Origin of the sequence: Streptomyces sp. NPDC048664 (assembly GCF_040650555.1) — a bacterium.
Classification (GTDB): domain Bacteria; phylum Actinomycetota; class Actinomycetes; order Streptomycetales; family Streptomycetaceae; genus Streptomyces.
Genome location: NZ_JBEZHK010000013.1, coordinates 57,672 through 112,903 on the forward strand (window position 1 = coordinate 57,672; position 55,232 = coordinate 112,903).

56 protein-coding genes, 1 tRNA gene and 1 pseudogene (2 of these 58 cut by a window edge) are annotated in these 55,232 nt (G+C 71.0%); 21 read left to right on the top strand and 37 right to left on the bottom strand.

Annotated features, from left to right (window positions below; translation table 11 throughout):
• A protein-coding gene (locus AB0C59_RS16515) for a hypothetical protein (protein ID WP_363005004.1) crosses the window boundary here: on the top strand, nt 1–745 show its 3' portion. It extends 233 nt beyond the left edge of the window; only the last 745 of its 978 coding nucleotides appear in the window; the start codon falls outside the window, past its left edge; the stop codon is at nt 743–745.
• A gap of 60 nt (nt 746–805) precedes the next feature.
• Here AB0C59_RS16515 and AB0C59_RS16520 read toward each other — a convergent pair whose 3' ends face one another.
• The 3 genes from AB0C59_RS16520 to AB0C59_RS16530 form a co-directional block, all read right to left on the bottom strand.
• On the bottom strand, nt 806–2,332 hold the full coding sequence (locus tag AB0C59_RS16520; RefSeq protein WP_363005006.1) for a hypothetical protein: 1,527 nt from the start codon (nt 2,330–2,332) through the stop codon (nt 806–808).
• A gap of 393 nt (nt 2,333–2,725) precedes the next feature.
• Nucleotides 2,726–2,878 (bottom strand): hypothetical protein, encoded by a 153-nt coding sequence (locus AB0C59_RS16525; protein ID WP_363005008.1) that lies wholly within the window; start codon nt 2,876–2,878, stop codon nt 2,726–2,728.
• A 184-nt stretch (nt 2,879–3,062) separates the two neighbouring features.
• A complete protein-coding gene (locus AB0C59_RS16530) occupies nt 3,063–3,761 on the bottom strand; it encodes a hypothetical protein (protein WP_363005010.1) in 699 nt (232 codons plus the stop codon).
• Between the two features lie 363 nt (nt 3,762–4,124).
• Between AB0C59_RS16530 and AB0C59_RS16535 the strand changes: the two genes are divergently transcribed.
• The gene (locus AB0C59_RS16535) at nt 4,125–5,117 is read left to right on the top strand and encodes a hypothetical protein (RefSeq protein WP_363005012.1); all 993 of its coding nucleotides are present in this window, start codon (nt 4,125–4,127) and stop codon (nt 5,115–5,117) included.
• Here AB0C59_RS16535 and AB0C59_RS16540 read toward each other — a convergent pair.
• Nucleotides 5,066–6,616, bottom strand: a complete 1,551-nt coding sequence (locus tag AB0C59_RS16540) for a serine/threonine-protein kinase (RefSeq protein ID WP_363005014.1) — start codon at nt 6,614–6,616, stop codon at nt 5,066–5,068. The two genes, AB0C59_RS16535 and AB0C59_RS16540, sit on opposite strands and share 52 nt — an antisense overlap.
• 415 nt (nt 6,617–7,031) lie before the next feature.
• Here AB0C59_RS16540 and AB0C59_RS16545 point away from each other — a divergent pair, with 415 nt between their 5' ends.
• The gene (locus tag AB0C59_RS16545) at nt 7,032–7,310 is read left to right on the top strand and encodes a hypothetical protein (protein WP_363005016.1); all 279 of its coding nucleotides are present in this window, start codon (nt 7,032–7,034) and stop codon (nt 7,308–7,310) included.
• Between the two features lie 125 nt (nt 7,311–7,435).
• Here the strand turns inward: AB0C59_RS16545 and AB0C59_RS16550 are convergent.
• From AB0C59_RS16550 to AB0C59_RS16580, 7 genes are all read right to left on the bottom strand, one after another.
• Nucleotides 7,436–7,509, bottom strand: a tRNA-Met gene (locus AB0C59_RS16550).
• Between the two features lie 56 nt (nt 7,510–7,565).
• Nucleotides 7,566–7,772 (bottom strand): cold-shock protein, encoded by a 207-nt coding sequence (locus AB0C59_RS16555; protein ID WP_030578348.1) that lies wholly within the window; start codon nt 7,770–7,772, stop codon nt 7,566–7,568.
• A 201-nt stretch (nt 7,773–7,973) separates the two neighbouring features.
• The gene (locus tag AB0C59_RS16560) at nt 7,974–8,255 is read right to left on the bottom strand and encodes an HU family DNA-binding protein (RefSeq protein ID WP_363005019.1); all 282 of its coding nucleotides are present in this window, start codon (nt 8,253–8,255) and stop codon (nt 7,974–7,976) included.
• A 134-nt stretch (nt 8,256–8,389) separates the two neighbouring features.
• Nucleotides 8,390–9,064 (bottom strand): hypothetical protein, encoded by a 675-nt coding sequence (locus AB0C59_RS16565; protein WP_363005021.1) that lies wholly within the window; start codon nt 9,062–9,064, stop codon nt 8,390–8,392.
• A 128-nt stretch (nt 9,065–9,192) separates the two neighbouring features.
• Nucleotides 9,193–11,607 carry a Helicase associated domain protein gene (locus tag AB0C59_RS16570; protein WP_363005023.1) on the bottom strand — a complete coding sequence of 805 codons (2,415 nt, stop codon included), beginning with the start codon at nt 11,605–11,607 and terminating at the stop codon, nt 9,193–9,195.
• Between the two features lie 37 nt (nt 11,608–11,644).
• Complete coding sequence (locus AB0C59_RS16575) at nt 11,645–12,223, bottom strand: hypothetical protein (RefSeq protein WP_030578356.1); 579 nt, start codon at nt 12,221–12,223, stop codon at nt 11,645–11,647.
• A gap of 21 nt (nt 12,224–12,244) precedes the next feature.
• Nucleotides 12,245–14,770, bottom strand: coding sequence for an XRE family transcriptional regulator (locus AB0C59_RS16580; RefSeq protein WP_363005025.1), 2,526 nt, complete (start codon nt 14,768–14,770; stop codon nt 12,245–12,247).
• A 280-nt stretch (nt 14,771–15,050) separates the two neighbouring features.
• Between AB0C59_RS16580 and AB0C59_RS16585 the strand changes: the two genes are divergently transcribed.
• From AB0C59_RS16585 to AB0C59_RS16605, 5 genes are all read left to right on the top strand, one after another.
• Nucleotides 15,051–15,683 carry a hypothetical protein gene (locus AB0C59_RS16585; RefSeq protein ID WP_363005027.1) on the top strand — a complete coding sequence of 211 codons (633 nt, stop codon included), beginning with the start codon at nt 15,051–15,053 and terminating at the stop codon, nt 15,681–15,683.
• Between the two features lie 72 nt (nt 15,684–15,755).
• Entirely contained in the window at nt 15,756–16,145 is a 390-nt protein-coding gene (locus tag AB0C59_RS16590) for a DUF6354 family protein (protein WP_363005029.1), read from the top strand.
• 142 nt (nt 16,146–16,287) lie between these two features.
• The gene (locus tag AB0C59_RS16595; RefSeq protein WP_363005031.1) at nt 16,288–16,899 is read left to right on the top strand and encodes a hypothetical protein; all 612 of its coding nucleotides are present in this window, start codon (nt 16,288–16,290) and stop codon (nt 16,897–16,899) included.
• 227 nt (nt 16,900–17,126) lie between these two features.
• Nucleotides 17,127–17,552 carry a GFA family protein gene (locus AB0C59_RS16600; protein WP_363005033.1) on the top strand — a complete coding sequence of 142 codons (426 nt, stop codon included), beginning with the start codon at nt 17,127–17,129 and terminating at the stop codon, nt 17,550–17,552.
• 87 nt (nt 17,553–17,639) lie between these two features.
• Nucleotides 17,640–18,227: a hypothetical protein gene (locus AB0C59_RS16605; protein WP_363005035.1), complete on the top strand. Its 588-nt coding sequence runs from the start codon at nt 17,640–17,642 to the stop codon at nt 18,225–18,227.
• Nucleotides 18,228–18,267: 40 nt separating this feature from the next.
• Here AB0C59_RS16605 and AB0C59_RS16610 read toward each other — a convergent pair whose 3' ends face one another.
• Nucleotides 18,268–18,879, bottom strand: a complete 612-nt coding sequence (locus tag AB0C59_RS16610; RefSeq protein WP_363005037.1) for a hypothetical protein — start codon at nt 18,877–18,879, stop codon at nt 18,268–18,270.
• A 363-nt stretch (nt 18,880–19,242) separates the two neighbouring features.
• On the opposite strand from AB0C59_RS16610, the gene AB0C59_RS16615 reads away from it, so the two are divergent.
• The 12 genes from AB0C59_RS16615 to AB0C59_RS16670 all read left to right on the top strand — a co-directional run bounded on the left by AB0C59_RS16615 (nt 19,243) and on the right by AB0C59_RS16670 (nt 31,385).
• Nucleotides 19,243–19,740, top strand: a complete 498-nt coding sequence (locus tag AB0C59_RS16615) for a hypothetical protein (RefSeq protein WP_363005039.1) — start codon at nt 19,243–19,245, stop codon at nt 19,738–19,740.
• Nucleotides 19,741–19,808: 68 nt separating this feature from the next.
• Nucleotides 19,809–20,069, top strand: coding sequence for a hypothetical protein (locus AB0C59_RS16620; protein WP_363005041.1), 261 nt, complete (start codon nt 19,809–19,811; stop codon nt 20,067–20,069).
• A 79-nt stretch (nt 20,070–20,148) separates the two neighbouring features.
• Nucleotides 20,149–20,601 carry a hypothetical protein gene (locus AB0C59_RS16625; RefSeq protein ID WP_363005043.1) on the top strand — a complete coding sequence of 151 codons (453 nt, stop codon included), beginning with the start codon at nt 20,149–20,151 and terminating at the stop codon, nt 20,599–20,601.
• Between the two features lie 67 nt (nt 20,602–20,668).
• Entirely contained in the window at nt 20,669–21,199 is a 531-nt protein-coding gene (locus AB0C59_RS16630; RefSeq protein ID WP_363005045.1) for a hypothetical protein, read from the top strand.
• Entirely contained in the window at nt 21,196–21,510 is a 315-nt protein-coding gene (locus tag AB0C59_RS16635) for a hypothetical protein (protein ID WP_363005047.1), read from the top strand. The genes AB0C59_RS16630 and AB0C59_RS16635 overlap by 4 nt, the downstream gene beginning before the upstream one ends.
• Nucleotides 21,511–22,866: 1,356 nt before the next feature.
• On the top strand, nt 22,867–23,862 hold the full coding sequence (locus AB0C59_RS16640) for a ParA family protein (protein ID WP_079139512.1): 996 nt from the start codon (nt 22,867–22,869) through the stop codon (nt 23,860–23,862).
• Nucleotides 23,863–24,550: 688 nt separating this feature from the next.
• Nucleotides 24,551–24,952: a hypothetical protein gene (locus AB0C59_RS16645; protein WP_030578395.1), complete on the top strand. Its 402-nt coding sequence runs from the start codon at nt 24,551–24,553 to the stop codon at nt 24,950–24,952.
• A 402-nt stretch (nt 24,953–25,354) separates the two neighbouring features.
• Nucleotides 25,355–26,128, top strand: a complete 774-nt coding sequence (locus tag AB0C59_RS16650) for a hypothetical protein (protein ID WP_363005050.1) — start codon at nt 25,355–25,357, stop codon at nt 26,126–26,128.
• Nucleotides 26,129–26,555: 427 nt separating this feature from the next.
• Complete coding sequence (locus AB0C59_RS16655; protein WP_363005052.1) at nt 26,556–29,066, top strand: hypothetical protein; 2,511 nt, start codon at nt 26,556–26,558, stop codon at nt 29,064–29,066.
• 50 nt (nt 29,067–29,116) lie between these two features.
• Entirely contained in the window at nt 29,117–29,677 is a 561-nt protein-coding gene (locus tag AB0C59_RS16660) for a hypothetical protein (RefSeq protein WP_363005054.1), read from the top strand.
• 192 nt (nt 29,678–29,869) lie between these two features.
• Complete coding sequence (locus AB0C59_RS16665) at nt 29,870–30,535, top strand: helix-turn-helix domain-containing protein (protein WP_363005217.1); 666 nt, start codon at nt 29,870–29,872, stop codon at nt 30,533–30,535.
• Between the two features lie 10 nt (nt 30,536–30,545).
• Complete coding sequence (locus AB0C59_RS16670; protein WP_363005056.1) at nt 30,546–31,385, top strand: sugar nucleotide-binding protein; 840 nt, start codon at nt 30,546–30,548, stop codon at nt 31,383–31,385.
• 177 nt (nt 31,386–31,562) lie between these two features.
• Here the strand turns inward: AB0C59_RS16670 and AB0C59_RS16675 are convergent, their stop codons facing one another.
• The 6 genes and pseudogenes from AB0C59_RS16675 to AB0C59_RS16700 form a co-directional block, all read right to left on the bottom strand.
• The gene (locus tag AB0C59_RS16675; RefSeq protein WP_363005058.1) at nt 31,563–32,492 is read right to left on the bottom strand and encodes a carbon-nitrogen hydrolase family protein; all 930 of its coding nucleotides are present in this window, start codon (nt 32,490–32,492) and stop codon (nt 31,563–31,565) included.
• A 66-nt stretch (nt 32,493–32,558) separates the two neighbouring features.
• Nucleotides 32,559–33,334: pseudogene (locus AB0C59_RS16680) on the bottom strand (PIG-L family deacetylase).
• Between the two features lie 75 nt (nt 33,335–33,409).
• Nucleotides 33,410–34,075 (bottom strand): 3'-5' exonuclease, encoded by a 666-nt coding sequence (locus tag AB0C59_RS16685; protein WP_363005060.1) that lies wholly within the window; start codon nt 34,073–34,075, stop codon nt 33,410–33,412.
• On the bottom strand, nt 34,063–34,857 hold the full coding sequence (locus AB0C59_RS16690) for a class I SAM-dependent methyltransferase (RefSeq protein ID WP_363005062.1): 795 nt from the start codon (nt 34,855–34,857) through the stop codon (nt 34,063–34,065). The genes AB0C59_RS16685 and AB0C59_RS16690 overlap by 13 nt, the downstream gene beginning before the upstream one ends.
• Before the next feature lie 31 nt (nt 34,858–34,888).
• The gene (locus AB0C59_RS16695) at nt 34,889–35,470 is read right to left on the bottom strand and encodes a class I SAM-dependent methyltransferase (RefSeq protein WP_363005064.1); all 582 of its coding nucleotides are present in this window, start codon (nt 35,468–35,470) and stop codon (nt 34,889–34,891) included.
• Nucleotides 35,471–35,516: 46 nt separating this feature from the next.
• The gene (locus tag AB0C59_RS16700; protein ID WP_363005066.1) at nt 35,517–37,397 is read right to left on the bottom strand and encodes an ATP-binding cassette domain-containing protein; all 1,881 of its coding nucleotides are present in this window, start codon (nt 37,395–37,397) and stop codon (nt 35,517–35,519) included.
• A 275-nt stretch (nt 37,398–37,672) separates the two neighbouring features.
• On the opposite strand from AB0C59_RS16700, the gene AB0C59_RS16705 reads away from it, so the two are divergent.
• Entirely contained in the window at nt 37,673–38,395 is a 723-nt protein-coding gene (locus AB0C59_RS16705) for a hypothetical protein (protein ID WP_363005068.1), read from the top strand.
• 41 nt (nt 38,396–38,436) lie between these two features.
• Here the strand turns inward: AB0C59_RS16705 and AB0C59_RS16710 are convergent, their stop codons facing one another.
• From AB0C59_RS16710 to AB0C59_RS16800, 19 genes are all read right to left on the bottom strand, one after another.
• Nucleotides 38,437–39,207, bottom strand: a complete 771-nt coding sequence (locus AB0C59_RS16710; protein WP_363005070.1) for a class I SAM-dependent methyltransferase — start codon at nt 39,205–39,207, stop codon at nt 38,437–38,439.
• 86 nt (nt 39,208–39,293) lie between these two features.
• Nucleotides 39,294–39,944 (bottom strand): HAD family phosphatase, encoded by a 651-nt coding sequence (locus AB0C59_RS16715; RefSeq protein WP_363005072.1) that lies wholly within the window; start codon nt 39,942–39,944, stop codon nt 39,294–39,296.
• Nucleotides 39,941–41,041 carry an aminotransferase class I/II-fold pyridoxal phosphate-dependent enzyme gene (locus AB0C59_RS16720; RefSeq protein WP_363005074.1) on the bottom strand — a complete coding sequence of 367 codons (1,101 nt, stop codon included), beginning with the start codon at nt 41,039–41,041 and terminating at the stop codon, nt 39,941–39,943. Before AB0C59_RS16720 ends, AB0C59_RS16715 begins: the two co-directional genes overlap by 4 nt.
• Entirely contained in the window at nt 41,038–42,087 is a 1,050-nt protein-coding gene (locus tag AB0C59_RS16725; protein WP_363005076.1) for a radical SAM protein, read from the bottom strand. Before AB0C59_RS16725 ends, AB0C59_RS16720 begins: the two co-directional genes overlap by 4 nt.
• 80 nt (nt 42,088–42,167) lie before the next feature.
• Nucleotides 42,168–43,124, bottom strand: coding sequence for an aminoglycoside phosphotransferase family protein (locus AB0C59_RS16730; RefSeq protein WP_363005078.1), 957 nt, complete (start codon nt 43,122–43,124; stop codon nt 42,168–42,170).
• 58 nt (nt 43,125–43,182) lie between these two features.
• Entirely contained in the window at nt 43,183–43,860 is a 678-nt protein-coding gene (locus AB0C59_RS16735) for a dTMP kinase (protein WP_363005080.1), read from the bottom strand.
• Nucleotides 43,854–44,684, bottom strand: a complete 831-nt coding sequence (locus AB0C59_RS16740) for an inositol monophosphatase (RefSeq protein ID WP_363005082.1) — start codon at nt 44,682–44,684, stop codon at nt 43,854–43,856. Before AB0C59_RS16740 ends, AB0C59_RS16735 begins: the two co-directional genes overlap by 7 nt.
• Nucleotides 44,681–45,250, bottom strand: a complete 570-nt coding sequence (locus tag AB0C59_RS16745) for an AAA family ATPase (protein WP_363005084.1) — start codon at nt 45,248–45,250, stop codon at nt 44,681–44,683. Before AB0C59_RS16745 ends, AB0C59_RS16740 begins: the two co-directional genes overlap by 4 nt.
• Complete coding sequence (locus AB0C59_RS16750) at nt 45,247–46,146, bottom strand: nucleotidyltransferase family protein (protein WP_363005086.1); 900 nt, start codon at nt 46,144–46,146, stop codon at nt 45,247–45,249. The genes AB0C59_RS16745 and AB0C59_RS16750 overlap by 4 nt, the downstream gene beginning before the upstream one ends.
• Nucleotides 46,143–47,282, bottom strand: coding sequence for a hypothetical protein (locus AB0C59_RS16755; RefSeq protein ID WP_363005088.1), 1,140 nt, complete (start codon nt 47,280–47,282; stop codon nt 46,143–46,145). The genes AB0C59_RS16750 and AB0C59_RS16755 overlap by 4 nt, the downstream gene beginning before the upstream one ends.
• Nucleotides 47,279–48,112 carry a hypothetical protein gene (locus tag AB0C59_RS16760; protein ID WP_363005090.1) on the bottom strand — a complete coding sequence of 278 codons (834 nt, stop codon included), beginning with the start codon at nt 48,110–48,112 and terminating at the stop codon, nt 47,279–47,281. The genes AB0C59_RS16755 and AB0C59_RS16760 overlap by 4 nt, the downstream gene beginning before the upstream one ends.
• A complete protein-coding gene (locus AB0C59_RS16765) occupies nt 48,105–48,893 on the bottom strand; it encodes an HAD family hydrolase (RefSeq protein WP_363005092.1) in 789 nt (262 codons plus the stop codon). The genes AB0C59_RS16760 and AB0C59_RS16765 overlap by 8 nt, the downstream gene beginning before the upstream one ends.
• Nucleotides 48,890–49,594 carry a ribulose-phosphate 3-epimerase gene (locus AB0C59_RS16770; protein ID WP_363005094.1) on the bottom strand — a complete coding sequence of 235 codons (705 nt, stop codon included), beginning with the start codon at nt 49,592–49,594 and terminating at the stop codon, nt 48,890–48,892. The genes AB0C59_RS16765 and AB0C59_RS16770 overlap by 4 nt, the downstream gene beginning before the upstream one ends.
• Nucleotides 49,595–49,601: 7 nt before the next feature.
• On the bottom strand, nt 49,602–50,441 hold the full coding sequence (locus AB0C59_RS16775) for a hypothetical protein (protein WP_363005096.1): 840 nt from the start codon (nt 50,439–50,441) through the stop codon (nt 49,602–49,604).
• A 43-nt stretch (nt 50,442–50,484) separates the two neighbouring features.
• Complete coding sequence (locus AB0C59_RS16780) at nt 50,485–51,312, bottom strand: TIM barrel protein (protein ID WP_363005098.1); 828 nt, start codon at nt 51,310–51,312, stop codon at nt 50,485–50,487.
• A 77-nt stretch (nt 51,313–51,389) separates the two neighbouring features.
• Entirely contained in the window at nt 51,390–52,094 is a 705-nt protein-coding gene (locus AB0C59_RS16785) for a 7-cyano-7-deazaguanine synthase (RefSeq protein ID WP_363005100.1), read from the bottom strand.
• 14 nt (nt 52,095–52,108) lie between these two features.
• The gene (locus AB0C59_RS16790; protein ID WP_363005102.1) at nt 52,109–52,720 is read right to left on the bottom strand and encodes a phosphoribosyltransferase family protein; all 612 of its coding nucleotides are present in this window, start codon (nt 52,718–52,720) and stop codon (nt 52,109–52,111) included.
• Nucleotides 52,717–54,771, bottom strand: coding sequence for a hypothetical protein (locus tag AB0C59_RS16795; RefSeq protein ID WP_363005104.1), 2,055 nt, complete (start codon nt 54,769–54,771; stop codon nt 52,717–52,719). Before AB0C59_RS16795 ends, AB0C59_RS16790 begins: the two co-directional genes overlap by 4 nt.
• On the bottom strand, nt 54,768–55,232 hold the 3' portion of the coding sequence (locus tag AB0C59_RS16800) for an HAD family phosphatase (RefSeq protein ID WP_363005106.1). It continues 186 nt past the right edge of the window; 465 of the gene's 651 nt are visible here — the last part of the coding sequence; its start codon lies off the right edge, out of view; its stop codon occupies nt 54,768–54,770. The genes AB0C59_RS16795 and AB0C59_RS16800 overlap by 4 nt, the downstream gene beginning before the upstream one ends.

The following is a 55,232-nucleotide window of genomic DNA, read 5'->3' on the forward strand; positions in this document are numbered from 1 at the left end:
CGCCGACTCCTCCAGCCTCGTCGGCACGCTGGACCGGAAGCTGCAGGAGGCCGTCGACATGGCGCACACGCTGCTGTCCGTGTGGCCGCTGGCCGCCGGCGTCGTGGCCGTGCTCTGCGCCGGTCTGATCGCCGATCGGGCGCTCTACAACGGGCAGCTGCGCCGGCTCGCCGCCGTCCAGCAGCACCTCGTTCATCCGAGGAACCTGACCGCTGAGGCCCAGGAACTTCTGGCACGTGCGCGGCAGGCGATGACGGCCGTGCTCGACTCCAGGGTGCACCGCGAGAGGTGGCTCGACGCCCAGCGCAACGAGGCGGCATTCCCCCGTCAGGAGTGGGCGATCGCCCAAGACCTGCGGAACTACAGCCGCGTGGCCCGCAAGGGTCACAGGGCGCCGCAGGAGACGGACAACGCCGCGGTGGCCGAGCTGCTCGCCTCTCGCCGGCGTGTGCTCGCGACGAGCCTGCACGGCATCGAGCGGCGGGTGGCGGCGCTGGAGGCCTACGCCTCGCAGGTCGCCGAGGCCGACGCCCGCTACGCCGAGGTACGGGAGATCGAGCGGCTGGACGCGGGCAGCGACGAACTCCTCGACCTTCTTGCCCGCACCACGGTCGACGACCTGGCGGTCGCCGAGATCGAGGCGCTGACCGACGAGGCCGCCGTAGTCGCCTCGACGTTCACCAAGGCGCTGGAGTCCGCCAAGCTGGCCGCCGCGGCGGCCCTCCCCCTCCAGGGCGCCGCATAGCCCGCCCCATCACCGCCCCGACCCGCCGAGGTTGGCTTGCTCCCCGGCCCGGCTGGGCCGCTAGAACAGGGTCAGCGGCTCGGGAGGGGCCGGCGTGGGCTGGTGTTCTCGGATCGCGTCCCGAAGCTGGGCGGCCGTGACGCGGGCTGCGTCGAACGTCTCGGTCCAGCCGTTGGGCATCTGGACGGCGGTGAGGAAGACGCCGTGCCCGGCGGCGCGCAGGCGCCGCAGGATCGTCTGCTCCACGGCCAGGGCGTCGTCGCCGGTGGGCACGTGGTGTTCGTAGAACAGGGTCCATCCGAGGCGGCGGTGCTGGGCGATGCGGTCGTTGCGCTGAAGGGCGCCGGCGACGCCGATCTTGACCGCACCGTGCTGTGCGTGGGTGACGACGTAGACGCGGGCGGGCGCGGCGCGGTCGAAGCCGAAGCGGGCGCAGTACTTGCATCTGCGGCCGCTGCGGATCTTGGCCAGGGTGGGGGGCGAGGTGCGGCCGCAGGTGGTGCAGCGGCAGCGCCAGGGCGTCATGGTCGTGGTGTAGGGCTCCAGGGGCTCGAGGCCGGCCTCTCGCATGGAGGCGGCGGCGCGCTCGGGGTCTTCCCGTCGGGCGGCGCCGGCGCGGAGGTCGGCGCAGCGCCGGCATCCGCTCTGGCCGGCGAGGATGGATCCGAAGGTCGGCGAGGTGATGGTGCCGCAGCCGTGGCACAGGCACCGCCAGGGGTACTTGACCCCGCGGTACGGTTCCTGGGGTTCGAATCCGTGTTCGCGCATCTCGGCGACGGCCAGGTCCTCGTCGTGGCGCTGCGCCTCACCGTTGGCCCGGTCGGCGCACCGCTTGCAGGCCGGACGCCGGCTCTGGCCGGTCAGGGAACCCAGGCGAGGGGAGACGATGGACCCGCACTTGGTGCAGCGGCTCTTCCACGGGAACGCGGTCCCGGGGTACGGCTCCAGCGGCTCCAGGCCCGCTTCCCGCATCACCGCGGCCGCGGTCTCGGCGTCGTGGCGCATCGACTCGTTGGCCTTGCGCCGGCCACAGGGGTAACAGCCGCCCTGTCCCTGCCGGATGGAGCCCAGCGTGGGTGCCCCGGGCGCTCCGCACGTCCGGCAGCGGACGGGCCACGGCGTGTCCACTCCCGGGTACGGGCCGAGGGGTTCCAGGCCCGCGGCCCGCATGTCGGCCGCGGCGACGTCCGGGTCGACCGGCGCGTTCGGCGCGCACCACCGGCAGGGCCCGGCACCCGAGTTGATCCGGACGTAGGTGGGCGTGACCTCGCGCCCGCAGGCGACGTGGCGGCACCGCCACTTCCGGTCGCTGCCGGGATAGGGCTCCAGGGGCTCCAGGCCGGCCGCCCGCATGACGCCGGCTGCGGCCTCGGGGTCGAGCCGGGCCCGCCCGGAGCAGTAGACGCAGCCGCGCTGTCCCTTGGTGACGTTGCTCAGGCGGGGGGTGACCTCCCGCCCGCACGCCGTATGGCGGCACCGCCAGGGGGCGGAGCTGCCGGGGTAGGGCTCCAGCGGTTCCAGGCCCGCTGCCCGCATGATCTCTTCCGGCTCGTGGGGGTCCTTCCGCGGTCGGCCGATGCGCGCCATGGGTCCAACTCCCCGCTCGTGAAGGGTGAGCGGGGTCGTGCCTCGCTGTGCGGCGCAGCATAAGGGCGACCACTGACATCGACGCCGGTGATCGCTTGGGGGAGCCGGTGCCCGCCTCCGCCCGGCGGTCCGGAGTTCAGTCCGCAGGTTCGGGTGCGAGGGGCGGGGATGCATCCTCACCGGTGCCATTCGCTCCGGTCAGGTCCTCGCAGATCCGGGAGTGCAGGGCGATGGCGGCGGCATCGAGCCGCTCCCACTGCTCGCTCGTCCGGTCGGGCAGCAGTGCACCGAGTGGTGCAGCGCGAAGGCCACGACTGCTGGCGCCGCGTGACCGAGAAGGTTGTCGATGCCGGCGCTGTGGGCATCGTCGAGAAGGTCGCGGCCCCCGGACAGTCAGTAGGCCAGGCCGTACTTGTAGCCCGCTTCTTTGGTGAGGGTGGTGTTCGCGAGGGGGCGGACGCCGGTGGTGCAGTCGGCGGTGGCCAGGAGCTGGTCGATCACGGCGCAGGGAATCGTCTCGCCGCTGAAGGTCGTGGCGTCGGTCATGTGCGGGTAACGGCGGACCGGGGCCCGGTGACACGCCTGGCCCCGGCGATTCCGCTCCGGGCCCGCGGCCGGGAGTTCGGGCGGAATCGTCCGCCAGCTGTCGGGATCGGACCGGTCACGAGTGCGGGAGTCACGGTCGGGGCGCGGCGTCAGACGAAGGAGTCTTCCGCCGCGCCGATGACGGCTACGGACGCTGGGCGAGCATCGGGGTGACGTGGCTGGAGTGCTGGATGTAGGCGGCGAGGTCGGGACCCAGCAGGCCGGTGACCGTCAGCAGGTCCTTCATCCGCACGTCGACGGGGACAGTCAGCAGCGGTTCCCAGTGGGCGGCCCGGTTGCGCAGCTCGTGCAGGTCGCCGATGAGCTGGTCGACCGTCGCGCGGTTGGTGCCGGGCGGGAACGCGAAGTGGAGGTGGGGCACCCACAGCGTCTTCTCGTGGGCGGAGGTGGACAGGTACCGCCACACTCCCAGCGACAGATCGGCGATGACCTTTCCCGGCGGGGCCGTGCGACCGTAGCGCTTGCGGGCGCTGTCGATGGCGCTGCGGGTCTTGTCGTTGATGTCGACCTGCCGCGGGCCGCGCCGGCCGCCCTTCTTGACACGGATCAGCGGGGCCCGAAGCGGGCTGGCCGGGTCGTCGAGCCAGTGCGTCGCACCAGTCCAGGTTGCGTCCAGCGCTCCGGCGTACGCGTTACGCAGAGCGATCTCGAAGTGGCTCAGGTCGCGCAGGACCGCGCAGGTCAGGGCCGTGTTCCACTCGTACAGCGCCAGGGCGCGGACGGGGTCGCCGCCGGCTGCGCTCAGGTAGATGCTGTGCCGGGCGGGGCTGAGCCAGTTCTCCACCCACGGCCCCGGCGCGGGGGCCGGGGATGCGTGCGTCACGGTTCCTCCTGCTGAGAAGTCGGGTATAGTCATGGGTGACAAGCCCCGGTGGACCGCTGATCTTCGTGATCATGTCGCCGGGGCTAAGACGTTTCCGGGCCCGGTACGCCTTGCTCCGCGGGCCGGGCGGGTCCCTGACCTACGTCGGGGCCTGCTGCTCGCGTACACACCATGAAACCCCCGGTTCCGGTCCGCTTCCGTATACTGGCTCTACGGCTTGACCTGTATGACGGCTCACCTCTCGATGGAGCGGACGATGAGGCGCAACATACAGGTCAATCCGTAGCTATCAAAACGATGCAGTTCGGGAGGGGTGCCGTGGTCCGGCACGGGCGGGATGCGGCCGCGGTAGCCGCGAAGGCGGTGAAGACCCGTCGTGAGACGCTGGCGGCGCTCACCGGCAGCGGCATGGTCGCGGACGCCTCCGCGGCCGCCGAAGAGCTGTCGGCATCAGGTCGCGCTCCCGCGGTGGTCCGTGTACGCCGCCCCTATCTCCGTCATTCCGTTCCCCTCGAGGTCGAGACGGAGCGCAACGGCCTGCCCCGCGAGAAGCGGCCCCCGGCCGGACGGCTGATCGCACCGCGCGGGGTCACCGGCCGACTGCACCTGCTGCTGCTGTTCGCCGCCGCGTGCCAGGCGGCCCCCGGGCGGCAGTGGCACTGCGACCTCCCCATCGAGCACGGCCGCGAGCAGCCGTTCTCTCTCGAACGGCTGGTCTGCGCCTTCGCCCGCCACCGGGGTGGCACCGGCTACGTCGCCAGCCCGAAGGCGAACAAGCTCCGGCAGATCACCGAGGCTCTCAAGACCCTCAACGACCAGCACCTGCTCGACCTGCCCCACCGCGGCGAGTACCAGCCGTTCCGCGACTTCAGCCTGCTGTGCGACAGCGGCCAGAGCACGGACAACGCCCCCATCACCTACCGGGTGCCCACGGCGAAGGAGCCGTGCATCGACATCCCGACCGAGTTCTTCAGCCACGGCTGGGTGCATCTGCTGACCCCCAGCGAGATCGCCGCCTACCTGATGTGGCTCGACGTCAACCAGAACCCCCAGCACGAGGAGCCCTACGTCACCGGAGCGGAGCGCGCCGGCGCCTACGGCCTGACCCGCGAGGCCTTCGAGACTCACCAGGCGCTCCAGGCCTTCGGACTCGTCGACGTCGTCCCCGACCTCATGCGGCACGACGACGGGAAGTACACCGATTACAACCCCGAGGGCCGCCCCCCACCGTGCCACCGCGTCACCGTCACCGCCGGCGGGCTCAGCCTGGAAGCCGCGCCCCGGATCACCGAGGTCCTCAACCGCTACGCCGCGACCGCCGACTGGGGCCGCCCGCTCGGCGCCCGCCCGATCTGAGCCGTCCTCCCTCCCTCCGCGGAATCTCCATGTCCGGCCCGGCCGGGAGTGACCACTGCAGTCAGCAGTGCGGCGGCCGGCCACAGCACGACACCGACGAGGGCGAGGGCGACTGCCGAGAAGCCGGCGTGATGGGCGGCAAGCAGCAGGATGGTCGTGTGCAGGGCGCCGGCGGTGGTGGCCAGGTCGGCGCTCCAGCCCGTACGCCGCCGAAGGGCACCCTCGATCAGCCGGCGCACGCCCGTGGCGCCTCCGACGAGCGTGGGCCCACCCATGAAGGCCAGCGCCAGGGCGGACTTCCAGTGGGAAGGGGCTGCGATGAGCGTCGCGAGGACTGCGCCGCCGGTCAGGATCAGCATGGTCAGCAGGCCGGCAGTCGTGATCCGCAATTCTTGTGCGGCATGTGGCCGGGGCGGGTCGAGGCAGTAGACGCCCGCGAGCAGCAGCCCGGCGGCGCTGCCGAGGGCGACCGACCAGGTGGTCGGGAGCGCTGTGGTCAGGGAGAGCTCACCGGCGATCGCGGCAGCGGTGACAGCCCCCGCGTGGAGGGCCGTGCGGCCCGCCCTCGGGCCGCTGCATTCCTGGGCCGCGGTGTCGGGGACGGCTACGACGGGGGTGGGCGTGGGCAGCTGCTGGGTCGGCACGGCTGTGGGTGCGTCAGCGATGGCGGCCAGGGCCGCGTGAAGCTGGGTGAGGCGGGTGCGGGTGTCGGCCGCGGTCGGCCTGCGGTCGGGGTCCTTGTCGAGGAGCTCCAGGACCAGCTCCTCGAGCTCGCGGGGGGCGCCGGGGCGCAGGGCGGACAGCGGGGTCGGCGCGGTGTTGAGGTGCTGGTTGAGGACCTGCCATCCCGTGCCGGTGAAGGGGACGCTGCCGGCGAGGAGCTCGTGGAGGAGGCAGCCGAGCGAGTACAGGTCACTGGGCGCGCCCAGGGTGGTGTCGCCGCGGGCCTGCTCGGGCGACATGTAGGCGGGGGTGCCGATGGCGACGCCGGTCACGGTCAGGGTGTGGTGGGTGGTGTCGGCCAGACGGGCGATGCCGAAGTCGCACAGCCTCGCGGTTCCGTCAGCGTCGTCGAGGAGGATGTTGGACGGCTTGAGGTCGCGGTGGACGATGCCGCGATGGTGGGCCGACTCCAGGGCCCGGCTGATCTGGATCGCCCAGGTCAAAGCCTGGGTGACGGGGAGCGGGCGGCCGGTGAGCGTGCTCAGCGGCGGCCCGCCGACGAGGTCCATGGCCAGGAAGAGGACCCGTCGGTCGTCGAGGTTGGCGGCGCCATGGTCGCGGACGGCGACGACGTTCGGGTGGGACAGGCGCGCGGCGACCTGCGCCTCGCGGCGGAAGGCCGCTTCCCGCACCGGGTCCCCCTCCCCCACCGGGATGATCTTGAGGGCGATGTCGTGGTGCTCGTGGAGGTCCTCGGCCCGCCACACGGTGCCCATACCCCCCCTGCCGATCGGCTCCTTCAGCCGGTACCGGCCGGCGACCGTCGTGCCCCGCATCAAGACCTCCAGCCCTGCGTGTCCGAGCCCTGGGCCGGCTGGCTCCAGGCGCGCCGCGGAGTAAGGGCGTGCCCGCAGTGCGCCGGAGCATACGAAAACGCCTTGCCGGGACTGCGTGAGGCGATGCCGACCCCGAGGCCCCCACCGACGTTCCATGGACGTCTTAGCAGGTCAGTGCCGTGTGGTGAGGCGGTTGGGCGGGCAGCACCGGTATCGCCGGACGGCGGCGGCTTCAGATGCTGTCATCGAGTTCCGGGGAGATGCTTCGGATATGGACGACAGATGTGGGTGGTGCGGTGCGGGACTGCCCGGCGGGCGGCGGCGCCGGTACTGCCCTCGTCCGCGTTCCTGCCGGCAAGAGGCGTACCGGGAGCGGCGGCGCGCGGCAGCTGCCCTCCGGGCACGGATCGCTCTGGTGCAGATCTCGCGCGAGATCCGGGCTCGGTGCGAGGCCCTGGAGCTGCTGGTGGCCGACGCGGTCGGCAACGAGCGGGCCGACGCGGGACTGCACAGCGCCGCGGCCGCAGACTTCCGTCACCTGACCAGCGAGCTGGTGCGGTGCGCGGTGATCGCGGATCGAGAGGTCGGCGCCACCTGGGAGCAGATCGGACGCCCGCACGGTCTGAGCGCGGATGCGGCCCGGGCCCGGTACGGCCGGGCCCGGCTCCTGTGGCCTCCGCCGATGTCGGAATGACGCCAGCCTGTGGGGAGAGGCCCGGGCAGCTGCGCCAGGAGGAGGCGAGGAGGTCGTTGGCACCCCGGGTACGTGGGAGTTCGGATACGGCGAAGGGCCCGGACGGATCCGGGCCCTTCGGTCAGTAGCGGGGACAGGATTTGAACCTGCGACCTCTGGGTTATGAGCCCAGCGAGCTACCGAGCTGCTCCACCCCGCGTCGGTGACGCCACTCTACACAGTGGCCGTCGCGGGGCGGCGCTCATTTTCCGGGGGTCAGCCGCGGCGGACGATGTTCTCGGCCTGGGGGCCCTTCTGGCCCTGGGTCACGTCGAAGGTGACCTGCTCGCCTTCGAGGAGCTCGCGGAAACCGTTGCCGGAGATGTTGGAGTAGTGGGCGAAGACGTCCGGTCCACCGCCGTCCTGCTGGATGAAGCCGAAGCCCTTCTCGGCGTTGAACCACTTCACGGTGCCGCTGGCCATGCGTCTGTCCTTCGAAATCGCCGGGTGGTTCCCGGTCGGTCTGTGGGTGGTGCCCTCCGTCATCGAAGGGCGTCCGGCGTCCGTTCTACCCCGTGGGCGGGACACCAATCCGGCTCCCGCGCGGGTGAGGCGTGCAAGTTGTGCCGCCCAGCGGGCCTCGGGCTCTTCGGTGCTGGGTCGCTGCCCGCGGGAGGCTGGCGCCTACTTGCCCTTCGCGGCTTCCTTGAGCTTGGTGCCGGCGGAGACCTTCACGCTGAAGCCGGCCGGGATCTCGAGCGGCTCGCCGGTCTGCGGGTTGCGGGCGGTGCGAGCGGCACGGTGGGTGCGCTCGAAGGTCAGGAAGCCGGGGATGGTGACCTTCTCGTCGCCCTTGGCGACGACGTCGCCGACGGTCTCGGCGAGGGCGGCCAGCACGGCGTCGGCGTCCTTGCGGGTCACCTCGGCGCGCTCGGCGAGGGCTGCGATCAGCTCACTGCGATTCATGGGCGGTGCTCCGTGATGCTCGGGGTGCCGTGCCCGCTGGGCGGACACGGCTCTTCTGCCGCCATCCTGTCACCGGGGTCTGACAACGCTTCGCCCCGGTGCCGCGGCGGGTCGCTCACGGCCCGGGCCTGGCGTCAGCCGGGGACGTGCTGGAGCGCCGCGGCGGCCGCGCGGGCGATACCGGGATCAGCGAGGATCGCGGCGGTCACCTCCTGGGCGCTCGGCCCGGCTTGGGCGGGAAGGCCGGGACACGTCCGCTTGGCGAGGTCCTCGAGGAAGGCGACGCACTCGGCGAACTCGGTGGGCTCGCCACGTCCCCGGGCGGCGAGCTCCGCGGACAGTACGGTGACGGCGTCCCGCATGCGGGTCAGAACCGTCCGCATCTGCGCGGGCTGCCTAACGTCGGCCAGTTCGGGGTGTTTCCTGGTGGGGGTGTACGCGCTGCCCAGGTGCTGGGCGGCGGCTTGGACGAGGCTGAGCGCTTCGTACAGCTGTTCGTCGGGATCGGCGAGGCTGAGGAGCGGGCTGTAGGGGGCGCCCGTCTCGTCGCGGGCCATCTGTCCGTTGATGCCGAGCGTGCGCATCCCGTGCACGGTGGCGAGCGCGGTGGTGGCGTGGGCGAGGATGCGGCTTGTCTCTCCGATCTCGCCGGTCATCCGGCGCACCGTGCTCTTGATGTCCTTGTTGGCGGGCTGTTCCTGTTCGGCCGTCAGGGCCTTGTGCTCGGCTCCGAGGTGGGTGAAGGCCGCTACCAGGTGTGCGGCGGCGGTGCGTACGCCGTCGCCGGTGCCGGGGTGCTGGTCGGTCATCAGTGGCTTTCCGGTCTGTCGGCGAGGAGCACGCGAAGTGCGTCACTGCCGACAACCGGCCGTCGGCCGGATTGGATACGGGTGCCCAGCCGGGGATCGGTGAGCAAGTCTCCCCCGGGCCGCCCGTGTCAGGTGCCGGCTGAAGCGGTGTCCTCGGTCGACGGCTGTGGTGGGTGGGGGGTCAGTCCGGCTTCGGTGACGGCTTGGAGATGCTCGGGGGGCAGGGTGTCCCAGCGTTTGCGGAGGTTCTTGAGCCACTGGCCGACCTTGAACTCCTCGCCGTCGACGGTGACGGTGTCGCGCTGGCGGATGTGGAGGTGGCCTTCACGGGCGCGGAAGGCGGCGACGGCCGCCAGGCCGTGGTCGAGCTGCCGCTGTTGGCGGGCGGCGCGGCCGGTGGGCTGCGGCGGTTCGTCTTCGGCGGGTTCGATCAGGGTGATGCCCAGTTCGCGCACGAGCCGGAGCTGGTCGGGGTGGAGGGTGCTGTAGTCGGCGCTTTGGGCGCGGACCCACTCGCCGAGGGGTCCGTCGTCGTCGGTGATGAAGTCGGCGGGGAGGTCGTCGAGGGTGATGCTGGCGTCGGCGTAGGTGCGGGCGGTGTAGTAGAGGCGCTGCCAGGTGATCGACCACGGCGGGTTCCAGTACGGGTCGATCTCGGTGAGCGCGGTGTCGGTGGGGTCGGGTTCGAGTCCGTTGTCCGCGCGGGTGCGGGCTGCGGCCCGGCGGTTGGTGAGCCAGCGGCCGAGGGCGAAGTCGCCGGCCATCTCGCCGGTGGGGGCGGCGAGATGGCCGTGGCGGGCGGCCCAGTTGCGGGCGTGGAGCAGTCCGCGTTCAGCGGCCTGGGTCTGGAGGTTCCAGATGATGCCGAGGTGTTCGAGGGCCTTGATCTGGGCGGGCTTGAGGGTGCCGGCCGTGTACGCCTTTCGGGCCCGGTTGATCCAGCGGCCCAGTGCGAAGCCGTTCTCGTCGTCGTAGAGCCGGGGGACGTCGAGGTGCCCGTGGTGCTGCTGGTAGGCGGTGGCGGCTTCCAGGCCGCGGCGGAAGGACGCCTCGCGGGGGTGCAGGACGCGCAGCCGGAACGCCTGGGCGATGGTGTCGGCGGGGAAGGGCCGGTCGAAGACGACGTCCACGGGCACGCCGGTCTCCTCGTCCTCGTCTTGCGGGACCGGGTGGGCGGGCTGCTGGGGGACGGCGAGACGGTCGGCGATGCGGTCATCGTGTGCACGCAGAGCCTGGAGGACCCGCCAGAGCGGCCGGTACAGGTTCGAGCCCATGAGGTCGTCGGCGTCTTCGCCGGGGGCGACGTACACGGGGACGATGAGGGTGGCCTTCTTGCCCTGGCCGGGCTTTTGCCGCAGCGCCCGGCCGACGGCCTGCACCGTGTCGACGATGCTCTCTTTGGGGTCGGCGAAGACGACGGTGTCGATGCTGGGGATGTTGACGCCCTCGCCGAGAAGGCGAGCGTTCGCGATCACGGTGCGGTGGGCAGGCTCGAGGAACTCGCCGGGGCGGCCGTCGAAGCGGTCGAGGAGTTCGCGGCGGTAGGCGGGGTCCATGGTGCTGTCGAGGCCGGCCGCCCACAGTTCGCCCGGGTCGGGGCAGCTGGTTCCGGTCTCGTCGAGTGCGTGGAGGAGGGCGGCGGTCTCGGGGAGGGTGCTGGCGAAGGCGTGGGCGTCGGCGACGCGGTGGTGGAAGGAGACGACGCGGCGCAGGTCGAGCTCGGCCATGGCTCGCAGGACGGCGATCTGGAGCGCGGCCTGGCGCAGTTCGGCTTCGGTGGCCTTGTCGGAGATGCCAAGCCGGGTGCGGATGGTGGCCTCGTGGACTTCCATGACGACGACGCGGTAGTCGGCCAGGAGGTCTATGTCGATGGCCTCGGCGAGCGGGAGGCGGAAGCAGGTGTCGCCGTAGAGGGCGGGGTTGTCCATGGATGCGACGAGCGAGTCGTCCTCGTCGTCATCGGGCTCGCCGGCCGACCAGATCCTGGGGGTGGCGGTGAGGTAGAGCCGCTTGTGTGCGGGGATCAGTTCGTCGTCGTGGACGGCGGCCCAGCGTTTTCCCAGGTCACCGCTGGTGCGGTGGGCTTCGTCGATGGCGATCAGCGACCAGGTGGGGAGGGCGAAGCGGTGGTGGGCGTCTTGGACGCGGTGCAGGGAGTGGTAGGTGGCGAACACCGTCAGGCCGGGGTTCTGGCGGACGGTGGAGGCGAGGACGGCCGGGTCGGTGGTGAACGCGACCGGCTCGCCCGCGGTGTTGGGGCGCTTGGAGCACAGGGCCAGGACCGGGCCGTTCATGCCGGCGGTGCGCCAGTTGTCGATGGTCTGGGCGAGGAGTTCCAGGGTGGGCAGGAGCACCAGCCGGGTGCCCTGGGGGGCGACGCGGGCGGCGGTGCGCGCGGCGACGTACGTCTTGCCGGTGCCGCAGGCCATCACGACGGAGGTCCGGGCGGTGTGGCGCAGCGCGGTGTGCGCGGCGTGGACGGCCTTGGACTGGTGCGGGCGCAGCCTGATCCGAGGCGGCGGGGTGGTGATGGTCGCGGTCACGGGGTGGCCGGTCCTCTCAGCCGGGGGCGGTCGGCGGTCAGGTGATGCTGAAGCGGATGTGGTCGATGCCGGTCAGCTCGACCTGCTGTAGGGAGGTGGCACGGGTGCCGCCGTCGGTGAAGTAGTCGTCGCGCAGTCCGTCGGCGACGATCTGGGCGAGGTCTTCCTCGGAGGCGCCGGCTGTCTTGGCCTCGAAGAGGGCGGCGGCGGTGGCTGCGTCCAGGCGGCGGGTGAGGCGGCGGTAGCGGGGGTCGTTGGTGGTGCCCTTGGGGGACGTGAACCCGAACTTGGCGCGTACGTCGACCTTGATGCCGCCGGTGGTGATGGCGGCCTGGAGCTTCTTCGCCTTCACGATCGGCTGCCAGAGCTTCTTGACCTCGGCTTCGACGAGGGCGGCGGTCTCGGGCTTCGTGGACTTGATCTTGTCGTCGCGGTAGCGCTCGACGGTGCGCTGGGACTTGCCGATCTTCTCGGCGACCGCGCGGGCGGCCTCAGCACGGCTGACGCCCTTCTCCTGCTTGAGCAGGAAACGGATCCGGGCGCCGAGGGTCTTGGGGATCGGCTGGGAGTAGGCGGTCTCGGCGGCCTCGTCCAGGCGGTCTTCGATCAGTCCCACGGTCAGTCAGCTTCCTTGGTCTCAGGCCACGCGGACGAGCGAGGCGTCCTTGATCTCGTTGGCGATGTTGACTCCGTCGGCGAGCAGGTCCAGGGCCCAGCCGATGGTCTGGGAGCCCTGGTGCTTGACGGAGCCGGGGTTGACACCGAGGCGGAACCCGCCGCGGATCGGCTGGCCGTCGGGGCCGAGGAGGAGGGGCAGCGGCGACAGGCCGTCGGTGGCGTAGACGACGCAGTCGTTGTTGACCGCGAGGGGGTAACGGCCCGCCGTGGTGGCGAGGTTGTGCATCTTGCGGTGCATGTTGGTCCGCGCCTTCGACAGGATCATGGCACGGATGTCGGGCCGCCACGTCAGGCGCTTCAGGGCCGGCCACGGGTCGCCGAAGACGTGGTCGACGCCCATGTTGGGGCGCTGGCGCAGCTTGCCGATGCCCGACTTGGCGGTGGCCTTGATCGCGTTGGCCAGGGTCACCAGCAGCGGGTCGCCGTCCTTGTAGACGGCCATGGCCGCGAGGAAGGCTTCGTCGTCGAGGTCCTGGGTGACGCCGAGTTCGGCCATCACGGTCAGGTAGGCGTCGCGCAGCGTGTCGTACCAGGGCTGGAGGTAGGGGCTGTGGGTCTCACGGACCCATGCCTCCATGGGGCGGACGTCGGCGCCGAGTTCGACGGCGTAGGCGACGGTGGGGGTGGCGTACCAGCCGGGGCCGTCGGGGCGTTCGCCGCTGGAGGTGAAGGGGCTGGGCAGGCGCGGGTCGGTCTCGACGTGGGAGAGGTCGAGGTACCAGGAGCCGGGCAGGTCGGGGTCGAAGGCGGGGTTGCGGGGGTAGTGGATGGCGGGTCCGGTGCCGACGTGCAGCCGGCGGCAGGCCGCGAGGAAGGCGACCTGCACGTCCAGGGCGGCGACGTGGGTGCACGCCCGCTCGGCGTCGGTGATCAGGTCGGCGGGACGGACCCAGATGCACGCCTCCTCGTCGAGGGCCTCGCTGGCGGGCCGCCGGGAGCCTTCCTCCGGGTAGTCGGCGGCGACGACGGGATGCTCGTCGGGGGCCTCGCACGGGGCGGGGTCGACGAGGGTGTGGAGTGTGTGGGGCACCTTCGCCGAGACGTACTTGCCCTCGTCTTGGCTCCACTCGGCCTTGGTGGGCGGGCGCAGCGAGGTCATGAGCTCCTCGCCGGTGACGGCGACGGTGCCGCGGGGGGTGATGACCAGGCGGGCGTAGGTGCCAAGCATCCTGGCGAGGTCGCCCGCGGGTAGCTCGCCGGCCGGGCCCCAGACGCGGCTCTCCAGGGCGCCCCACGGGGTGAGGAAGAGCTGGATGCAGTGGCGCTTGCCGTCGAGACGCTTGAAGATCCGCGGCCACGGGCCGAACCCCGCCTTGGTGAGTTCCCATCCGGCCTTGGTGAGGCTCTTGAGGGCCTTGTGGTCGGCCGGCAGGCGGAAGTCTTCCTGGTCCGCAAGGTTGGTGGGCAGGCCGAAGTGGGCGACGGCGCCCTCCGTGAGGATGATCAGCGGGTCCTGGTCGAAGCCGTTGTCGTGGACCTTGGCCGCGCCCAGGCGGATCTTCCGCTTGTCCAGCGCCCACGCGGCCAGGGCCTGGAGGGTCTTGGCCGGGCACGGAACGGTGCGGCCGTCAGCGAGGTGCGCGGTGAGGGCGCCGTCGGTGATGCCGAGGACGGCCAAAGGGCCGTCGGCGTACTCCGGCGGCACCGGCTTCACGGCCGGCTTCTTCGCCGTGCGCTTCGTACGGCGGGAGGCCGGAGCGGTGCCCGGGCGGCGCGTCGCGGCCAGCGGACGGCCGGCGGGTGCGGCGGCAGCGGGGAGGGCCGGTGCCGGGGTGGCCACCGGTGCGGCGACCGCCGGCGCCGCGGGGGCGGGAGGGGCAACGGCGGACGTGGGCGCCGTCGTCTCGGTCCGCGGGGCGGAGGCGGCCTCGGCCTGCGTGGTGGGCCGGGTGCCGCAGCGGGGCATGCCCATGGCGGCCATGGCCTGGAGGTACACGTGGCGGGGCTGGCCGTCCACGACGCTGGACGTCGGGTGCCCGCAGCGGACGCACAGCCGGGTGACGCCCTCCGGCAGGTCGATCCAGGAGCCGGGCGCGTCGAACTCGGGTACCGCCGTATCCGCGCGCGCCGGGGCGGACTCGGTGTCCGGCCAGGAGAGCTCGGGAGGGTCCTCGATGTCGAACTCGAACTCGAGAGGAGTCGCCTCCGCGGCGAGCGCATCCGGCGCTGACCCGGGTTCGCCTTCGGGCTCGGGTTCCAAGGTGGCGGAGCCACCCTCTGCACCAACGCGAGCGAGCTCGGCGGCGAAGTAGGCGAGGATCCTGGCGTACCGCTGCCCCTTCTCGCCGCGCGGCGTGCGGGGCGGGTCCGATTCCCAGGTCCACACCGTCTCGCGGCGGACGTCGTTGGCCTGGCCCATCTGCGTCACGGTCCAGCCGAACGCCTCCCGGAGCCTGACCCGTTCCGCCGGTTCCGGCAGTGGCGGCACCGGACCGTCGAACGAGATCCGGTCGAGTACAGCCGTCACCGGGTCACTGGCCCCCATCTCCACCTCCACCCTCAGAGTTCAAATCTAACGCGAATCTAACGCACCCGAGCCAGCGGATGCAAGCGCCTTGTTGAGATTCCAGTATGTATTGTGGTTGTTGCCTGATGGGATTTCAAGATGTATTGTCATTAAGCGTTGGCCGGGGCCGCCCGGAGGAGGAGAAACGAGAAGGCGGCCTTGTCCGCAACGACACGGCACGCGCCGGGACTTGCCCGTCTCCTGGCCCGCCGGGATCCGCCTCCCGCGACCGACATGACACCTGAGGAGTACGACAGCCATGCCCTATCTGTCCCCCGAACCAGGGGAGCCCGCCGCGCCAGGCTCGCGGATCGTCGTGGAGGCAGGCGACATCCTGATGCGCCGCAGCCTCACCGATCACGCCCCCGCGGCCCAGGTGCACGTGATCGAGGCCGCCAAGGCCCTGGAAGACTTCCGCCTCGGCCACGGCACGGCACTGGAGCGCGCCGAGGTCCTCCTCGACCGGGCGATCGCGACGTTCCAGGAGCGCACCGGCGAGCACGACGAAGCGGCCTGGCAGGCCGCCGCGGTCTACATGGTCGAGCTGTGGGCGACGCGCTACAGCGCGGCCCGCCCGACCGCCTTCGACCCGGCCCCGCCGCCGCCGTCCCGGCTCACCCCAGCGCATCCGCTGCGGCTGGAGACGGTCAGCCGCGAGGCCCACGACCTCCTGCTCGGCGCAGGCCGGTCTCTTGAGCGGAGGTCGCGCGGCCTGGACTCGATGGACGTGGTCCGCGCGCAGCACGGCATGCACGAAGCCGCCCGGTTGCTCCATGACCAGCTCGACGGGCTGTCCATGCCGTTGTGGGTGGTCATCTGCCGGTTCTGCGCCGAGATCCAGGCGGAGAACCTCCGCATCCTCAAGGCTCCCGTCCCCGGGACCACGGCCTGAGTCCCCCGATCCTCCGCTTGCCCCCGGGCGGCCGCCCGGCACCAATCCTTCGCCCCTGTTGAGGAGTTCCTCATGAGTACCAGCCCCTCCCCCGTCTCCTCCGCCGTCGGACCAGTCCGGGTCGGGCAGCTGTGGCAGGACATGGCCCCCGACATGGTCGACCGCGAGCGGATGCTGCGCGTGCTCGCTCTGACGGACACTCACGCCGAGTGTGTGGTCGAGCGCGACAGGCAGGGCACGGCCGGCCGCAAGGCCCGTCCGCTGGCCATCCGCCGCTTCGCAACGAGCGCGTTCAAGCTGATCGAGGACGTCGTCGACGACGCCGACCAGGCCCTCTACGCACGCTTCCTTGCGGCGATGACGGACGTGCAGGGTGCCAACCCGTCGCCCGTGGCGTACGCGGCTGCGGCGCTGCGCGTGCACCAAGAGCTCACCGCCGAGGCGGCGAAGGCCCAAGGCTGACCGGCCGCGCGAAGCGCGCTTGCCTAGTTGCGGCCCGGCCTGCCTCCGAGAAGGCGGGCCGGGCCGACGGCTCGCGGCTTCGAGGTCACTCGAATGAACACGGATAGGAAGTTGTGAAGAAGTGGTGAGGTCTACTCAGGCCATGCTCTGGGCCCCCGACGCTCCGCCCGACGGCGGGATGTTCTGTGCCGGTGAGATCGTGGAGGTGGAGGGCCGGCCGGGCGAGTGGGAGCTGATGAAGCCCGGGCCGGGTGTGTGGACTGTGGAGTCCGCGCGGCTCGAGGGCCGCGTCAGCGCGAAGGTCTCGGTGAGCTCGCTCCAGCGTCTGGCGGATGCCCCTCACATCCGTCGGGGCGACCTGGTCATGCAGCGCTATCCCGAGCAGGAGCGTGCCGCAGTGGTCGGTGCCGTCGTCCGGCTCGGGCAGTGGGTGGCGGTGAAGTCGTACACGCTCCCTGACGGCGGTGTCTGCCAGGCGCTGGACTCGGTCGACCGGCTGGAGGTGGTCACGGCGGAACAGCTCGCCGCGGCCATCCGTCTGGATGTCGTCCACGGCACGCACGTGGGCCGGATCGTGCAGGCGGTCGTGACCGCGCGCGCCGGACAGTTCCGGGTGGTGTGCCGGTGCGCGCCGGGTGCCGGCGAAATCTGCCGCAACGGACGCAAGGTCACCTGGTGCCCCAGCCTGGACAGCGCCCACCAGCTGTGGGACTGGCACGTCTCCGGGCATGTCCCCGTCGACGGCGTCGCGTAGCCCTAGGCCCCCAGGCCATGTGGTGCCGTGGCCTCCGGCCGCCCGGCGGCCCGGCACTGGCGCGTGGCGCAGCCCACAACGCCTTTCCCGTGGCGTACTTGAGCCGAAGACACACGTCTTGGTGAACCGGTTCTCAAGACAGCAACCGAACTGCTGCCCGATCGGTAGAGGTGTACGTGAGCAGCACATGCGTTCGTGCTGCTGGTCTTCGATCCTGGGAGTAAGCCGTGACCACCACCGACTCTTCTTCGTCGTCCGCCCTACGCTGCGGCGGCTGCCTGTGCGGGGCCGTCCGCTTCGAGGTGCCCGATGCTCCTGACGCGCCCCACCTGTGCAGTTGCCGGCATTGCCAGAAGCTGAGCGGCGGGCCGGTGATGTCGTGGGTCTGTTTCCCTCTGGCGGGTCTGGTGTGGATCGGCCGGGAGCCGGTCTGGTTCTACACGTACCCACAGAAGACGCGGCGCGGTCGCTGCCCCAACTGCGGGAGCCAGTTGTGCGCCCTGGACGACGATGCCACGAGCATCGCGTTCAACTTCAGCGCCCTGGACGACTCCTCGGACCTCGTCCCGGCGTTCCAGAGCTACGCCCACGACGCGGTGTCGTGGCTCAGGCCGGTCACCGACACCCGACCGACGGCCGCCGCGGGCAGCTGACCGCCGACCGGCGGCTGCCCGGGTTCAAGCCGGCCCGTTGGCCGGACAACCCAACGCCTCGACCTCGCTGGGGCGAGAATGGCGGCCATGTCACTCTCCCTGGCCCGCTGCGTGGAAGCGGTTGCCCGCCTGCTGGATAGCTGTGGCCCGTTGGAGCCGGTCCGGCTGTGCATGAGCGACCGGGACGTGCAGGCGGAGGTGTGCGCGAGCGGGCCGGCCGCCTCGGCGAGCATGGCGCGCCTGTCAGCGGCGACGGGCGGCGAGGTAGCCGGCCGGGCGGTCGACCAGGACGACGGTGTGATCACGGCGGACCTGGAAGACGAAGTGGTCCTGGTCGCCGCCGTGGACACGCCGGTGCGCGAGACCACGCCCAGACTCCGCGCAACGTCGACGTCGGCAGCGGCTACCCTGCTGCGTACGCTGGCCCCGTGGACGGCCGCACTGGACCAAGAGCTGCTGTCGGGGGCCCAGTTGTGGGTGGACGACGACGGCCAGGTCTTCACCGTCCGGCTGCTGGCGACAGCCGCACGCGGTGACGACGCGGAGAGTGTCGCCGCTGCCGCCGGCGCAGGGCTGGAGCAGGTCCGGACATGGCGCACCGACAGCGGTCTGGACGGGCGGGGAAGCCTCCCGTGCGGCCGGACCGTGCACATCGGCATCGTCCGTCTCTCCTGACCATCGCCGACACGCTCGCCGGATCGCGCGCTCCTCGGCGTTAGGCCAGATCAACGTGCTCCTGGTGCATCTTCGCAACCCGCACGGCGTCGAAGTGGCTGATGCCTCGGAAGTACTCCTTCTTGACCGCCACGCCGACTCTCAGGATCTCCGTCACGGCCGTCAGATTATCCTTGACGCCTGTCTCCCATCCCTCAGCCGTGGCACACGGGCGCGAGATCCACGCCTGGAACAGAAGCGCCTGAGTCACCTGCGCATCGCTTTCATGGCGTGAGATGCGATCCACGACCTCGCGGGTGTTGGCAGGCGTGTTCTCCGCCCTGCCGACCTTGATGTAGGACAGCTTCTCGATCATGGACCGGAACTCCAGGACGTAGAGCCGGTCGCCGACGGCATCGAGCGACCCTCCTGCTTCTTCCAGGTCCTCCCACGCCCTGTGCCGTACGGCGGCGCAGATCTCCTTGGGGGGCGTACGCCCCGTGTCGAAGTAGTCGAGCAGTCGCACCCTGGCCCCGGGAAGCAGATGCCGATTCTTGAAGTTCTTGGTCCTGCGCGACCTGGGCAGGGCCTCTCCCTCCCACAAGGGCGCGTCAGTGAGGTGAATGAAGTCGTCGCCGAAGTACTGCTCTTCCTGGAAGTCCTCTTCACGCATGCCTCTGATGGTGGCCCAGGAGGGGGACCGCGTTCTCCGGAATGGCTGAGGCTGAGCCGATGGCTGGCGTGTTGGCGGCGCCGGCGCTCCCGAAGGGCCGGCGCGCGCGAGATGAAGGTCAGTGTGTCCATGCGCTTTTGCTCGGACTCCGAGCCGTTGGGTCCCGCCTACGGCAGCGCGTTGGCCCCGTGGCGCTGCGTCTCCTGAAGGGTTGGGCTGCGCGGGCCCACACCATCCCGATTTGTTGCCTATTCGTGTTTCAGTGTGTAGTGTTATTCGTGTTGAGGGTGACGTTCCCCTCCACCCCGCCCCCCTCTCGGAGCCGCACTGCCGCTCCCCCACGCCCCCTTACGGAGATCTCCCATGTCCGAAGCCGAAGCGGTCCGATCCGTCATAGCCCGTCTCCTCGCCCATGCCGACGAGCCCGAGACCCAGCGCATCCACGAACTCGCCCGCCAGGCCGGCTACATATGGCGCTGCGGCAACCCGGCCTGCCCCGCCTATAACTACCGGGGGCAGCGCTACTGCGAGGGCTGCGGATGGGGCAGCAAGGGCAAGCCGGTCGGCGACCTCCACCCGTGCATGTACACCGAGCGCCGGTGGGCCGCGCTGCGCCGCGCGCTGCTCCGGCACTACGGCCCCGACGCCCCGATGCCCGACGCCGTGGTCTTCGACTACTGGGGCGGCCCCGGCTGGCGCGGCGCCGAGGTCACCGAGATGTACGGCGGCAGGACCCAAGAGGTCACCGACGGGTTCCGTGACCGGGACCGCTTCGCGGACATCGCCGCCGCCCTCGACTCCCTCACCAACTGGTCCAAGCCGGGCTACGGCGAACACATCCGCGTCGTCCTGGCCTCCTGAACCTCACCGTCCCCAGGGCCCGGTGAGCCACCGCCGGGTCCCGGCCAGCCACGAAGGCCAGCCACGCCATGTCCACTCTGCTGATCGGCCGCTGGTCCACGGACAACGCCACCCTCAGCATCACCGCGTCCCACCAGGTCGACGACGAGGACCAGGACGCCGTCGACGCCCTCACCCGGCCCGCGTTCGCCAACGGCGCGAACTGGGCGTGCACGTTCCCCGTCGACACCCACCGCCACGCCGTGCAACGCGCGAACGAGGAGTTCGCCCGCGACGACGGCGCCTGGCTCGACGACACCGTCGAACACGTCGAGCCGGTCACCCCCTGACCTCACCCACAGCTGCGCCCGGCCACGCGCCGGGCGCCTGCTCGCCCGTGTCCCACACTCCTACCCGAAGGGCTCTCCCATGCTCGGCAACACCGAATTCGAGTGGGTCTCCGCCGACGCCACACCGGTCCTGCTCTACCCCGGCTTCAGCTCCGACGACGCACTCGTCGAGCCCGGCGAGATCGTCGCCGCCGTCTACGACAGCAGCGACGGCATCGCCCTCTACGGCAACCGCGACAAGGTGCTCGGCCTCCTCCTCCAACTCGCCGAAGCCGTCCGCAACGCCCCGCCCGTCCCCACCACGGAGGCGTGCATCGCAGCCACGACCGACCCCACCGCCTGGAATCCGGGCCCCCTCACCTCCCCACTGGCTCCGACGAGCAAGGGCTGGACCCTGTGCGGCGCCGAGTCCCACCAGCCCATCGCGGCCGATCCCCGCCTGGCGACCTGTTCCGACTGCGTCGACGCCTTCAACGAGCGCGGGCCGCAAACCCCCCTCCGCCTCGTCCACTTCCTCCCCGCCAAGCCCTGACACCACCCCACGCCGCCCTCCGGTGCCGGGCCCGCAGGGCACGGCACCCCGATCCCCAAGGCCCCTCATGAACCCCACCGACGCAGCCGGCCCCCTCTTCGAAGCCCTCCTCGCCGAAGCCCAGCAGTGGGCGTGCGACGACACCGAGGACCAGGACCAGCTCGACGCGATTGACCACGCCGACACCCCGCGCGACAAGCTCGCTCTGCTGCAGAACTCCAGCCTCATCCCTTCCCACCTTGCCTCGGCCATCGCCGAGGCTCTCGTCGCACTCGACCCCGCCACCTACTCCCCCGACTCCGCGCCGACAACCTCCGGAACCTCCATGGCCGACCCCGAACTCCACCGCATCCGCGACGCGTCGATCACCGTGGTCGACGCCTCCCCCGAGGACAACACCCCCAGCGACGTCTACGAGATCCAGGTCCACGGCGTCAGCGTCCTCATCCGCCGCCGAGCCCATTGGGGCCCCGCCACCGACGTCCCCTACGTCCACATCGAGGACCAGAACGAAGAGCCCGGACTGCTGCTCGTTGAGGTGAACAACGCCGGCGAGCACGAACACCCCCGCCCCTCGTCCGACGGAGCAGCGACATGAACCCCAACCACGCCTACGCCACCGCCCGCCAGCTGATCGACCCCGACGCCAACTACACCGTCCACACCCGCACCGACAACGGCTGGACACAGCCCACCGACCCCAACCACCGGGAACTCCCCGGCCTGGACGTCCTCCTGGCCGCCCGCAGGGTTTTGCGCGCCCGGCCCGCCGGCCACGTCCAGAGCACCGGCCCCAACACCCTGGACATCCGCACCGGCAACGGCCAGCTCTGGCTGCGCTTCACTACAGGATCGTCGAGTGCGGGCCAGGCCCCCGGCGATCCAGCCCCGGGCGACTGCTTCGGCTGACCAGAGGTTGTCCGTCTGGCCCACCTCTCCAAGCCCACTCGGGCCGTGTAGGCACCTGGGCCCGCCGCGTGCGGCGGAGCCGTTCAGCGCGCCGAGGAGTTCTGGCTGTAGACCTTTAGGGGCCCTACTGCCATCGGCCACAGCCCGGTCGCCGCCAGACGTGGTGTTAATGCCGTGTGGCTCCCCCCGGTGTCCACTGCCTGCGCCACACGGCCACTGCCTCCTCGGGCTCTCCACCTTCTTGAATTCTCCATTGGGATGTCTACAAGCAGTGGCCTCGAACAGCCTCATTACGACGGGCTTTTAACATCGACCGGAGACGGTTGGTCGTCGGAAATTGTCTCAAGCAGCTTGTTTGGGACGGATTTGCAACATCAGGTCCCTTTGGACTCCACGATACTGGTACGCCGACACTGCACCTAGTCACTGATGTACCAAAAGAGTGCGCACTCGCCTCGGCTCTGATTCAGTGAAAAATTCGTTCCAGTCGGCATGGACTTGCAACCCGTCCTGTGCACTTACCACTGGCCATTTACTTGCCCCTACCAACACATATGTTGGTACTGCTCCTACACTTTACACTCGCCGTCTATGGCCGACACATACTCTTTGCGCCTCCATAGTTTGCGCACTGACTGCTAGGACTGAGCTAATTTACTCATCTCCGTAGGCATGCTTGTAGGCATGCCAGTAGGTACGTAGGGATCTCTATAGGTATCTCTGTAGGGATGTTCGTACCTCTGTAGGTTTCGATCGATGGAGCCAGGTCGGTCGTCTCTCCACCTCACACGCACCTCTATCGACACACACTGCACCTACACCGGCAGTTGCTCACCATCACCCCGCGCACCTGCGACGACGTCGCCGCCTGCGCGTCGATCCGAGCGTTCCATGCTGCGAACGCACCCTGCTCGGACGTTCCGCACCTTGGCACGTCTGACCCCGCTACTCTGCCTGTACGCGCACCATGTCCCTTCGCGCTATCTAGATGCATGGCCTCTTGTCGCCGCCTGCACACCCCCCTGCCTTGGCGGCAGCCCCTCAAGCTCCGCGGCCTCGGTACTGGCGTGGACTCGGTGCACCGCAAGACTCGCGACACGCCCCGCGCTACGCCACAACACCAACACTCGTCGCATCTTCCTGTTATGGTCGCCCGTGTCGCGTCGTGACACGGACTGCAGACATCCAGTGCACGAAGCACGCCCCCAATGTCCGTAATAACCAGCAGAGCGCACTCGTGATGCAGCAAATGACAAGTACTGCCACTCAGATACACCTCAAGCGCGTGACACGACGCGACAGTCAACTCGCCGTCTCCCGCAGCCACCCTCTCTCCCAACTCCGGAGGCCCTCGCGATGACCACAGCCCTTCCGAGCGACGTCGACGTCGCCGACGAGGCATCGCTCCCGGCGCCGGTGGTGCTTGCCATCGCCACTCAGAAGGGCGGCGTGGGCAAGACCACCACCACCGTGAACTTGGGCGCACGCCTCTCCATGGCCGGCTACAACGTCCTAATTGTTGATCTTGAGCCACAGGCGCAAGCTGGAACCGCGCTCGGCATCACGCTCGGCGGCCATGAGGATGAGGCTGCGAACGAAGCGGAGCTCCAGCGGTCTCTCGGCTACATCCTGCAGATGGCTCTCCAGAAGTTCCCGCGTCCGCATCTCAAGCAGGCGATGTTCGACCGCACCGACGAGGTACTGGGGGACTTCGAAGGACACGGTCAGCTCTGCGTCCTTGCCTCGGAAGAGGCATCCATGTCAGCGGCGCAGAACGCCTTCGTGACGAAGCCCTACAAGGAGATCGTCACCCTTCGGCACCTCTTGCTCCAGGAGGCACGGGGCTTCCACTTCGTCCTCATCGACACCCCGCCAGCCGTATCCCACCTCAACGCAGTGGCGCTGGCGGCCGCTGACTTCGTGGTAACCGTCTGCATCCCGGAGTACCAGTCCATCAAGGGTGCCCTGGTTCTGAGCGCAGCCACGCACGCGATCGCGACGAACACTCAGGGAGTCTGCGAGCCGCAGCTTCTCGGCGCTCTACTCAATCGCTCCAACCCCGAGTCTGCGTGGACGGCTCAAGACGTGGACATCCGGAACGCGATGATTGGTGACGGCATCAACGCTGAGCCAGGGCGGGGCCTCTTTCCGTTCGTTACGGATGTGCGACGCGACGTCCGCATCTCGGAGTCCTACATCCACGGCCGGCCCGCCGTAACGCGGTTCCCGAATCACTCGTGTGGCAAGCAGTACACGGGCGTCGTGGAGGAGATCCTGGACCGCATCCAACTGCCGCGCCAGAAGTGGACCATCGCCGATCCGGTCCTTGTCGAGGAGAACGTCGATGCCTGAGGAAGAGCCCTCCGGAGCGGAGCGCAAGCAACCCAAGAAGAGGACGGCGAAGAAGGTCGCGGGTCTCAGGCCTCGTCCAGACTTGCTCAGCAATCCCGCCCTGTCGGGGGCGGCAAGCGTGGCGGCCCGATCAGTCCTGGGTCAGGGTGCCGGAGTTCAGCCACTTAAGGCTGTCCAAGTTCCGGCTTCGGCCTCACAAGACGCCATTGCCGTGCCTGCCCCGAGCACACCTCCTGACTCGCAGGGCGCGGCTAAGGCGGTTGCGCCGGACACTACGCAGACGCGGGCCGAAGACCAGGCGTTGAGCGAGGGAGCGGAACCCGGCTCCGTCACGCCTCTGTCGGTCTCCGCCACGGATGTGCAACCCAGTGAACCGGCACGAACGGATCTCGGTGATCATTCATCTCCAGACGCTGCTAGCTCTGGAGCAACGCGCCGAACGACCCCGCATCCCTACCAAGACCTACCCGACGACGGGGAGGCCGCTGACCAGCACCTCGTTGCTCATGACGACGAGCAGCCGGTACTGGGGGAGGAGGCGACCACAGCCGAGACGACTGAGGCTGAGCCAAGAGCGGGGGGAGCACCTTCACCAGGGTCCCGGCGAAAGCGCTCTGTCTCCACCCGCCAGGGCTCCAAGGTGGGGCCCGCACACACGGCACTGCTCAACTCATGGCGTAGCAGCAGGGTGGACCTCAAGCTCCGTCGGGACGCCTGGCAGACGCATCCGTTCCGCTTCGCGGCGGACTTGGTGACACAGCTAAGCAAACGGGTGGCGCAAGACTGTTCGTCGTCCGGTAAGTCGCTGACGGCTGCGCAGTATGTCGACGCTGCAATGAGCCAGTATCTGCCGACGACCATAGAGGAGCAGTTGGCGCTCGCCGAGGAGTTCCTCCTCTCTCGCGAGACGGACGTGGGCACGGGGAAGCAAGCCAGCCATCGGGTCAGCCCTGAGGTCTATGCCGTCGCAGCGCCCCTAGCCAATGATCTCCGGGAAGCAGGGCACGCGCGCATCGCCGTCCACGTCTACTCAGGGGCCCTTGACAGCTTCCTCCGCGATCTCGAAGCAGAAGGGCCGCTCGGGAAGTAGGGCACAGGAAGCCCCTCGGATTCGCGGAGGCGCCGACCACATCGCTGTGGTCGGCGCCTCCGCACTTCTGCCTGCCCTTCCATGAGCCGGGACACTCGGCGTGCCGTTGAGAATGCGCCTTCGTAGCTACATCAGTAGTTCTGTAGGGATGCCTGTAGCGATGTCTGTAGCGATGTCTGTAGGGATCTAGGCGCGCTCCTATGTTCGTATCGTTCAGCCCTCTTGAGTGCCTCGACTATGACGCGACGCGACACGCAAACAGCTCGGTATAACAGAACAATTCGGACGAACACCCAGGCGGGGGCGAAGAATCGAGGGAATCTCGTGTCGCGTCGTGACACGAGAACGGGCCGCAATGCGCTACGGTGATCCACAGCCTGAAGGACACACACTGGAGACGCCTTGTCCGCCTACGTGCAGCCGGCCGTTCTCGCGAGCACGGCCAACGTCAACCGCTCCTGGGTTACCAAGGCCGCCCAGCTCGGTCTCGTGAACGCAAGTGCGCTCGACGGGGAAGACGTCATTGTCGTACGCGTGTTCGCCTTTGTGGATCAGCTCGTCTGGCCGGGCAAGAAGCGCTCTCGAAGCGAGGCTCGGGCGATGGAGCCCTGGGTGTCCCTTGCGGTCAACGCGGCGCGAGATGCAGCACGTGACCCAGCCACCAAGATGGACTCAATCCTGTGGATTACCCCTGAGGGCGTTGAGGTAACCAACGATTTCGGTGCCCACACGGGATTTGTCCTCGCGCACCAGCGGTCGAACTTCGTCGCAGTCCCAATCGGCGAATGGATCGCTGAACTTCCACCGAACCTCGAAACTATCTTTCACTGGCCGCGCAAGATCTTGGACACCACGATCACTGTCCAAGACACGGAGATCGCTCTCCTGGGCTTCAGCACCATTCCCCAACAGGTCACGGTGTTTGCGACGTCAAGCACCGCACTCAACGACGCCACGTACCAGAAGGTGCGGCAGCATGTGTCATCGCAGCACCGTGGCTCAGCGATCCGAATCATCGAGCACCAAACAAAGGGTGCACAGTCTCGTTGGTCCGAGCTCTATGGCCTTCCGGACGGCGGGCTCATTCGTCGTCCGGTGGACGACATAAGCCTTCGCAACGAGTACGGACCCCAGCTCAAGCACTTTGGCCGGCGTCCTGATCGGGAAACAAAGTGACTCGCCGGGCACTCCGCCGAGAGGCCAGCAGCCGGAGTCGACCGCGAAGCATTGGCTTCCGGCACGCTCCACTGAGAAACGCCCTGCGGGGGCTCATGTAGCAGGACGGCCCGGGATCTGCGGTCCCGGGCCACTGCTGTTGTCAAGGAGGTGAGGCACAACCGACATCCCTAGCTGAATCACGTCGCATGCCCGGCTGTTCTGCTACGGCCTAGCGCGCCGGGTGGCGATGACGGACGTCCTTGTACCTCCTCGACTGGAGCAGATCATAGCTACCCGTACGAGGGTCGGCTCAGTCATGCCTGAAGCAGGCGAAAGCCTACCCAAGAAGTCGAAAATTCCAGGGCGAGCGCCCTCGCATGGCGTCTCGTCAAGCTCTCCATACCTGGCCGACCGACCGACTCTGGCCCTTCAGCTGGGGCGCGGCATGGGGTTCCGGCTGTTGACGGCCGTCCGCGCTCTGCTTGCCGATCCCAGGCTCGTCGGCCGCAAGGATGTTGTGCGTCTCGGCACCCTCGTGCTGATGGCGAAGGCCAGCCATGGCAGCTGCCGGGTTGAGATCACGGCCAGGGAGCTGGGTCGTTGGCTCGGGGTGTCGGAGTCGACCGTCGACCACGAAGTACTCAACGTTCTCCGTGACGTTGATGCCGTGGCTGCGCGTGTGCTGCGGGGCGGCGACGGTCTGCCGACCGGTGTCGAGTATCGGGTGGAAGCTCTGTGGGAGGCCCGGAACGACGTCGGCGCACCTTTGGCGTTGTCGAAGGCCGAGTTGGCGACGCTGCTGCGGTTTATGGAGGAGTTGTTCGCTCCGGGGTGGGGTGAGCAGTGCGCCACGCCCCCGGGCCTGCTGGTGAAGAAGGGACGGCGGGGGAGGGGCGCGGCGTCGGATCGGCTGGCGCTGGTTCTGCTCGCCTTGCATGCACGGCCGGACGGGCGGGTGCCGTTGGTTGGTGGGCCGTTGGCGAAGACGGTGGCTCGTCATGGCCGGGCGGCGGTGACGCTGGCGCGGATGTTGGGGTGCCGTGTGCCGGTGGCGGCGACGGTGCTGGGCCGGCTTGTGGCAGCGGAAGCGGTGACGGTCGCGCCGGGTCGACTCGTGGTGCCAGCGGTGGCGGCCGCGCATGGGTCCGCGGCCGCGGTCCCGGACGATGCCGAGCTCGAGAGTTCTGCGTCTGCTGATCTGGCGTCTGCCGGTGATGCGGCGGGCTGTGTTCGGTGTGCCCGGCGTGAAGAGTCCGACGTGCTTGTGGTGGAGGGGGATGGGTGGCGGCAGCTGTCCTGGGATGACCTTGGAGGCGCCGAGGAGGGTTCCGGAACTGCACCCAGGGATCTCGACGACGCTGGTAGCAATCTTTTCGCAGGTCAGGCCGTCTTTGAGACGTTGGAGGCGAGTTGCGCTGCTGCAGACCCTCACGCCAACCACGCTGTTGTGGCTGATGTATGTGGTGAGGGTACTGGAGGTTTCGGGTTTTCCGGCGAAGCCGCGTCGGGGTACTGCCCTCAGCCGGTACGCGCGTGCGAGGGCGGGAACTCCCCGGCGCTGGAGGATGGTCTCCACGGTGACGTGGCGGCCGTCGACGCCGGGGCTGGCCCGCTTCGCGGGGACAAGCCTGATCTGCTGCTGGCGGAGGGGGAGTCGGGTTCGTCGGCCGCGGTGTCGACGCTTGAGGCGTGGCAGGATGCGTCGGGGGGGTCGCCGCCGGTGTGGGCTCAGGTGCCCAGAGGGCTGGAGCGTGTGCTGGAGCCGGTGGCCATGGTGTGGGGCCGGTTGGACCGGTTGACGACCAGGCGTTACGTCACGAAGGTGGTCCGGGCGCGGCTCAGCGAAGTCTTGGGGGCGTGCGGTCCAGGGGTGGATGCCGAGCGGGTTCTCCGGGAGCGGCTCAAGCGCCGGTTGATCGAGCAGGGCACGGTGCCGGTCACCGACCCGGTGGGGTGGCTGGTCGGCCGTGCTCTGCCGCGCCGGGCGTTGTGCCCTGACAGTCGGTGCGACGACGGACGACGGATGGACACCCGGGCCGACTGCTCCGCCTGCCAGATGCTGGTCCTGGACGGACGGGCGCTGCGCTCCCGGGCCTTCGCCCAGGCGGCAACGGCTCTGGCCGGCGGCCGGGTTGACCGGCTGGTGTTCGAGGCGGAGCTGAACGCGTGCTGGCAGCGGGAGGCCGCCGCCGCGGCGGTGCGCCGCGAGGATGCCCTCCGCCAGCGGCAGGCCCGTGAGCGGGTGTGGGCCGAGCAGCGGGCCCAGCAGGCGGCCCAGGAGGCCGCCCGGCGGGCGCTGGCTTGCACGGTGTGCGGGACGCCGGAGACAGCCGGTCTGTGCGGCCGGTGCCGCGACGAGCGCCGCGTCGAGGAACTGGTGGCCGAGGCCGTCGACGTGGCGGTGGCCACCTGGGGCATGAACGGCGAGGCGCACCGGCTGGATGCCGTTCACCGGACCGAGCGGGACATGCGCGGCGCGATCGACCAGGCGGTGAGGGAGCTGCTCGCGGCGGGCGGTGGCGTGTTCGCCGAGTCGGTGGCGCTCGCGGCGCGGTTGGCCGCGGAACTCCAACTGGGCGCCTTGCAACGCCGGGCTGTGAACTGGTTCGCTCACCAGCCGTCGGCCCAGGCCGAGTACGAGAAGGTCTTCGCCACCGAGATGCGGCGCAGCCACCTCCACGACAACCTTGAGGAGGCCCGCGAGGCGGCTGAAGAGACCGCCCAGATGGCCCGGTTCAACACGGCACACGCGCTCCTGAACGACCAGCTGCGTACGTTGCGGGCCGCCCGGCCCACGTCCGAAGCGGATGCCGAACCCGACTGGTATGCGCAGGCGGCCGCTCAGGTCCGTGGCCTGATCCGCCCGGCGCCGACGGAGCGTGCCGTGTCCGTACGACGGCCCCCGGCTTTGCCGGGCTCGCTGGCACGTAGCAGCGAGGCGGGGGTGGGGGCATGAACCGTCCCGTACGGGTAACTGTCGCGCACCGGCCGGTGCGGCGGCCGTCGTTGACCGAGTGGGTGCAAGGGCTGCCGGGTCTGTCGGGGCGGGGGCGCCGACTGCTGCTGGAAGGAGACACCGAACACCGGTACGCGGGCAGGACGGCCGCCGATTCCGGCTACCGGCTGACGATGGCCCTGGCGGTCGCGGTCTCCCAGCCCGGCCGGGAGTGGACCCTCGCGCAGTGGTGGGAGGCACTGGTGCTGCGCCCGACGGCGGGCGGCGCCTGGGCGCGGTCGCTGCGCTCCCGCAAGGGGGAGCGGTACGCCGAGGGCAAGCTCGCCGGGATGCTCGACAAGGCACGTGCGTACGTGGGTACTTCCGGCACGATCGTGTGCCGGGCCGATGCCATGGTGGCGATCGCCCGCCTGCGGGCCGCCGTGGAAGCCGTCGTGTGGCCGGGGCCCGGTGGCGGCACCGATCTCAAGAACCTCACTGCGCGGCTGCAGCTGGCCGAACAGGCCGGCGGACTCGGGCACGAGGTCTCGGTACGGCAGCTGGCCGAGCTGATGGGATGCGCCGGCTCGACCGTGAAGCCAGCAACGCCCCGCCTGCGGGAGGCCAAGTGACTGCTCCTGGTCGCGGCCGGCACCGGAGAGCACAGCTCGACCTGGTCCCTGCGCATCCCCCCGAAAAGCCCGAAGACCAGAAGTCGTGTGCGCGCCCGGGACACCGTCCAGCCTCGGGGGAGAGGGGGGGCAGAGGGTGTCCCGGGCGCGCACACGGAGCGGGAGTTGAGCACGCGCGCGCTGGGCTCCGTGATGGGTACCAACGCCTGTCACCACTACGCCCACGGCACCTTCGGCGCCCGGATCCTCGCCGCCCTCGACCCGCTCGACGGGGCCGACGTCGCGTCCTTGGCCGCGGCGACGGGCCTGCACCGCACCACGGTGCGCCGCCGCTTGGACAAGCTCGTCGAAGACGGTCTCGCCGAGGAGGCCGACGGCCTGGTCTACTTGCCCCGCCACCTGGCCGGCGGCGCAGCCTTCGCCCCGACCCCGACCAGCTCGAGCACGTCGCGCTCACCCGGGGCACCGCCGGCCTGGGCGAGCGGCGCCGCAAACGACACGGCGACCAGCGGCGCTGGTACCGGCAGTGGCTCACCGAACGCGCGCAGTACGCCGTCGAGCGGCGCAGGTCCGCCCGGCCTCGGCTGCGGCTGGTTCCCGAGGGCGTGGTCGACGAGAGCACGGGCGAGCTCCGCGACACCGCATGGCGGGGGTGGAACATCGACGACCCGTACCGCCCGACCTGGCCTGACGACGGATCACCCGAGGCGGTGTGCGGATGACCTCACGACAGGACGGCACGTGCGGCCCCGCGCCGGTCGATCGTGGCGGAGCAGGCGATGTTCCGCACCGACCGGCTGGACGTGTCTCCCACGACGCACTTCAGGTTCCGCCTCGGGACGGGCGTTGCTGTCCTAGCGTGGAAGGTATGACGGTACTGGTCGTGGGCGGCAGCGGGTTCCTGGGCGCCGAGCTGGCCTGCCAGGGACATGCAGCGGGCCGTCAGACGGCCGCCACCTTCCACTCACATCCCGGCGAGATCGCCGGAGTGACGTGGCACCGCCTTGATCTGCGCAACCCTGCGAGCGTGCGGGAGATCCTGGATGCGGTCAGCCCAACGGCGGTCGTCAACGCGAGCAGTGGCGGATCCCAGTGGGCAGTCACGGCCGAGGGCGGGATGCGCCTGGCCCAAGCCGCGGCTCAACGGGGAATCCGCCTGGTCCACGTCTCGAGTGACGCCGTCTTCTCCGGCCGCCGCCACGACCCATACGACGAGACGTGCCTACCCGACCCGGTAACGCCGTACGGGGCGGCCAAGGCGGCGGCCGAAACCGTCGTGCGGCTCCTGGACGAGGGCGCCGTCGTCGCACGGACCTCGCTGATCATCGGCGATGGCCGGTCCGAGCACGAACGCATGGTGCACGCCTTGGTCGCCGGCACGCGGGACGGGGCCCTGTTCACGGACGATGTCCGGTGCCCCGTCCACGTCGGCGATCTGGCCGCCGCACTGTGGGAGCTCACCCTGTCCGATGCGGCTGGCATCTTTCACCTCGCCGGCCCGGACGCCGTCACTCGCCACGAACTCGGCACCCTCATTGCACAGCGAGACGGCCTTGACGCATCGCTGTTGCCGACCGCCCGTCGCGCCGACAGCGGCCTCCCTGGCGCACTCCGCGTCCACCTCGACAGCCGCGTCACCCAGAAAAACCTCGCCACCCGCCTCCGCGGAGCCCGGGAGTTCCTCCGACGCCAAAACCCCGACCACTGAACTGCGGCACGGCGCCAGCTCTCACCGCCCGCCTTGACCGGCAACGCGACCTGGTTGCCGCCACCACCGACGACAACCCCCAGAACCTCGCCCTTCGTTGCTGACTCGGAACCAGCCGCACAGCGAGTTCGGTGACGGCCTGGTGAGGGGCGGGGGGATACCGAGAGCAGGGCAGCTTCAGAACGTTGTGCGTACATCGCTGCGAGGATCCCCGACAGGGATCCGCTCCTCGTAGAGTCCGGCCCGCGCAGTGCGCCGCCACGGGCGGGCGCAGCGAACGGCCACGTCGATGTCTTCGTCCTGCGAGTCCAAGTCGATGTCCGCGATCGCGAGGGCGGGCTGTCCGTTCGCGGGACAGCGCGCCAGCCACCTCCCGCCGGGCGCCACGACCCCGGACGGCACCGTAGCGCTGAACTGGGACGGGACCGAGTAGCCGAGCCAGTAGTTGTAGAGCGTCCCGTACGCCTGCGCGACACGGGCACGGGGCGCGTCGTCGACCATCACCGACAGCAGGACGCAGTCGACGTCCAAGCGCTCGTACTCGTCGAACACCTCCGGAAAGTTCGCCTCGATACACAGCGCGAAGCCGAACCGAATGCCGTCCACCTCGATGACCAGCGGCTGGTGTCCAGGGGAGTACAGGTAGGACACCTCGGTGTGGGACAGGAACCTCTTGTCATACCGTGCGACCAGCTGGCCGCCGTCGGCGACGACGTAGAGGCTGTTGTGCGGTCGGTTCGGCGGTGTGAGCGGATGGACCGATCCGAACACCGTCCACAGCCCGAGCTTCCCCGCCAGCGCGGTGATCGACTCCGCTTCCTCGCGCATCACGTCCCACGCGGCACGACTCCAATCAGCCGGCACCAGCTCGCCGGCCGGGCCCGCCGCCATGACGTGCTTGCTCGGGTAGGTGATCGCCCCCTCGGGGAACTGCACCAACTGCGCACCTGCCTCGGCGGCCTCGACCATCAGGGCCCGGATCTCTTGCCCGGCTGCCCGCAGTGCACCTCGGTCAGTTGGGTCCTCCGGCACCGTGCTCTGCGCGACCGCCAGCCGCAATGCCCTGGTCACGCTGAGGCGCTCGTCGGGGGCAGAAGTCGTCGTCATCGCTCTCCTACGGTTAGGTGCTTGTTCGTGGACGCGGTGAAAGGCGGCTGGCACAGGGTCGAGGTGTCAGTGGGCCAGCTGGACGGGGTCGCCCCTTGCAGGGCCGGCGGTGAGGCGGGTGAAGTGCTCGGTCTGGATGATCCGGTTGCGGTCGGCTTCGGGAAGGCGGGCGAGGATGCCGGGCAGGGACCGCTCGCGTGCGACTTCGCCGCGGTGCGCGAGGATCGCGGCCCACTTCATGTCGGCCCACGGTGTGACGTCGACGCTGGTGGTCACGTACGAGTCCGGTACCGCGAGGATGGTCTTGCCCAACCCTTCCAACAGCGGGCCGAGCAGGCCAACACCGGACTCGGGGTGCGTAGCCGCGTACAGGGCGGTCGGCTGCCAGGGCGGGCCCGCTTCGGGATAAAGGTGGGCGAGGCCGGCCGCTTCGACGGCGAGGAGAGTGATCTGGTGCGTGCGTACGTGGTCGGGATCGCCGGTCAGCTGGCCGACCGCGTCGTGCCCGACGACGATGTCGGGCCGGAAGGCCCGGATGTGAGCGACGAGGCGGCCGACTGCTTCGTCGAGGGGAGCATCCACGAGTCGGGGCTGGCCGGGGGCCGCCTCGTGGTTGCGTGCGTCGTTGTAGCCGAGCAGCCGTGCGGCGCCGGCACCCAAGGCATGCAGGGCGTCTGTGAGTTCGGGGTGGCGGCGGCTGTCCGGCCCCCAGGTCGCGGTGACGACGGCGGTACGGGCGCCGACGGCGTGATGCTGAGCGAGCACGCCGCGCCAGCCAGGAGGCTCTCGTCGTCCGGGTGCGCGAACACCCCCAGCAGCGACGGCAGGCGCGGAAGGTTCATCGTGAAGAGTCTCCTTACGGGTGTGGTTCCGCGGTGGCATCGGCCGCCCGACGTCTCCTTGCGGCGGGCCGTCGGTCAGAACAGGGCCTCCTGTTCCGCGTCCGGAGCCGGGGGCGGCTGGGTGGGCTGCAATCCGGCGGCCATGTCCAGCTCCAGCAGCGTGCTCCACCGGCCGCCCGCGCACCCGTCGTCCAGGAGGCGGATCAGCAACTGAGCGGTGACCTCGACATCCGGCATCGCCCGGTGCCGTCCGGCAGGCTTGGGGATGCCGTAGTGGCCGAGCAGGCTGTCCAGTCCGTAGGAGCCAAGACCGGGCACGACGGCCTTGGCCAGGCGCAACGTGTCCAGCAGCGGCGTCGCGGCGAGTACGGGACAGTGTTCTGACTGGCGGGCGATGAGTCTGGCTTCTGCGGAGGCGTGGTGGGCGACCAGCCGGTACGGCGGTGTAGTCAGGCGCGCCTCGAGTTGCGCTATCACCTCGGCAGCGGGGGCCGCCGAGGTGAGCATTCGCTGGGTGATGCCCTTGAGCTGGACGTCCCGCGCGGTCACGGGCACGTCAGCAGGCGGTCGCATCAGATCCTCGAACCGGCCGGTTTCCACCAGTCGGCCATCCCTGGTGCACAGCGCCAGCGCCGCGACCTCGATCGGCTCGGCGGGCCGTCCTGCCGGGGTGAGGCCCTCGAAGTCGATCACCACGAACGTTGTCGCGGCGAAGCGCGGATCGTCCGTCAGCGCGGCCACGGTGTCACCTCCCCTGGAACCGCCGTCGGTTTCCGGTCTACGGCTCGGTCATCGCGCCGGGGGACTGGCCCGGAGCGACCCCCCGGGCTGGGCACCCGCTGCAGGTGCCGGGCTGCGTACAGCCGGTAGGAGACGTGGTTGTCCGGTTTCGGGGAGTCGATCGCGGTGACCGCCTCCATTCTGAGCCCGTGCTGGACCAAGAGGTCTTCCCACAGCTGCGGGGTGAGGACCCACATGTTCACTCGGTGGTCTTCGGTGGTACCGGGCAGCCGCAGGATCTCGGGGCGCGGCATCAACTCGGCCGACGGCCCGGTGCCGTCCGAGTTGGTGTGCAGCGCCGAGAAAAGCAACCGGCCTCCCGGGGCAAGGTTGTTGGCCAGGACTGGCAGCAGCCGGTCGGGGTCCAGGTACGGCATGGAGCCGACGGAGTAGATCAGGTCGTACGGATCGGCGTCGCGCAGGTGGGCCACGGCGTCGGCGCATACCAAGTGCAGACCCGGGGCGTCCGGGTAGCGAGTGAGGGCGCGCTGGTGCTGGGCGGGGGAGGCATCCACGGCTGTGACGTCGGCGCCCCGGGCGGCGAGGTAAGCGGCATGCCGGCAAAGGCCGCTGCCGAGGTCGAGGACGCGCAGCCCGTTCACGTCGCCGAGCGCTTCGATGCCGGGACCGACGTCGGGGATGCCCCAGTCCCACCGGTCCAGTTCGGGCAGCTCCAGCCTTCTGGCCAGTTGGTGGGCGCCGTAGACGTTCCAGGTCTCGACGGTGTCCGATTCGTTGGTCACCAAGTTCTCCATCCGGTAGCCGGGGCGGGGATCAGGGGCGCAGGGCGTAGCAGCGCAGGACGTCGAGGTCGGCGGTCCGGACGGCGGACCAGCCCGCGGTGAGGATTTCCGCCTGCGCGGGAGTGATGCCGAGGCCCCGCAAAGGGTCGGTAGCGGGGCGGCGCCCGGCGAGCTCGGTGACCACCCAGAAGGTCCCGCCCGGGGCAAGGAGGCGACGGACGCGGTCGAGGAAGGCGGCTTTGTCGTCGATCCATCGGTAGACCAGGCGGCAGGTGACGACCGCAAACGCCGGCTCGGGCAGGGCACGGAGGTCGTCGGTGGTGATGTCCATGCACCGCCACACCGGCTCGTGGCCGGGCCTCGCGTCCTGGGCGGCGGCGAGCGCGATGGCGCTGGGAGAGCAGTCGATGCCGGTGGCGCGGTAGCCGAGTTCGGCGAGGCGCCGGGCGAGCGAGCCGTCGCCACAGCCGATGTCGAGGGCCGGGCGGTCTCCGCCGGAGCCGAGACGGTTCTCGAGCAGCCGGTTCTCGGTGTCGTCGAGCTGCCGGTAGCGGCGGCCTTGGGACCAGAGCGGTTCCCAATAGGTCGCGGCCGCGGTGGACGTGGTGGTCATGATGGGGCTCCTTCGCGGGCGGGCGGCACGGCCGTACGGGCTGAGATCACGCGGTGTCGCCCGCCTCGTCACCGCCGGTGCGCCGCTGGAGTTCCCACAGAGACCGGAACAGACCCGGCTCCCGGGTGAGCTGCGCGTAGGTCCCCTCCTGCACCAGGCGTCCCTGGTCGAGGACGACGATGCGGTCGGCTACGGCGACGTTGGCGAGCCGGTGCGTGATCAGGAGGATGGCCCGGTCCTTGGCCAGCTCCCGCAGCCCGGTGAAGACGTGGTGCTCAGCTCGGGCGTCGAGGGCGGCCGTGGGCTCGTCCATCACCAGCAGGGCCGCGTCGCGGTGGAAGGCCCGGGTGAGCACGACGCGCTGCCACTGCCCGCCGGACAGCTGTTGGCCGCCGAACCACTCGGAGGTCAACAGGGTGTCGAGGCCGGACCGGAGAGCGGGCAGCATGTCGGTGGCGCCGGACGCCGCACAGGCCGCCAGGACGGCGGCGTCACTGCGGTCGCCCTGCCCGAAGGTGATGTTGTCCCGCAGGGTCAGCGGCAGGTACGTGTACCTCTGCGGAGCTAGGGCGACGTGCTTCCACGCCTTCCAGGGTTCCATCTGGGCGGTTGTGGTGTGGTCCCAGGCCACCTCGCCGGAGGTGGGCAGGAGCAGTCCGCAGATCAGCCGGGAAAGCGTGGACTTCCCCGATCCGTTCTCCCCGACCAGCGCCACGATCTCGCCGCGCCGCACGCGCAGCGACACCCCGCTCAGGCTGTCCCGGTCGGCGCCGTCGTACCGGTAGGTGACGTCGCGGACCTCGAACCGCTCCGGGGCCCCGGACAGCGTCTTCGTACCGCGCGAGCCGGCCATGGCCTGGCCGTGGGCATTGTCGAGGAAGTTCTGCCAGTCCTGCACGTACCAGCCGGTGCGCACCAGCCGGGCACCACCGTTGATGATTCCGCGGACGGATCCGGTCGCGGTCTGGAGGGCGAAGACCGCGCCGCCTCCGGCCGCCAGGTCCATGTGCCCGGAGGCCAGGAGCCATAGCAGCGCGGCCCACACCGCGGCCGAGGCCACCCCGCCGGCGGCCGCGCCAGCCAGGCCCATCCACGCACCGGTGTCCGCGGCCTTGCGTTCGGCAGCGTTGACCGAGGCGGCGAGCCGCCGGTACCGGCCGAGTAGGAACGGGCCGGCCAGGCAGGCACGCATCTCCTCGCTGGACTCCATATAGGCCATGTGCCAGCGCAGCTTGTGGAGCATCCGGCGCCGGCCGGAGGTTTCCAGGCCCGCCAGGTACACCACGCGCGCGGCCCGAACGTACGCGGCGGCCTGCGGCAGACACGCCAGCAGCAGCAGAGGCAGGAGGACCGGGTGGATCACGGCGAGGACGGTGGCTCCGGCCGCGAGGGTCGCGGTGGCGGCCAGCACGTCCTGGGCTTCCTCCACAAGATCGGGTGTGACCTGGGACCCGCGGTCGGCGATGTCGTAGAAGTCGTTGTAGCCGGGCTGGTTGTTCGCGGCGAGCTCGGCGCCGAGCGCCGCCTCGATCATGGTGAGCTCCGCGGCCCGGGCCAGAAAAGGCCGCAGCCGCCCGGTCAGCCACGTCACGGTGATGCCCAGTAGGGCGCGAAGGCCGGCCGCCGCGGCGATGACGGCCAGCTGTGGGGCCGCCTCCCACAGCCGGTCGGAGATGTCGCCGGAGGAGATCAGCGCGGTCAGGGTTCCGGTGACGGCCAACAGGCCCAGGGCCGCGAGCACGCCGGTGCCGACCTGGCAGGCGAGCAGACCGGACGTCGCGACCCGGTCCACTCGCCAGGCCATCTTCAAAGAGCGCAGCACCAGCGCGGGCAGGCGCCGTGCCATCGTGACGGTCGTCATCTGCGCCCCGGCCTGAAGCCGAGAGGTGTCCCGGTAGAGGAATTCCTCCTCCTGCGGCGTGCTCACGGTGTCTTCCGCAGGACTCGCCTCCGATACGGCCTTGCCCTGCTGCGCGGATGTACTGCCCGTGCTCAAGCTGCTCCCCCGATCTGTCGGTCACGCCTGGTCCATGAGGCTCAACGAGCGAGCCGAGATATCGAACTGGTGTTTTTCGGTCGCTCCGGATCTCCCGAGATAGAGCGGGTTGCGGCGCGTGGAGAATGCATGGACCCGTCCGCCACAACGGGTCTGCCGAGCTGCGGGGTTGGCCGAATCGCCGAGGTTCGCGTCGGCGAGCGGGCATGGTCTGGCGGGCTGGCTGCGGCAACGATGAGATGTGCCCCGCACTGCCGCACGGGGTCGATATCGTGGTGCTGGTGCGCATGATGGATGCCGAGTTCGGTTCCACGACTTTCGTGGTCGTCGATGTGGAGATGCGCCGCCAGCCCGGCGGCCTCGTTCCGGCGGCCGTAGCCGCCCTCGCTCTCAGTGGCGAGGACTTCCAGCCCCTGTGGCGGGTTCACCAGGAGATCCGCGAAGAGCATCACTCCTCTTGGAAGAAGCCGCGGCCGCCCCGCCTGCCTCACGAACTCCCTGAAGGATCCGCTGGCCTCGCCCTGCGGGAGATCGAGCGGTATGTGACGGAAGGGCCGCACCGGATCGTCGCCGCGCTGGGCCTCATCGAGGCCTCGCTGCTGCACAACGAGCGGGCCGCGTGCCCGCGCCTGGCCTCCCTGACCCAGTGGGACGCGGTGGAGCTCGCTCGAACCGCCTGTCCCGGCGTCGAGGGAGGGTTCGAAGAGCTGGCTCAGCATCTGGGCGTGCCGCTGCACCCGGGACGCCGGCCCGCCACCCAGGAGGCCTGGACGGTGGCCCAGGTATTTCGACACGCGGTCGAGCGCGGTGCGGCCGCGAGCCGATGGTCGACCTTTGCCCAGCTGGAGGAGATTGCCGGCACCGTGCCGAAGCCGGTCGAGGAGAAGTACCTTCCGCCGCCCACGGTGCAGGGCTCGCTGTTCGACTGAGAGCGCCCAGCTCCGCCCGGGGCCCCAGCCCGGGCCGCGGGTCATGTCCGGCGTGCGATGACGACGCATCGTCTGCTGTCCCCGGCGAGGGCGCTGCCGTCATACCCGCCGAACGTCGCGTGCACCGTGAACCCAGCCTGGGCGAGGGCCGACCGAAGGTTCTCAGGGGTGTAGAGACGCGAGGAGCTGTGGTACGGCTCGACATGGCCGTCCTGGTAGCGGGTGGACATGCGGCTGTTGAGCCGGGCGGTCTCCGGGTCCCAGGTGGTGTGCACGGTGGTCGTCGCGTCGGGACCCTTCAGGACTCGGGTGCCCACTTTGGCCGTGGCGCTGTTGGGCGGGAAGTGGTCCATGCCCAGGAGGGCGCCGGGCTGAAGGACGCGGGCGGCCTCCTTCAGGACGTCGAGGTCTTCCTCAGGGGTGTCGAGAAACCCGAAGCTCCGCAGCATCAGCACGGCATCGGCGGAGGCGTTGCGGAAGGGCAGCGCCCGAACGTCGGCGCGTACGAATCGGGGGCGTCGGCCGTCCGTGCCGGCCGACGAGGCCGCATGCGCGAGCATGTCGGGGGACAGGTCCACCCCGACGGTGCGGTGGAAGCCGCGGCGGGTGAATTCATGCGTGTGGCGGCCGAAGGCGCAGCACAGGTCGAGGATCGCCTGGCCGGACTCGAGGCCCATGCGGTGGATGAAGAAGTCGACCGTGCGTTGCGTCTTGGCGTGGTTGTGGTGCCCGTAGCGCTGGTGGGGGCCGCGGCCCCGGTAGTTGGCGATCCACCAGGGCTCTTGATCGGCTACGGCTTGGTTGCGGGGCATGGCACTCCGAGGGCACGAGAGGACGGGGCGGTGGGGTTCTGGTTGGTTGTCGCGGTGCCCCCGCCCTCGGGCGGGGGCACCGCGGGTCAGCCGGGGATGAGGCGGGGCACGGGGACAAGCAGGCCGTCGCGGACGGCGAGAACCCGCATGCCCGCCTCCAGCGCGGATGTGATGCCATCGGGTGCATCGTCGACGGCCAGGCATCGGGCGGGGGCTCGCTCGATCAACCGGGCGGCCTCCAGGTACGCGTCGGGGGCCGGTTTGGCCTGGGCCACAGACTCGGCCGTCACCACCACTGGCAGAAGCGCCCCGAGGCCGAGCCGCTCGATGACGGGGTGGATGAGGATTCCGGCCGCGGCAGAGGCGACGGCCCGCGGCAGGCCAAGGGCCTCGGCCCGGCGCAGTAGTTCGACCGTGCTGTCGATCAGCCGCGGCGGCGGGCCGCCCAGGAGCAGGCGTCGGCTGGCCGGCACGATCTCCTCGACCGGGAGCGTGCGCGGGCCTGCCAGGCGGGCGATGACCTCGCGGATGGGAAGCCCGCAGTTCAGGGCGTACCACTGTGCGTCGACGTCCACGCTGTACGGGGCGAGTGCCTGCCGGAGCGCGCTCAGCCGGATCTCGGCGTTGTCGACGACGGTGCCGTCCCAGTCGACGACGACGCCGTCGACGTCCTGGAGCAGCTCGTCCACCTCGGGTGAAGCCGCCGGGACGGGCTGCGGCGGGAGGTTCACGGTCATCGTCCCTCCGCCCAGCTCTTGGCCTCGCGCTGGATGGTCTCGGCGAAGCGATGCAGGTCGGCCTCGGTGGTCTGCTGCTGGAGGGTGACGGCCAGCATCCGGTCCACGGCCTGGGCGGCGCGCGGGCAGTTGGCCGGGCTCAGGTCCTGGCAGGCCGGGTGCTGGTGTGCCGCCCGGAGCCGGTAGGTGCCGACGGAGTTGGCGACCCCGGCCTCGGCCAGGCGGGTGCTGAAGTCCCGGGGGCGGTCGAGATCGACGCGCCACAGGGCGCTGTACCCGTTGGGGGCGTCGTCGGGAGCAGGGGCGTGCACGGTGAGTCCCGGGGTGTCGCCGACGAGGTCATAGAGCTGGAGGGCCTGCTCGCGGCGCCGCGCCACGGCCTGGTCCAGGGCCTTCAGGTTGTGCCGGGCGAGCGCGGCGAGGGGTTCGGCCAGGCGGTAGTTCATCCCCCGCCGGCTGGCGGCCGGTGCGCCGGGGGCGGGGGTGAGCCAGTGCGTACGGTACGCGGCGGCGCGGGCGGCGAGTTCGTCGTCGTCGGTGAGGAGGTAGCCGCCCTCCCCACAGGAGATGATCTTGCCGTCCTTGAGGGAGAAGCAGCCGATGCCGCCGACCGTGCCAGCCGCGCGCCCCCGAGTGGTGCTGCCCTGGGCCTGGCAGGCGTCCTCCACGACGTGCAGGCCGGCCGACTGCGCGTACGCGACGAGGTCGATCAGGCCATCGGTCCGTCCGGCGAGGTGGACGGGGACGATCGCGCGGGTGCGCTCGGTGGTCTTGGCGGCCACGTCAGCCAAGTCCATGCCGCGCCCGTCCTCGGCGGCGTCGACGAAGACCGGACGGGCGCCGGCGGCGGTTACGGCGGACACCGTCATGATCACGGTGGCGGCGGGGAGGAGGACCTCGTCGCCGGGGCCGACGCCGCAGGCGACCAGCGCGGAGTGCAGCGCCGCCGTGCCGGAGGAGACCGCGATGGCGTGCCGGACTCCGTGGCCGGTGGCGAGTTCGGCTTCCATGGCGGCGGCCTCGACGCGGCCGGCCGGGTCCGGCATGCGGTCGATGGACGCCTTCAGCGCTTCCAGGGCGTGGGAGGTCGTCGTCACGCGGGGCTCCCGGAGGTCGTGGTGCCCAGCACCCGGTCGAAGTCCATCAGGGGCCACATGTTCACGCAGTCGACGCTGAACAGGGCGCAGTCGCTTCCGCAGCCGGAGGGCTTGCCGAAGAGCTTGGCCGCGTCGGCGCCCTTGATGGTGCGGTGGCGCTCGGTGGGCGTGGCGGCCATCTTCAGGGAGGAGGGGCAGTCCCAGAGCGAGCCGTCGGGCTCGGCGAAGTACAGGGTGTCCCCGCCGAAGCAGCCCTCGACGGCTCCGGTGAGGTGGTGGATGGCGGAGGCGACCTGGCCGGGGTAGGTCCTGGGCGGGAGCTGGAGGGGGAGGTCGGCGGCGTAGAGACGGTCGAACTGTTCCTCCAGGACTGGGAGTTCGGCGTCGGTGAGGACCAGGGTGTCGTAGAGGCTGTGCCCCTCGGGCAAGGCGACCGGCTGGGGCACGGCGTAGTCGCAGCCGAGGTCGGCGGCCAGCTGCGGCACGCCGAGGACGTCCGGCAGGTTGAGCTTGGTGATGACGGTGTAGAGGCCGACCCGGGGCCGGGCCTGCGGGCCGCGGGCGGCCAGCAGGGCCTTGATGCCGCTGACGACGCCCTCCCAGCCATCGCCGTCCTTGCGGGGCGGGCGCCAGGTGTCGTTGTAGTCGGGGTCGGTGGAGTCCAGCGAGACGGAGAAACCGTCCACTCCCAGCTCCACCAGGCGGCGGGCCATGTCCGGCTGGTTCAGGGCCACGCCGCTGGTGCACACCACGACCTCGAGCCCTCCGCCCTTGAGGATCTCGATGAGGTCGAGGATGGGCCGCCACATGAGCGGCTCGCCGCCGGCGAGGAAGACCCGCCCTACGGCCGAGCCGGCCAGGGTGCGGGCGAAGGCCATCACCTCCGCGGTCGGCAGGTCGTTTGGCGAGAAGTGCGACAGCAGGCCGGGGGTCTTGGCGACGCGCTGCTCGTCGAGCCAGGTGAAGTAGCAGGGCTTGCACTTGTGCGAGCCGCAGTAGGAACGCAGCGCCCACAGCAAGCTGACGGTCCTCGGTATCGCGGTCATGGTCTTCCCTCACGTAGTCGGAGGCGCGGCGGCCGCGCACGGACAGCCGCCGCTGCTCGGTCGGCTGGTTCGACGGGTGTTCAGCCGTGCCAGGGGTTGTCGGGGCTCTGCAGGAGCCGTACGCGGGCGTGCTGGGTGGCGAACTCGTCAGCGCGGGTGTGCCGCTGCTTCCACAGCACGGCGAGCCAGCGCAGGGCACAGGTGCGCTGGGCGGCGAGGAAGAGGTGGCGGTTGGCGGGGGTGATGCCGAGGTCGGGCAGGAGCGTGATCCAGGTGCTGTCGGGGATCTCGCGGGCGCTGATGTGTTCGATCAGGTCGGCGGCGTCGAAGTGGACGGTGCTGTGCCCGCTGTACTCGAAGTCGACGCAGGGGCTGGAGGCTTCGTCGCGCAGCCAGTTGTTGAGGTTGGAGTCGCCTCGGGAGAGCACGGCCGGGGCGGAGGTGTCGTCGACGAGTTCGGCGTCGCCGCTGGCGTGCCAGGCGGTGAGCAGGGCGCGCATGTCGGCGGTCAGCGGGTCGTCCTCGTGGCCGGCGAGGAGTTCGGGCCAGCTGCCGGTCAGGCGCAGCATGTAGTGGGAGCCGGAGTCGATGCGCTCCAGTTCGGCCATCAGCCCGGACAGGGGCACGGCGTGGAGGCGCTCGGTGGTCTGGGCCAGGCCCTTGAGGGCGGCTTCCAGGTCGGGGCTCTCCAGCAGCGGCGTGCCCTTCAGCAGCGTCATGCCGATGGCGGGGACCTCGTCGTGCTGGTCGAGCCACAGCGGGCGGGGGACGTCGTCGGCCTGGTGCTCGGCGAGCAGGGTCAGGGCCGCCCACTCGCGGTCCACGCGCCGGCGGTGGTTGCCCTTGGCGTAGAGCTTGACGCAGATGGGCCCGGCCTCGGGGTCGTCCCAGGCGTAGACGTGGTTCTGGAAGCCGCCGGTGAGCGGGCGCAGGCCGTGGCCGGCGAGCACTTCCTTGAGGCGGATCTCGCTGCCGGTGCGGGCGACGCGCAGGTCGGTGAGGAGCTCGGCGGGCGGGGCGAGGCGCGTGGGGTGCATGCGGGGTACTCCGTGACGTCTGGTGGTCGGCGGTACGGGAAGAACGGGTCGGTTCGCTCTACCGCATGGAAGAACTGTGTTCGGCCGGGGCGGGTATCGGGACGCGTTCGGCGATCGCGTCGACGACGGCCTGGTGGACCTGGTCAGGTGTGAGTCCGAGGACGTCGACGGTGACCAGACCGGGGTCGTCGGCGGCGAGGTGGCCGTAGGCGTCGTGGACATGGCGCAGGAAGGCGTGCTGCTCGGCGGTGTAGGGCTGGCCCTCACGCTGGGCGGCCCGGGTGATGGCCTCGTCGGCGGGCAGGCGCAGCCACACGGCCACGTCGGCCGGCGGCCCGGACATCGCGGAGACGGACCGCAGCCACCCGATGCCGTCCGCAGGCCGGCCGGGGTGCTTCTGCAGGAGGGTGGCGAGGCTGTACGACTGGATGGTGTGGATGCCGCGGTCCTCGATGACCGTCTGCCCGACGCTGAGGGCCGGGGCGATGTGCGTGGCGACGGTGTTGGTGCGGATCGCGGTGGCGAGCATCGTGTCGGTGACGATGTTGCCGTGCCGGGAGAAGGGGTCCCCGCTGGCGAAGAGGTCCAGGAGCGTGCTGCCCAGGGTGTCCTCGGTGCGGGTCAGGTTGTCGGGCAGGTAGTTGACCGGCACCTGCTCGCGGGTGAGGTGGTCGGCGAGGAGCCGGGACTGCGTGGTCTTCCCGGCGCCGGGAAGACCCTCGAACGCGATCAGCATGCCGGGCTCCCCGCTGTGGCCGCCCACGGGGTGCCCGTGGTGGTGGCCGCGACGATGTCGAGAACGGCGTCGCGCAGGCCGGGCGCCGTCGTGATGGTGGTGAGCGAGTCGGGGGTGTGCGGGCTGCCGTCGGTGTCCATGATGACGGCGCCGGCCTCGCGGGCGAGGACGACGCCCGCGGCCATGTCCCAGTCGTGGTTGCCCAGGGTGATGGTGGCGTCGAGGGTGCCGTCGGCGACGAAGGCCAGATCCACGGCGGCGGACCCGAGCATGCGCACGCGCTGGGCCTTCTCGGCGAGGTGGGCCTGGATGGCGAGGGCGACGCGGTTGCGCTCGGGGCCATCGGGTCCCGTTCCGTAGTCGCCGACGGCGATCATCGCCTCGGGCAGCGTCCTGGTGCCGGCGGCGCTGATGCGCTGGCCGTCGCGGAAGGCGCCCAGGCCCTGGGCTGCCCAGTAGCGGCGCCCGATCAGGGGCAGGTGGATGACGCCGAGGACGGGCACGCTGTGGTGGACGAGGGCGAGGGAGATCCCGCACAGCGGCAGGCCGCGGATGAAGTTCGCGGTGCCGTCGACCGGGTCGATGATCCAGTGGGTGTCGGCGTCGGTGTCGCCGCCCTCCTCCTCGCCGACGAATCCGATGCCGGGGGCCCCGTCCAGGAGGGACTTTCGGGCCTCGCGTTCGATGGCGAGATCGACGTTGGTGACCATGTCGCGGTCGCCCTTGGCGGTGATCAGGTCCGGGGTGAGGTCGCGCAGCTGCTGCTCGGCCCGTTCGGTGACCGAGCGGGCGAGGTCGAGCAGCGCCGGGAGTTCGGGGCTCATGCGGTGGGGGTTCCCTTCGGGACGGTTCGGGTGGGCGGGTGCTCGGCCATCAGGTAGGCCAGGGCGGTACGGGTGCAGTCCGGGACGGGGGCGCTGGTGTCCAGGCGCAGCGCGGGGACGGTGATCGGCTCCGCGGAGGCCTTGAGCCGTCGGTAGAGGTCGGGGTCGCGGTTGGCGGCCGGGTGGGTGCCCGCCTGCACGTCTCGGTTCAGGCGGGCGGCGGCGACGTCGTCGCGGCAGACGCATTCGATGATGCGCAGCGGCCGGCCGGTCTCCTTGGCCAACCGCTGCACGTCCTCGACCTGGTAGCGGCGTGAGCAGGTGCGCCCGTCGAGGACGACGGCCCCGTCCGGGTGTTCACCGAGGTGCCGTCCGGCCGTCAGGTGCATGACGTGGACGCAGAAGTCGTCCTGTTCCCGGGTGTAGGCGACCAGGTGCGGGCCGAACAGCGCGTCGCGGATCCGGTCCTTGTCGAGCAGCAGGGTCTTCGGACCGAGCGCGCGGGTCAGTTCCCGACCGAGGGTGGTCTTGCCGGTCCCGGGCAGGCCGGCCAGTTGCACGATCACCGGGCGACCTCTTCTCGACCCGGCCCGCCAGCCACCGGCGGCGGGCCGGGAACCAGGTCGGGCAGGCGGCTGTGCAGCACCGCCCATCCTGCGCGGAGCGGCTGCGGAACCGCCGCCGCGGCTTCGTGGGAGGAGTCCGGGGCGGCCAGGGCGAGGCGGGCGGCGTCGGCCAGGCCGGACCAGCGCGGGCGTGCGGCGAGACGGGCGAGAGCGTGCGCCAGCGCGTCCGCCTGGGCGAGCACGGGCAACGCCTCTCCGCCGTCGCCGTCGCCTGCGGCCTCGGTCCGGGCAAGAGCCGCCCGTACGTCCGCCGGGTCGGCGGTGTGGCCCAGACCGGTGGTGATGTCGATGCTCACAGTGGGCGTCAGCGCGTCCCCGGTGGACCGCCGGCGTGTGTGCGCACCGCGGCCCGGCTGGGTGAAGCCGAGTTCAGCCAGCACATCCAGGGCCGCGTCCCGGTCGGCGGCGTCGACCAGGAGGTCGATGTCGGTGAACTGCCGGAGCCCGCCGGGCGGGTACAGGGCGGTGTCGTACGCGAGTCCGTTCAGCACCGCGACGGGCACGTCCCGGCCGGTGAGCGCCCGCACGATTCGGACGGCTTCGTTGCGGTGGAGCTGGTTGTGCAGCGTGTTGGCGCGCGCGATCTGGCCGAGGACGGAGCGCATCGGACGGGAAAGGCTCGCGTCCGGGGGGCCGCTCAGGAGACGGTGGGCCAGCAGGCAGACCAGCTTGGCGTCGATCGCTGCCTCCAACACCGTGCCGAGCGGGACGGAAGCCGGCGCGGACGGGCGGATGTCCGGGTGGGGATCGCACAGCCACCGCAGGGCCGCTGCGGCCGGCCCGTCTCCCGCGGGCAGCGGCGGCGTCGCAGCGGTGGGCCTGGCGGGGGCGTTCACCCGTGTACCTCCGCTCCAGTGCCGAGGAGGCGGCCGACGGTGTCGGCGAGGGCGGCCGGGTCGGCACCGGCGTGGATCCGGTAGCAGGGCAGTTCGGCCAGGGCGTCGACCACGCAGCTCAGGTTGCCGTCGGTGATGGCCGGGTCGGGTGCGGGCCAGAGCCAGTGGTTGATGTGGGAGCTGGGCCCGCAGCCGGGGTCGGTCATGAACAGGCGTGTGTGCAGCAGCTCGTCGCGGGCCTCGGCGCCCGCGACCGGCTCGGCGCTCACCGTGGTCCGCTCGAGGTCGAGCCGGGGGAAGAGCAGCATGGCCGGGCGGACCGAGCCGAGGACCTGGCCGTCGCCGGACAGCAGCCGGTCGAAGTCCCACGGCTCGATGGGCACCTTGGGCCGGCTCGACCACCGCTGTTCGGCGGGCACTGTGCGCTGGGCTTCGGGGACGAGACCGGCCAGGTGCGGCAGGGCGGCCAGTGTGCCGATGCCGGCCCGCAGCCGCGCGGGCCACACGTACCCGGCGAGCCCGCCCTCCTCCTCGGCGCGCAGCAGCAGCCGGTCGTTGGTGACGTAGTTGGCGCCGAGGCGGTGGAGGCCGGCGAGCAGGGTGGTGGTCTTGCCGCGGCCGCGGTGTCCGGCGATGACGACGCCGCGCCCGCCCAGAGAGAAGGCCGCGGTGTGCGCGTAGACCGCGCCGTTCTCCAGGAGCTGGGCGGTGATGGCCTGCCGGGGCAGCCGCGCCGCCCAGTGCAGCGCCGCCGCCTCCTTCGCGCAGCGCACGGTGATCGTCGCCTGCTGGGTGTCGGTCACGATCAGGGTGTGCAGCGCCTCCACCCAGAAGGCGCGGCCGCCGGGCCGCGCGAGGACGGCGGCCGTAAGGCGGGGCCCGATCTCGACCGTGGGAGCGTCGGTGAAGCCCTCGACCTCTTCGTACGCCGGGCCGCCGTCGACCAGGAGGTTGATCTGCCAGTGCGCGAAGGCCGGGCCGGTCTGCTCGTAGGCGTACAGGGTGCCCGTGGCGTGGGTGAAGGCGGCCTTCGAGTTGGTGCGCAGGCAGACGCTGGCCTCGGCCTGAGTGAACGTGGTCTCCCAGAGACGGCCCGGCTGCCGGGCGGGGACCTGGTCGTTGGTGGGGGCCGTCACGGGCGGTCTCCTTCCGGCCGGGGCTGCGCCTGGGGCAGGTGCGTGCGGGCCGCGTCCACCAGCCGGGACATCCGGTCGGCGCAGGCGGAGGTGTGGAGGGCGACGAGGCCGTTGGGGCCGACCGCCTCGCGCAACCACGCCGGCTCGACGGCCCGCACACCGCGCCCCCAGTGGTCGCGGCCGCGCCGGGACCCGGTGAGGGTGAAGCCGGTCCCGGCCCGGATCGCGGTGATCTCCACCGGTGCGCTGGAGCGGTACTTGACCTCGGCGTGCTGGGCGGCGTGCCGGCTGGTGTGTTGCTGCTCGGTGCCGGGCAGGTCGGTGTAGATGTTGAACACGGTGGCGGGGCCGTCCAGGACCGAGGTCTGGTGCCAGGCCCCGAACGGCACGGCGACCAGGTCGCCGGGCCCGCACGCCTGCCAGTTCAGCACCGGGGTGCCGGACGGGTCGTGCCAGGCGGTGATCATCAGCACGCGCCCGGACAGGACCTCGAACACCTCGAGCTGGGCCGGGGTGTTCCAGTGGCCGATCGAGCGGTTGAGTTCGCCGCCGGGCAGCCGGCCGGGCCGATAGACGCAGAGGTCGGCGAACCACTCGGCGCCCAGGGCCCGGGTGGGCGGGAGGATGTCGCGGTGCGCGGTGTAGAGCACCGGGTCACTCCCTCCCTCGCAGGCGGCGCGGGCGGCGCCGGGGTCGGCCAGGTAGCAGGCCGGCGCCCCGTTCGCCGCGGTGGCCAGCAGGTCGGACAGGTGCCGGTCCACTCCGTCGCCCGCGGCGCTCAGGAGGGCCGTGCCCGCGGCGGGGCCGGGGCCGGTGGCCAGGTCAGTCATGGGAAACACTCCGTGAGATCAGCTCTGCGGCGGCCGCGCTGCACGAGGAGACCAGCAGGTCCGGCAAATCGGCGAGATCGGCGAAGTCGGGGACGGGGGGCCGGGCGGCCTCGCGGCGGGGGTTGTAGTGGATGGCCCGGCATCCGGCGACCAGGGCACCGTCCACATCGGTGAGCAGGTCGTCGCCGACGTGGACGACGCGACCGGGCGGCATGACGGCCCGCTCGGCGACGGTGGCGAACACCTCGGGTCGGGGCTTGGCCACTCCCAAGTCGCCGGAGAACAGCAGGTCGTCGAACCGGTCGAGCAGGCCGAGATCGGACAGCAGCAGCCGGTGGACGTCCGACGGCGTGGCCAGGGTGTTGGACGTCAGCACCAGGCGCCCTCCCGCGGCCTTGATCGCGTCCAGGGCCTCGCGCGCCCCGGGGATCGGCTGCGGGCAGGCCCGCAGCACCGCGTGCGTGTGCACCGCGAGCAGCAGCTTCAGCAGATCGGGCGCATCCCAGTCGATGCCGAGCTCGTCGAGCACCGCCCCGACCTGAGCCTCGACGCCGGGCTGCGCTCCGGCCGTCCGCTGCTGGTGCGCCGCCTCGGCCCGGGTGCGGCCCACGATCTCGCTCAGCTGCTCCGGCGCCGGGTGGTGGCCGTAGGCGTGAAGGACGCGGTCGAACTCCATGATCCGCCAGGCGTCCGCGGCCTTCCGGTCCCCGTGGGTGATGAGGGTGCCCCACAGGTCGAGGCTGACCGTCCACCCCGCCAGGGGCAGCACGGAGCCGGTCACCGGGCATCTCCGTGCGGACACGTGGAGGTGGGCTGGCTGCGGATCCACGCGGCGGTCGCGGCCGGGTCGTCGCTGCCGAAGAGCAGCGAGCCCGCCACGACGCCGGTGGCACCGGCGGCGACGAGGTCGGGCACCGTGTGCTCGCGGATCCCGCCGTCGGCCAGGAGGGGGATGTCCGTGCCGCGCCGGTCGAGGATCTGGCGGATGACCCGCATGCGGTCCAGGGCCTCGGGGACCATGCCGGTGCCCTTGGTACCCAGCGGGGTGCCCACCATGGTGACGGCGTCGACGGATTCGAGGAGGTCCTCGACGTGCTCGGGGGCCAGGTCCAGGGTGAGCGCGAGGCCGGCCGCCTGGCCTCCGGCACGGATGCGGGTGATCGCCTCCAGCGCTCCGTCGGCTTCGGCGTGGACGGTGATCAGGTTCGCGCCGGCGTCGGCGAACGCCGCGGCCAGCTCGGCCGGACGGTGCGCCATCAGGTGGACGTGGAACGGAACCTCGGTGCGGGGGCGCAGGGTACGGACCAGGTCGGGGAAGAAGATCGCGTCGGGGGTGAAGGAGATGTCGGAGGCGTCGATGTGGAAGGAGTCGGCGTACGGGCCGATCCGCTCGACCTCGGCGGTCAGCGCGCCCAGGTCGGCGGACCACAAGGAGGCGTCGATGATCGTCCGCTCGCGCGGGCGGTCGGTCAGGAAGGACACAGGGCACTCATCTCGTCGAGGTAGCGGGGACGGGTGCTGCGGGCAGCGGTGCGCAGAGCTGGCCGGTGATCGCGGCGGCCATCTCGGCGGCCACCTCCGGTGCTTCGCGCAGGTCCACCCGGATGGGCAGGACGCGGGGGTGGTGGGCGTCGAGCACCCGCCGGTAGGCCGTCGAGTAGCGGGGGAGGAACAGCAGGCGCTCGATCGCGGCGGGGTTGCCGCCTCCCCGGCCGCGGGCGATGGCGCGTTCGCGGGCCAGCGGCCAGGGGGTGTTGAGGAAGACGGCCAGGTCGGGGTGGAGGAACCAGGGCGCCACGATGTCGAGTAGACGCTGCAGGGTCTCGTCGGCGGGCGGGTCGGGGTGGGTCTCGGTCAGGACGGTCAGCGCCCAGGCGATCTTGGAGTAGACGCCGTGGTCGATGATGACGACGTCGTGCTCGGCCAGGGCCGGCTCGTAGAACGTTTGGTGCTGGTGGGCTTCGCGGCACAGGCGCAGCAGGACGTCGACGGTGGCGTGGTGGGCGTGTGCGTAGCCGCCGGCGCCGGTGCGGGAGCGCAGGGGCTGGGCTTCGAGGACCTCGGAGAGCCGGCCGATCGTGCCGGGGCGGGGCCCGTAGTGGAGGACGGCCACCGTGAAGCCCGTGGCCCGCAGCTGTTCCCCGGCCAGTTCGGCGGTCGTGGTCTTGCCCGCGCCCCAGACTCCTTCGGTGCTGACCAGGAGCCCGCGCGGGCCGTCGAGCCGCCACACGGGGGCGCGGCCGGCGGACGGGCCGGGCGGGCCGGCCAGTGTGGCGGGGGCGGCATGGTGCGGGGGGCCGACGGTGCTGCCTTGCGTGCCGGGGCGCATCGGGTCTCCTCTCCGAGTGGTTGATGGACGGGATGCGGTGGGGTCAGCCGCTGGCGGTCAGGGAGGGCAGCCAGTCGAAGTCGACGGCCGGGTCGCGGGTCGGCTCGTACTCCAGGCCGATCCAGCCGTCGTAGCCGGAGGCGTCGATGCGCGAGAAGAAGTCCGGGTAGTCGAGGACCCCAGAGCCGGGGCGCCCGCGTCCGGGGGTATCCGCGATCTGGAAGTGCACGATGCGCCTGGCGTGGCGCTTCAGCAGGTCGGGGATGTCCTCACCGTTGCGGCCGTGGTGGTACAGGTCGCACAGGAACCCGGTGTTCGACAGGCCAGAGGCGTCGTTCACGCGGTCGGCCATGGCGACCGTCGCGTCGGCGTTGCCGAGCGGGTAGTCGGGGGCCTCCTGGCGGCTGATGGTCTCCAGGACGACCGACGCCCCCACCTGGTGGGCGGCGCGGGCCGCCAGGACCAGGCTCTCCAGGGCAAGCTCGTCCTGGGCGCCGGGGTCGGTGTCCGACTGCCGGTTGCCGTAGAGGGCGTTCAGGACGCGGCAGCCGGTCCGGTCGGCGAAGGCGACGGTGGTGTCGATGCTGTCGCGGAACTCGGCCGCGCGCCCGGGGACGGACAGCAGCCCGCGGTCACCGGCGCGCATGTCGCCCTCGATGAAGTTCATCGCGACCATCTGCAGGCCGGCGTCGCTCAGGGCGCGGGCCAGGGCGTCGACGTCGCGGTCGGCCGGAACGGGGGAGTCGAAGGGCCACCAGATCTCGGCGGCCGTGAATCCGGCGGCGGCCGCGGCAGCGGGGCGCTGAAGGAGCGGCAGGTGGCCGTAGAGCATGGACAGGTTCGCGGCGAAGTTCAGGGTGCCGGTGTTCATCGTGGTCGGTCTCCGTCCGGTGGTTGCACGGCGAGCCGCCGTGCAGGTCTGGGGGAAGGGATGGGCGAGCTTTGCGGTCAGGTCGGGGCGCCGACCGTCTTGAGGGCGGCGAAGAACTCCTCGGCCCGGTGCTCGGGGTAGGTGCCATCGCGCATGGCCCGCAGGTAGTAGCTCTGCACGCGCTCCCACTCCCATGGGTTGGCGGCGAACTCGCCGGTGATCTGGTTGTTGGCCAGGGCGATCCAGCGGCGAAGGCAGCTGGAGCAGCGCCCGCAGTGCACGCGCCGCCCGCTCGGTTCGAAGCAGGACAGGGTGTCCAGCAGGTCTCGTACGGGCAGGCCGGCCTCGACGTACCAGCGCACGACGTCGGTCTTGGTCATGTCCCAGAACGGGCTGTCGACCTTGATCGGGCGGCCGGCGAACTCCGAGAGGACTTCGCTCATACGCGCGAAGGCGTCGGGGCTCTTGTCGAGCGTGTGGTCACCCCTGACGCCGACGCACCAGATGGTGTCCGCCTCGTAGTTGGAGGCGAGCATCGCGAAGTAGATGTTGCGGAACGGGATGAGCGGGCGGGTGTCCCAGGCGGACAGGTCCAGCGCGGTGCTGACCGTGAGGTCGATGCCGCACCGCTCGGCGAGCTCACGAACGCACTCCAGCTCGGCTTCGCGGAAGTGGTGGCGGATGTCGAAGTACACCGCGGGCGGTTTGCCCAGGTAGTGCCAGGCCGGGAAGGAGTCCAGGCCGGCGGAGTACAGAAGGATCGACTTGCCCTCGTCGCTCATCGGGTCTTCCCCTTTCAGCCCTGGTCGCGTTCGGACGGGGAGGCCGCGCCCTGTTCGGGCACCGGGTCGTCTCCGGCCGTCGGGGTGGTCGCGGGGGCGGGGGCCTTCGGCCCCTTCTCCGTCTCCCAGGGGAAGATCACCCAGGTGTCGGTGTGCTCGGCGATGTAGTCGATGCGCTCCTCGGGGGCGGCCGGGCCGGGCCAGTTGGAGCGGTTGACGGTCAGCACCGCCGTGCGCAGCCGCCGGACGCCGAGCGCCTCGACCATCCGGCGGGTGCGCTCCAGCGTCGCTCCGCTGCCGGCGATGTCGTCGACCAGCAGGACGTCCCGCCCGGCCAGATCGCCGAGCGAGGCGGGGTTCTTGGTGGCCGGGGTGCTGGTCTTGGCCGCGTTGACGCCGTCCGTCTCGGTGTGCGTGACCTCGATCGTCCGGACATCGCGGATGCCGAGCTGATGGGCGATCATCACGGCCGGGATCATGCCGCCGCGCATGATCCCGACGACGGTTTCCGGCAGGCCGTCGCCGCTCGCCTGCTCGGCGAGGTCGCGGGTGAACGCCTCGATACCGCTCCAGGCCAGCCGTATGGGCGCCGGTGTGGTGACGGGCGGGATGGTTGTGGTGGTCACGGAAGCTGCTCCTCAGGGTGGACGCCCGGCGTGCTGGGCACGCGGACCTGGTGCCAGGCGGGCAGGAAGCGGTCGACGATCAGGGCCCAGACGCGGTGGACCTCGGGCTGAACCTTGGCGGGGACGGTCATCTCCACCTCGGCCGCGCCGACGGCGCCGGGGAGGTGGTGGGCGGCGAGAGCGTGCCGGCCGCGGTCACGCAGCTGCACGGTCAGCCACACCCCCGGCGCCGTCCCGGGCAGGTCCACGGTGACCCTGAGGGCCTGGCCGGGTACGAGCTCGTTCGGCGTGTGAAGGCGGACGGCCGTGTGGGCGGGCGTGGTGGGACGGTCTGCCACCAGGCCGCAGCGCGGGCAGGCCATGCGGATCCGCTCCACGGCACCAGGCGCGGGCCCGGACCACACGGTCCGTTCCAGCGGGCCGCGGCAGTATCCGCACCGGTCGGCGCCCGTCGGCCCGTGGGCCGGGGTGTGGGCGGCGGTCGCGGCGTCGGTGAACTGGTCGAGCATGCCGAAGCGGGAGTGCTCGCTCATCTCGGACAGGGCCTTGGCCCAGCCGGTGGCGTGCCGGTCGAGCGCATCGGGCAGGCCGGGTAGGGGACCGTACCCGGCGCGCAGCGACTTCTGGACGAGGTGCAGCGCGGCGAGGGCGCTCTCCCGGGCGGCTTCGCGATGACGCCGCATCACCTTGAGCCCTTCGACTACGCGGGTCTTGGGGCGGTCGGCCGCCATGGCCCAGGCGCGCAGGTTGTCCTCGAACAGAGCGCCGGCGTCGAGGGAGGTCAGCCAGCCGGTCAGTTCCGTACGCAGCCCGAGCGCCGCCCTGTGCCCGTCGGCGACGGCCACCAGGTCCTCGGGTTCGTGCCAGATCCCGTCCCGGGTCAGCAGCCCCGGCGGCCCGCCGGGGCCGGGGAGGGTGAGGAAGGCCGGCCGCCGGCCGGGCCAGGGGGTGAGGACCGGCGCTGTGCCGGGCGCGGGCGGTAGAGCGCAGGTCTGTTCGGGGTCACCGAGCAGCAGGTATCCGCTGGCCCGCCCTGCGGTGTCGTTGAGGTCGGCGGTGACGGCACCGGCCGGGCGGGCGGCGGCGAGCAGCCGGCCGGTCAGGCGCGGCTCGGCGTGCACGGGCAGGTCCTGGTGCACCATCCCGATCACCGCGGCCGGATGCCCTTCCAGGGCGGCGTGGGCGAGGGACACGCTGGAGGGGTAGTGCTCGTGCGGGTCGAGGATGAGCGCGGTGCACACGAACAGCGCGAGCGTCCGGCACGCCAGGTCACGCAGCAGCAGCGGGGTGAGCGCGCCGCCCGCCCGGCACCGCTCCGGGGTGCAGCCGCCCGGCACCGGCTCGCCCGAGACAGCGAGTTCCCGATCCCCGGTCAGCCCGCACACGCTGTAGGGGCCGAGGAGAGCGTGCGATCCGGAGCCATGGGCCTCCACCACGGCGGAGCGCCACCGGCCGCCGACGGCGGTGTCCAGGGCGGTGCGCTCGTCGAGGTGCCGCCCGGTGCGGGCGGTGCCGGTGAGCCCGTCCAGCAGTACATCGGGCTCCTCGGACTGCGGGGTTCGGGCGGCCAGGATCTTGGCGAGCGAGAAGGCGACGCCCGGAAGGTCGATGCCGGTCAGCAGCCCCACGCGTACCGAGCGCTCGGACCAGGTGTGCAGGAGAGGAGTCAGAGCGGCCAGGGAGCATTCGCTGGCCGGAGCGGTGAGCAGCACGCTGCCGCCGTCCGAGACCGGCACCGTGCCGGCGCCGCTCAGCTCGTCGACCGGTACGAAGCCGCGGCCCAGGACGCGGGCGGCGCGCCGGGCGAGCGGGCTGGCCGAGCCGACGCCGACCACGAGGCGTTCACCGGCCGGGCCGGGTGCGGGGGCGAGGGGCGGCTGCGCGCCGTAGAAGGCGGCCACGTTCGCCCAGCGGGCGGCCCGCTGCGGGTCGGCCGGCCGCAGCAGCGCGATCCGCCCGTCGTCCAGGTGCTCGCCCCATGCGGTGAGATCGTCGGCCCAGCAGAATCCGTTGGGCAGCTCTGGGTCCGTGATCGGGTCGGGGGTGGTCATCCGCAGTGTTCTCCCTTCGTGTCCGGCGTGGGTGCGGGCAGGGTGATGCCGCATGCGGCGAGGTCGGCAATGAGCCCGGGGACGGAGAGGAAGTCGACCGCGTGCAGCCCGACATGCCGGGCGGCGATGACATTGGTGGGGTTGTCGTCGGCGAAGAAGATCTCTCCGGCGGCCACGCCCATGGCCTCGATGGCCAGCCGGTAGGCCACCGGGGAGGGCTTGATCACGCCGAGGTCCGCCGAGTTGATCAACGTGTCGAACGCGTCGAACCCGAGACGGGCCAGATCCGCCTCCAGCCCGCTGGTGTTGTTGGTGAAGATGCCGACGGGGATGCCCTGGGCGCGGACGGCCTTGAGGACGGCCACCGCGTCCTCGTCCAACTCCCCGGGATCCTGCGCCCACACCTCCACGGCGGCCCCCGCATCGGGACCGAACTCGGCCACGAGTTCGCCCCGGACGGC

What these genes read in the sequence shown, in the direction of transcription:
- AB0C59_RS16520 (WP_363005006.1), bottom strand. Translation starts at nt 2,332, where the DNA reads ATGGCGCGCATCGGCCGACCGCGGAAGGACCCCCACGAGCCGGAAGAG.
- AB0C59_RS16525 (WP_363005008.1), bottom strand. Translation starts at nt 2,878, where the DNA reads ATGACCGACGCCACGACCTTCAGCGGCGAGACGATTCCCTGCGCCGTG.
- AB0C59_RS16540 (WP_363005014.1), bottom strand. Translation starts at nt 6,616, where the DNA reads ATGCGGGGCACGACGGTCGCCGGCCGGTACCGGCTGAAGGAGCCGATC.
- AB0C59_RS16555 (WP_030578348.1), bottom strand. Translation starts at nt 7,772, where the DNA reads ATGGCCAGCGGCACCGTGAAGTGGTTCAACGCCGAGAAGGGCTTCGGC.
- AB0C59_RS16560 (WP_363005019.1), bottom strand. Translation starts at nt 8,255, where the DNA reads ATGAATCGCAGTGAGCTGATCGCAGCCCTCGCCGAGCGCGCCGAGGTG.
- AB0C59_RS16565 (WP_363005021.1), bottom strand. Translation starts at nt 9,064, where the DNA reads ATGACCGACCAGCACCCCGGCACCGGCGACGGCGTACGCACCGCCGCC.
- AB0C59_RS16580 (WP_363005025.1), bottom strand. Translation starts at nt 14,770, where the DNA reads ATGGGGGCCAGTGACCCGGTGACGGCTGTACTCGACCGGATCTCGTTC.
- AB0C59_RS16585 (WP_363005027.1), top strand. Translation starts at nt 15,051, where the DNA reads ATGCCCTATCTGTCCCCCGAACCAGGGGAGCCCGCCGCGCCAGGCTCG.
- AB0C59_RS16590 (WP_363005029.1), top strand. Translation starts at nt 15,756, where the DNA reads ATGAGTACCAGCCCCTCCCCCGTCTCCTCCGCCGTCGGACCAGTCCGG.
- AB0C59_RS16595 (WP_363005031.1), top strand. Translation starts at nt 16,288, where the DNA reads ATGCTCTGGGCCCCCGACGCTCCGCCCGACGGCGGGATGTTCTGTGCC.
- AB0C59_RS16605 (WP_363005035.1), top strand. Translation starts at nt 17,640, where the DNA reads ATGTCACTCTCCCTGGCCCGCTGCGTGGAAGCGGTTGCCCGCCTGCTG.
- AB0C59_RS16610 (WP_363005037.1), bottom strand. Translation starts at nt 18,879, where the DNA reads ATGCGTGAAGAGGACTTCCAGGAAGAGCAGTACTTCGGCGACGACTTC.
- AB0C59_RS16615 (WP_363005039.1), top strand. Translation starts at nt 19,243, where the DNA reads ATGTCCGAAGCCGAAGCGGTCCGATCCGTCATAGCCCGTCTCCTCGCC.
- AB0C59_RS16620 (WP_363005041.1), top strand. Translation starts at nt 19,809, where the DNA reads ATGTCCACTCTGCTGATCGGCCGCTGGTCCACGGACAACGCCACCCTC.
- AB0C59_RS16625 (WP_363005043.1), top strand. Translation starts at nt 20,149, where the DNA reads ATGCTCGGCAACACCGAATTCGAGTGGGTCTCCGCCGACGCCACACCG.
- AB0C59_RS16630 (WP_363005045.1), top strand. Translation starts at nt 20,669, where the DNA reads ATGAACCCCACCGACGCAGCCGGCCCCCTCTTCGAAGCCCTCCTCGCC.
- AB0C59_RS16635 (WP_363005047.1), top strand. Translation starts at nt 21,196, where the DNA reads ATGAACCCCAACCACGCCTACGCCACCGCCCGCCAGCTGATCGACCCC.
- AB0C59_RS16640 (WP_079139512.1), top strand. Translation starts at nt 22,867, where the DNA reads ATGACCACAGCCCTTCCGAGCGACGTCGACGTCGCCGACGAGGCATCG.
- AB0C59_RS16655 (WP_363005052.1), top strand. Translation starts at nt 26,556, where the DNA reads ATGGGGTTCCGGCTGTTGACGGCCGTCCGCGCTCTGCTTGCCGATCCC.
- AB0C59_RS16665 (WP_363005217.1), top strand. Translation starts at nt 29,870, where the DNA reads ATGGGTACCAACGCCTGTCACCACTACGCCCACGGCACCTTCGGCGCC.
- AB0C59_RS16670 (WP_363005056.1), top strand. Translation starts at nt 30,546, where the DNA reads ATGACGGTACTGGTCGTGGGCGGCAGCGGGTTCCTGGGCGCCGAGCTG.
- AB0C59_RS16675 (WP_363005058.1), bottom strand. Translation starts at nt 32,492, where the DNA reads ATGACGACGACTTCTGCCCCCGACGAGCGCCTCAGCGTGACCAGGGCA.
- AB0C59_RS16695 (WP_363005064.1), bottom strand. Translation starts at nt 35,470, where the DNA reads ATGACCACCACGTCCACCGCGGCCGCGACCTATTGGGAACCGCTCTGG.
- AB0C59_RS16705 (WP_363005068.1), top strand. Translation starts at nt 37,673, where the DNA reads ATGGTCTGGCGGGCTGGCTGCGGCAACGATGAGATGTGCCCCGCACTG.
- AB0C59_RS16710 (WP_363005070.1), bottom strand. Translation starts at nt 39,207, where the DNA reads ATGCCCCGCAACCAAGCCGTAGCCGATCAAGAGCCCTGGTGGATCGCC.
- AB0C59_RS16715 (WP_363005072.1), bottom strand. Translation starts at nt 39,944, where the DNA reads ATGACCGTGAACCTCCCGCCGCAGCCCGTCCCGGCGGCTTCACCCGAG.
- AB0C59_RS16725 (WP_363005076.1), bottom strand. Translation starts at nt 42,087, where the DNA reads ATGACCGCGATACCGAGGACCGTCAGCTTGCTGTGGGCGCTGCGTTCC.
- AB0C59_RS16730 (WP_363005078.1), bottom strand. Translation starts at nt 43,124, where the DNA reads ATGCACCCCACGCGCCTCGCCCCGCCCGCCGAGCTCCTCACCGACCTG.
- AB0C59_RS16735 (WP_363005080.1), bottom strand. Translation starts at nt 43,860, where the DNA reads ATGCTGATCGCGTTCGAGGGTCTTCCCGGCGCCGGGAAGACCACGCAG.
- AB0C59_RS16740 (WP_363005082.1), bottom strand. Translation starts at nt 44,684, where the DNA reads ATGAGCCCCGAACTCCCGGCGCTGCTCGACCTCGCCCGCTCGGTCACC.
- AB0C59_RS16760 (WP_363005090.1), bottom strand. Translation starts at nt 48,112, where the DNA reads ATGACTGACCTGGCCACCGGCCCCGGCCCCGCCGCGGGCACGGCCCTC.
- AB0C59_RS16775 (WP_363005096.1), bottom strand. Translation starts at nt 50,441, where the DNA reads ATGCGCCCCGGCACGCAAGGCAGCACCGTCGGCCCCCCGCACCATGCC.
- AB0C59_RS16780 (WP_363005098.1), bottom strand. Translation starts at nt 51,312, where the DNA reads ATGAACACCGGCACCCTGAACTTCGCCGCGAACCTGTCCATGCTCTAC.
- AB0C59_RS16785 (WP_363005100.1), bottom strand. Translation starts at nt 52,094, where the DNA reads ATGAGCGACGAGGGCAAGTCGATCCTTCTGTACTCCGCCGGCCTGGAC.
- AB0C59_RS16795 (WP_363005104.1), bottom strand. Translation starts at nt 54,771, where the DNA reads ATGACCACCCCCGACCCGATCACGGACCCAGAGCTGCCCAACGGATTC.